Source organism: Nonomuraea sp. B1E8 (assembly GCF_039871515.1).
In the GTDB taxonomy this organism is placed as follows: Bacteria; Actinomycetota; Actinomycetes; order Streptosporangiales; family Streptosporangiaceae; genus Nonomuraea.
Map to the genome: position 1 here is coordinate 113,634 of NZ_JBDPLS010000008.1, position 55,243 is coordinate 168,876.

A 55,243-nucleotide genomic window follows, 5' to 3' on the forward strand; every position below is an offset into this window, starting at 1 on the left:
AGCGTGGTGGTCTTCCCGGTCTGCCGGGGCGCGTGCAGCACGAAGTAGCGGTCCATCTCGATGAGATCCCGTGCCTGCGGGAGCCGCTGCGTGGGGGACAGCATGTAGTGGTGCTGAGGGCCGCAGGGGCCGGTGGTGTTGAAGTATCTCGCTCGGGGTGGCCGCATGGTCACATTCTGTCATCTCGCGCTGTTCCGATGGCGAGGTTTCGCGTCGAGACCGTCGGCGCCTGTCCGGACCACACCCGCTCAAGCTCAAGGAACGGGCGTCCCTACTCTGCTGGAGGTGTGGGCCTGCGGCACTCGTTCATCGCGGCCCGCGCCTGGGAGATCGACATCGGGGGAACGGGTAGCTCGTGGGCCGCGGTCGAGCGCAGGCCGTCGAGGGTCAGGGCGAGGTGCCGCCGCCAGGCTCCCGGCGCGGTCCTGAAGGTGGCCCGCACGGTCGCCGCCACGCCCCAGATCACGAAGGTCATGTCGGCGAGCGTCACGTCACCGCGCAGAGCCCCGGATTCCTGAGCTCGTTCGATGATGCGCACCATCGGCTCGATTCCCTTGCCGCTTCGTGCGGCGAGGTCGTTGTAACCGAGGTCGGCCGCCTGCAACTCGCAGACGCCGGTGAGGAACGCGACGAAGCCCTCCCAGGGGTCATCCGCGATCAGGGCCTGTTCGGCGATTGCGGCGACCGTGGCCGCCCGGTCCTCGAAGACCGCCTCCACGAGGTCCTCCCGGGTGGCGAAGCGGTTGTAGAGCGTCCCGATGCTCACCCCTGCCGTCCGGGCGATCTCTTCGAGCGGCACGTCAAGCCCTCGGTCGGCGAACAACCGCTGGGCCGCCTCCAGGAGTCGCGCGCGGTTGTGAACGGCGTCCTTGCGCATGCCCGCCAGCTTAGCTAAGTTGAGGCCATATTCAACTTGAGGAGTGTCTCAACTTATGTCCCGGACGATCCTGATCACTGGTGGAACCCATGGCATCGGCCGGGCCCTCGCCCGCCACTACGACGAGCGGGGCGACCGGGTGATCGCTGTGGGCAGCCGCGACGCCGACCTCAGTTCGCTTGAGCAGACCCGTGACCTGGCCGAACGGGTCAGCGCGGAACACCCGGTGATCGACGCTCTGGTGCTCGGCGCCTTCAGATACCACCCGAGGAGGATCGAGACCGAGGAGGGTTTCGAGGCGACCTTCGCCCTCTACGTGCTCAGCCGCCGGCTCCTGGCCGTGGCCCTGCGCGCCTCGCTGGAACGGGCCGACAGGCCGGTGATCGTCAATCTGTGCGGGACCGGCCCTGGCCGGATCCATTGGGACGATCTCCAACTGACCACCAACTATCGCCCTTTGACCGCCATCATGCAGGGCGCGAGGGCCAGCGCGCTCCTGGGCGCCGCCTACGCCTCGGAGCGGACACGGTACGTGCTCTACAACCCGGTCTTCGTGGCGACCGGCCTCCACCGGCCCTTCAGGCAGCCGTTACGAGGCATCGTCCGCACGGCGTCCGCGCTGCTCGCCCAGCCCGCGGCCGAAGCCGTGCCTCCGATCGCCGCGCTCATCGACGATCCCCCCGCCGAACGGCTCACCGCGTACAAGAGGGGCAAGCCCATCGGGCTCGATGCCGATCCGGATGAAGCCCGGCGGTTAGAGGAGATCGTTCGATCGATGACGGACCACGCGCGGCGCGGCGGGTAGCGGCGGGGAGCGGTCTCCGACGCCCGATGGGTGGGCGCGGTCGACCGCAGGACGGCCCGGGGTTCGGTGATGTTGATCCGTCTGCCGCACCGGTTCGGCGCTCCAGGTCAGCGGGACCGGCGGCCCTTACCGCCCTTACCGCTCCTTCCGCGACCGGACGGTGCCGACCTGCGGCCGGATCCGCCCTGGGGTTTGCGAGCCTGTCGCTGCGACGACTTCTGGGCTGACTTCTCCGATGGTGTCGCGGGGGCACGGCCGCGCGAGCTGTTCGCCGTGCGGCCGCGTACGATGCCGATGAAGTCCTCCACCAGATCGGTCGTCCGGTCCGTGGGCCAGGCCAGCGCCACCTGCGACTGCGGCGCGTCCGTCACCGGCCGGTAGGTGAGGTCCTTACGGTGGTGCAGCCGCGCCAGCGACTGGGGGACCAGGACCAGCCCCGTCCCGGCGGCGACGAGCCGGATCGCGTCGGCCGTCGTGGGCGGGCGTTCGAACGCGGGCAGTCCAGGACGGGCCGTCCACTCGAGAACGTCGTCCAGCGGGTGGAACACCTCATCGTCCACCAGATCGGCGACGGTCACCTCGTCGGCCGCGGTCACCGCGTGGTCCTTCGGCACCACGACCACCGTGGTCTCCACGTAGAGGGGAATCACGCTGAGCCCGTCCCGCTCGACCGGCAGCCGGACGAACCCGGCGTCGGCGCCTCCGCCGCGCAGCAGCTCCACCACGTCCGCGGCGGGAACCGAGACCAGGCTGAGCGGCACGCCGGGAAGCCTCTCGGCCCAGATGCCGGCCCATTTCGCGGGCGTCACCCCGGGCGCGTACGCCAGGCGAAAGACGTCGCCGGTCTCCTCGTGAGTCACTCCGCCAGGGTAGCGACGTCAGAGGACCGCGGTTTACTGACTACCCTGGACTCCATGACCTCGCCCAGACCCAAGACGACCCAGACGATGAAGCCCGCGACCGCGGCCAAGAAGCTGGGCATCCTCCTCTCGGCCACACCCGCCGAGTTCCAGGACGGCGTCGTCTCCAGGAGCGAGCTGAACGCGATGCAAGCGGCTCCGCCCGCCTGGCTCGCCGATCTGCGCCGCAACGGCCCGCATCCCAAGCAGGTCGTCGCCGCGAAGCTCGGGGTCTCCATCTCCGGCCTGGCCAGAGCCGGGATCACCGAGCCGCTCACCACCGCCGAGATCGACGCGATCAAGGCGGAGAACCCGGCGTGGCTGGAGCACGAGCGCTCCATCCAGGCCGAGGTCCGCAAGGAAGCGCAGCGCCTCAAACAGAGCTAGTCAGCCTCTCGGATCCTGGCGAAACGGTCACGCGCGTAGAACGGTGACGTGGCGGCCGGATGGTGTGACGGCCTGCTCGAACGTGCCTCGTTCCTGCCACGGAGGAGCCTCGGGGCGCCGGTCGAAGATCACCAGCACGCCGGTGGTGAGGCTGAGCCGGTCGAGATACCCGTCGAGCTGGGCGAGGCCGTCGGGCAGCGGGTCGTCCTTGCCGGCGCGCCAGACCTTCAGCTCCATGGCCTCCCGTTGCATCCGTCGTTCGCCGTCCGGACCCGGGTAGGGCCAGCGGACCAGGACGTCGAGGCGTTTGGTGCCGGCGGCGTATTCGCGGTCGAGGTGGCCGCCGCCGTTGACGAGGCGGTGGAGGAAGGCCATGAGGATGATCTGGCAGGCGGCTTCGTGGTAGCCCTCCTGCTGGATGAGGACCTCGCCGTGCTCGCGCCAGAACACGACGAACTCCTGCAGCAGGCGTGGCAGGTCGAACCTGCCGTCCGGCAGGACGAAGCTGCGCGGGTCGGCCTTGACGAAACGCTCCGTACGATCGCCCAGGACCCGCAGCAGGACCTCACGGTAGATCGGATTGGCGATCTCCAGGTCCCTGGGCCCTCGGATGAGGCCAAGATCGTGAACGTAGGAGACGTCATCGTCGAAAGACGTGTCCGTGCCCGGCCACGTTCCCGCCACGATCGGTTCGATCACTCGTTCCACCCGTGGTTCGTACAGGCGCGCCACGAGGGCGTCCAGGTGGGTGGCGCGTGCTCTGATCAGCCGCTCCTTGGCGTTTTCCACCTGGCCTGTGGTGATGGCGCCGGTCACCCCCATCTCAGAGATCATTTCATCGGCGAGGGCGTTGACCAGCCAGGGTTGTCCCTGGGTGAGTTCGAAGACCCGGTCGACGGCGTCCTTGGTGAACTCCTGGCCGGTGGCCTGGGTGTGCTGGCCGTACAGCTCGGCGATCTGGTCGGCGGTGAAGTCGCCCAGGCGCAGCGATTTGGCGACGATGTTGAACGGGCTCGCCGGGTTGGACCGGCCGGGCTCGCCGCCTGAGGCGACCTTGTAGTCGCGCAGGTCACGCAGCCCGCACAGCGCCACGGAGGCGGGGAACGGGTGGCCCTCATGCCGGGCGTTGTGGCCGTGGCGGAGCTGGCTGAGGATGCTGACCAGGCTGTTGCCCTGCAGGGCGTCGATCTCGTCGAGGAACAACACCACCCGGCGCGGGCTGCGGCGGCACCACTCGCTCAGCGCCGAGCCGAACCGGGTGCCCGGAGGAGCCTGCGGCCAGGGATCCGGCGGCAGCAGGTTCTCCGGCCATCCCGTTCGTTCGGCGGCTTGGCGGAGGGACTTCAGCAGAATGTCCTCCGCGGCGGGGTAGTCGTCGCCGGCCGCCTTGGCGCGCTCGCAGGAGACCAGCAGGGCCGCGGCGTCGCCCTCGGCGGTCAGCTCGGACGCCAGGGCGCCCAGCGCGGTCGTCTTCCCGGTCTGCCGGGGCGCGTGCAGCACGAAGTAGCGGTCCATCTCGATGAGCACCCGCGCCTGCGGGAGCCGCTCCGCGGGAGGCACCATGTAGTGGTGCTGAGGGCCGCAGGGACCGGTGGTGTTGAAGTATCTCGCTCGGGGTGCGCGCATAGATACATACTGTCACTGCTCGCTGTGTCGGCAGTGATGTCGCGTCGAAGCCGCCGAGGTCGTTGACCGGGCGGGCGCCGCCTACCCTGACCTCGGCCGAGGTGGCGTGAGAACACGCCACGCGTGTCCTGCTCGCTGTTGCCGGTCATGGCGTTGTTGACGAGTCTCAGCCGGCTGATGCGAGTGCACTCAATCGTCGCCGCGTCTCGCGAAGTTCGGCTTGTCTGGCATCGAGGCGTCTGGCCAGGGCATCCAGCTCGGCGCGCAGCTCTGGGCACATCTCAAGGTATGTGCCGTGATCGCCGGTGCGAGCGCAATCGAGGTACCGCTGGATGGCCGAGGTGCTCAAACCAGCGGAGATCATCATCCTGATCTGGGCCACGCGCCGGACATCGGCTTCGGAGTAGTCCCGGTACCCGCTGCCGTTGCGTGCCGGGGCCAGGAGACCCCGGTCCTCGTAGTGGCGTAGCGCTCGCGCGCTCGCGCCGGTCAGCTCGGCCAGTTCGCTGATCAGCACTGTCGACTCCTCCGCACCGGCTTGACCTTCACGCTGACGTGAACCCGTACCGTCCTGTGGCATGACACCTGGAACAACCCAGCGGCGTGCCTCGATCATCCACGGTTACGGCGCATCCCCCGAGGATCACTGGTTCGGCTGGCTCGCTGAGCAACTCGAAGCGAACGGCATCCCGACCACGATCCCGGCGCTTCCGAACTCACAGAGCCCAGACCCGGCGCAGTGGGCGGAAGCCGTACGCGCCGACGTGGGAATCCCCCACGCGAACTCGGCAATCGTCGCGCACAGCCTTGGCTGTCTGACCGTGCTCCGCCATCTTTGCTCACTTCCAGATGGCTGGCACCTTGGCACCCTGGTGCTGGTCGCCGGGTTCGTCGACCAGCTACCGGCGCTCCCGGAGCTGAACTCCTTCGTCGCTGACGGTTGTGACGTGGAGAGACTTAGCGACCATATCGGTCGAATCACGGTTATTCGGTCAGACGCCGACCCGTACGTCCCACCTGGCCACACCGACCGTCTTGCCAGGTTGCTCGGAAGCCCCGCGGAGGTGGTTCCCGGAGCCGGCCACTTCCTTGCTTCTGACGGTGTCACTTCGCTACGCGAAGTTCTTGAAGCCATCATGTCGTGAAGGACAGAAGCGGACCACACGGCGATGCCCCGCCTCCGCTGTCCGGCGTCCCGACCCGGCCGCCCGTATAACCGATCCCGGTCACCGTAACGCTGCCCTTTCCTCCGCCGCCCGGGGCTTCGCCAGTTGGCGCTCCCGCAAGGCGCACGCCAGGCGCACGACCACCGAGCGGACGGCTTCGGCGGGACGGTTCGACGGCACGAACAACTGCTTCTTCACCCGGGCGAGGTGCTGATGCCTGACGACGGACGGGCGCAGCCGCGACTCCCAGGCGGTCAGCGCGGCGTCGAGGTCGCCGGGGTTCTCCCGCAACTCCCGGCCGAGCTCGGCGCCACCTCGGAGGGCGAAGGTGGCGCCCATCCCCGAGTAGAGGTTCAGGCACCACGCCGCATCGCCCACGAGCACCACCCTTCCTCTGCTCCACTGGGGCATCTTCACCTGGTGCACAGAGTCGAACAGGAAATCCGGCGTCTCTTCCAGGGAGTTCAAGGCGTGCCGCACCACAGGGTCGTCCATGTCGGAGAACGCGGCGCGCAGCCGCTCGATCCTGGATCCGGCGAACTCTCCTTCGACGTCCTCGGTCCGGTAGGTCAGCAGGGCGGTCGGGGGCCGGTCGGCGAACCCGAACACCCACGCCCCACGGCCCGCGCGGGCGCTGATGAGGCTGTCCGCCTCCTCGAACGACGGCACTTGTTCCTTGAGCTGGAACGCGCAGATGATCGCGTTCCACCCGGTCATGTAGTCCTCGTGCGGGCCGAAGACCATGCGGCGCACGCTCGACCGCATGCCGTCGGCGCCGACGACCAGGTCGAAGCTCTCGCGGTGCCACGCGCCGGTGCCGGCGTCTTCGAGCAGTACGCGCACGCCGGTGCCGGTGTCGTCGATCTCGACGGGTCTCGTGGCGAACCGCACGGCGATGGGCTCGCTCGTGCCGTCCCCGCGGGTGCCCTCCCAGAGCGCGCTTTCGATGTCCCCGCGGATCACCGCCGCGGGGTTGCCCGGCTGCTGCAGGAATCCCAGGCCCGGCTCAAGGGTCCCGCGCCGGTTCAGCGCCCACGCCTTCCCGCCGCCGGGTGGGTTGCGAGTGTGCAGGTGGTCGCGGATGCCGAGGTCGGCGGCGGCCTGCCTGCCTTCGGGCATGAGGCCGACGAAGTAGCCGCCCCTGCGGCGTTCCTGGGCCCGTTCGACGATGACCGGCTGCCATCCGGCCCGCCGTAGCCCGATCGCCGCGGACATGCCGGCGATTCCGAGCCCGACGACCAATGCGCGTTTCGGCATGCTGTGGTGTCCCTTCTCCGGTGGGTGCGGCGTGGTCAGCCGGGGACGACGACGGCGCGGGTGCGCCCTTGGTGCGCCCAGGCCTCGCCGACGCGGCTGAGCGGGTAAGTGGTGTACGGCGCGTCGAAGGTGCCGTCGGCGAACCGGGCGATCATCTCGGGGAACTCGGTGATCATTTCGGCCTTGGAGACCGAGCCCAGTCCGCTGCCGGTGATCCGGATCCGCCGGCTGCGCAGGAGTGCCGCGGGCAGCGCCGCCTCGGTTCCGGCGAGCGAGCCGATCTGCACGTAGGAGGTCGCCTCGATGCCGTCGTCAGGGCGGGTGCTGCCCAGTGCGGCGAAGGCGGCCTCGGCTACGGGGCCCCACACGAAGTCGAGGATGAGTGCGGGCTGCGCCTCGGCGACTGCGGTGGCGAGGGCGCTCGCCCCGGCCTCGGGTGCCGGGTTCGCGAGCGGGACGGTGACGGCACCGAAGTCGCGCAGCCGTTCCAGCGCCTCGCGATCGCGTCCGGCCGTGATGACCTGCTTCGCGCCGAGAGCCAGCGCCGCCCGCACGGCCAGGCCGCCCGACATGCCGGTCGCCCCGAGCACCAGCACGGTGCCGAGCTCGCCCGCCTCCTTGCGGTGGGCGACCAGCGGCATCCAGCCCGCCGAGGCGGGGTTCATGCCGGCGGCGACCGCGAGCGGGTCGGCCCCGGCGGGCACGTCCACCTCGAACGGGGTGACCATCGATTCGGCCATCGTTCCCCACGGCGACCGGGCGAGGCCCGTGTAGACCAGCCGCCCGTCCTCGGTCCTGGCCACGGCGTCCACGCCCGGAACCAGGGGGAACGCCTTGCCGCTGCGGTAGTGGCGGCCGGAGGCCATCCCGCGGACGACGTGGTGCAGACCCGCGCCCACGAGTCTCAGCGGCGCCCGGCCCGGCTGTGGTTCCGGGTCGGGGAAGTCCGCGCAGACGGGTGTCGATTCTGGGGTGTTCACGACTGCGGCACGCATGACACGCTCCTGAACTAAGTTCAATTCTGGCATCACCCACCGTGCCTGAACTTTGTTAAGCTGTCAACCGTGGCGAAAGGCATCACGCGAGAGCGGATCGTGGCGGCGGCACTCGAATTGCTCAACGACAAGGGCATGGACGCTCTCACCGTCCGTGCGCTCGCGTCCCGGCTCGGCGTGGGAGCCCCCGCGCTGTACTGGCACGTCCGCAACAAGCAGGAACTGCTCGACGAGATGAGCACGTTCGTCATGCGCCGCGTGATCCATGCCCTCTCGGAGATCGATCCGGGTGCCGGCTGGCGTGACGCCATGGCCGCCTACGCGCGCGTCCTGCGCTCGGAATACCTGAAGCACCGGGACGGAGCGCGCATCTTCAGCGGCACCCGCTTCTCCGAGCCCGAGGTGGTGAAGGAGAAGGAGCCCTGGCTCGGGCGCTTGACCGCGGCCGGGTTCTCACTGGCCGAGGCGGACGACGCCGTCGACCTGATCACCGCGTTCGTGGTCGGCTTCGTGATCGAGGAGCAGGAGCGCAACCGGCCCGCCGGCGACGACCCGGACCGCTACTCACTCGCCGAGCGCGACGCGTGGCTGGGTGAAGGCGCCGATCTAGTCAAGGCCGCCGGACATCTGCGCGACGACGGGGATCAGAGGTTCGAGCGGCAGCTCGGCGTCGTTCTCGACGGGCTGGCGGCCCGGTTGCGCTGACGGCCCAGCCAGGTTCGCCGAGCAGCGACCACACGCGGAACGTGATCGTTCCTGCTGACTACACGCCTTTCGGCCGGAGGAGTGCCGAGAACGTCGGTCAGGATTGCGGCGATGTCGTGATAGAAGAGGTCCTCACCGCGAGGACGCGGGATCACCATTCGTCGTCGACATGGCCTACCGCCTGGTCCAGAGTGTGCGCGATCCACTCGGGCAAGGGCACGGACGCGACCTCGGCGGCCGCCTTCCACCTCTGTTCCCGCTCGCAGGAGATGTGGACGGTGACGGTGACTTTGATGGGTCGGGGATCGGAAGTGCGGACCCGGCTCGCCTGGATCTCCTTACGCAGTCTGCTCTGCGGCCAGCCTTCCTCCTCTGCCCGCGCCAGCCACCGCTCCTGTTCGTCCCCGGAAAGGGCGGCGACCTGAGCATGGTGCTGCAGGCTCAGCGTGTCCCGTCGACGGGACATCGGAACATTCCGGGCAACCCATGCGTAGTTGCGCAGCGTCTTGTAGGCCAGATTGGTCTGGGAGATGGCCAGCCGGTACCGGTCAGGAAAACTTTTTTCACCGAAGACCAGCCAATCTCCCAGCCACCACGCGGAGGAGTCGCCGATCACCCCCAGCTGGTCACCGATTCTTTCCCACGCGTCGAACGGCAGGCCCGCGGGGAGTGACAGGCCGATTCTTCCAGCCCGGACGGAAGGCTCAAGACCAAGCCTGTTCGCCAACGATTCCCTTCGCGATCGACCGCGATCGCGCGAGGGAAGTGAATCCGTGTTGAGCATTGTTCTCCAGCCGCAAGGTCATGAAGCGAGAACGAAAACGCCCTGGTCAGTCGGGACAGGCGCGAAACGAGCCTAGAGAAGCCCGGTATGTTTGCGGTATATCGGCTCGTGTGCCTGGTCAAGAAGCTGTGGCAGCCGATGCCGTCAACGTTTCTCGGTGCCGCACCATTGTGAGGTCGCGTTCCTGCGCCGGGGCCTTCCGCGACTCCGGGGCACTCGTCGTTCACGCGCTGTGACTCCGCGGGGCGCGGTCGGTTCGCGGAGAACTCCGACGCACGCTATCACGCCCTTATCGGTGAACTCGCCGACTTCGACTTCACGGCCATTACCGCCTCGGCGCGATCCGCTATGTGAACGTATGAGCTTGCCTGGCATTCCAGCCTCGTGTGATACTCCGCGGTGCTGAATGGACAGTGGTCGATTTCGCCCTTTCAGCGCTTTCGTTGTGCGAAATCCCGAGCGGTGACGGAGGCCGTGGTGCGGCGTAATGTGCGTGCGTGGACGCCGGTCATGAATGGACCAGGACGTCCTGGTGTGGTTCGTCGTCAGGCGATGATCGCGGTATTGGTGGTCCTGGCTCTGCTGGGCACGTTCCTGCGGGCGATGCCGGCATATGCCGAGGTGCCGGTGGCCTCTGAACGCTCCCACGTGGTGGCGGCCTGGCAAGAGGGCGGGCCGCAGGTCCGGGCGGCAGCTGAGGCGGCGGTGCTGGGCTCGGACGAGCAGGTCAGCGAGTTTCTGGCCGAAGGATGGAGCAAGGCTCAGCGTCTCGACGAGCGGGACAGCCTCGCGAGCATCATCAGCAACGGCGGTCCCGCTCTGCGGGCGAAGGCTCAGGCAGCCCTGGACGCCGACGCGGCAGGTGATGAGAGCGCGATCAGCACGTTCCTGGCGAGCGGATGGCAGGGCCCGGCGGACATCGACGCGCGGGTGTCGGTGAACCAGCTGATGAGCGCGGGCGGGCCCGAGGTCGAGAAGGCGGCGCAGGTCGTACTGGACTCCGGTGACGCGGAGGCGATGCGGGAGTTCCTGGACAACGGCTGGCAGACGCAGTGGAACACCGACCAGCGGTTACGGGTGAACCAGGCCGTCAAGACCGGTGGCCCGCACGTGCGCGCCGCTGCCCAGAAGGCGCTGGACGCGGATACGCCAGAAGCGCTGGAGGCGTTCCTCGTCTACGGCTGGGCGGTGGCGTCGGCGCGTGACGAGGAGACCGCGACGATGGAAGACCTGCTCGGCCAGGCGGAGGCGGCCGGCGAGGTAGCGGCGCAGGAGACCGCCAACGCCACCAGCGAGGCCGACCGCGCCAGGGATGCCGCCGCCGCGGCGCGCCGGTCCGCGGCGGAGGCAGCCGCCGCGACCGCGGCTGCGCGCAACAACATGGCTGAGGCGAAGACGCAGGCCAAGCGGGCCGCCGCCGCGGCCCAGAAGGCCGCGGCGGCGGCGCAGGTGGCCGTTCAGGCCGCGGCGGCGGCGAACCGGGCGGCGCGCGCCGCCGCCAACGCGGCGGCGCGGGCCGCACAGATGGCGTCGAGGGCCAACCAGAAAGCCGCCGCGGCGTATCGGGCGGCTGCCGAGGCGTCCGTGGACGCCGGCAGGGCGGATGTCGCCCGGCAGGCGGCAGAGGAAGCCCGCGCGGTCGCCAAGGAGACAAGAGACTTCGCCTCCCGGGCGGAAGCGGCAGGCAGGGCGATACAGAACGGCCAGAAGGCCATCGACTCCGCCAAGGCCGCGGCCGAGCACGCTCTTGAGGCGGCGATCGCCAATGACGAGGCGGTCCGGTATGCCAACGCGGCCGGCGCCGCGGCTCAGGAGGCGGTCGCCGCGGCGGCGAAGGCGCGGGCCAACGCCGAGCGGGCCGTCCGGGCGGCACGGACGGCCGAGAAGTATCTCGCGGTGGCCATTCAGGCCGCGTTCAAGGCGCGAGACGCCGCCAACCGGGCGGCAGCCAATGCCGAGGCCGCGGCAGAAGCGGCCTTCGACGCCGCGGAGCACGCCGGTGAGGCGGCGGACGCGGCGAATCGGGCCACCGAGCACGCCAACGCCGCCATCGTGGCCGCGCAGGAGGCGGTGGCCACCGCGAATCAGGCAGCCGAGGTGTACGAGGCGGCGCGCACCGCCGACGAAGAGCGCCTGGCGGTGGCCAAGGAGGAAGGGCTCGAGACCGCCCGCGCAGCGAACGCCGAGTACGAGGGCCAGCAGCGCGTCGCGGACTGGGACGTCGACCAGGCCGCCAAGCGCGATGCCGAGACCAACAGGCTGATCGCCGTGGTGCTGGACCCGGGCACCGAGCGGGCCGCCGCGGTGACGGCGGCCCGCAAGGTGGCGCTCAACCTGGCCGGCGGCCAGGGCGCCTGGACCAAGCAGGCGGCGCTGACGGCGCTGGGCGGCTCTGACGATTTCGCGCTGCGGTTCGTACGCACCGGCATCGCCGACGCCGCGGCTCAGGACAACCGCGTCGCGGTCACGAGGTTGGCGGTGAGCGAGAACCCCGCACTCGCCGCGGCGGCCGAAGAAGCGCTGGCCGGCGACGACCAGACGGTCGCCACCTTCCTGCGTACGCAGAACTATTCCGGCCGCTACGCCGCAGACCGGCTGAAGGTCAACCAGATCCTTTCCGCGGCCGACGCGGACGGTGACGTCGTGCTGGCGGAACGGGCACAGCAGGCGCTCGACACCGACACTCCGCAGGCGCTCCGGGACTTCCTCGACACCGGCCAGCACACCGCGGCGGCCATCGACGACCGGGTGCGGGTCAACCAGATCCTGGCCAGCCCGGACAGCGGGCCGGAGGCGAAGGCGGCAGCGCAGATCGCCCTGGAGGGACCCCCTCCGGGTCTGCGGAAGTTCCTCACCACCGGCCACTACACCGCAGCCGAGCGGGATCACGAGAGCGCGATCCACCTCGCTGTGGTCGGCGGCCTGCTCAAGAGAATCAGCGAGGTCGCCGAGACGGCCACGGAGAATGCGCTGGAAGCGCAGAGCGTGGCCGCACGCGCCCGCAACGACGCCACAAAGGCCGCGTCCTACGCGCAGCAGGCGCTGGAATCGGCGAAGCGCGCCGCCGGGTACGCCCAGCAGGCCGACAAGTATGCCAGCCAAGCTGTGGCCTCGGCGGAAAAGGCCGCGGACTCGGTCAAGACCGCCCGCGAGGCGGCCACCCGCGCCACAGCCTCGGCGCGCAGCGCCATCCGATCGGCAGGCTGGGCGATCGCTTCCCACCAGAATGCCGTCGCCGCTGCGAACGAGGCCACCCGTGCCGCACGCACCGCCTACCAGGCAGCCCTCCACGCCGGTAAGGACGCGGAGGCCGCCGCCGCAGCGGCGAAGGCGGCTTACGAGGACTATGAGTTCGCCTTCGGCACGGAAATGATGAAGTGCGTCAACGACTACACCCGCGAGGACGCCCCCGAGTGGGACCACGTACTCGACAATCCTGAGTGGGCTCAAAACTGCGCGGAAATGTACGTGAATCCGGAGGATCTGCCCAAGCTGGCATACATCAACTCCGGCTTCTGTGACCTCTATCCGCAGGACAGCCAGCTCTACCAGAACTGCATCAACTCCACCCTGGACCCTTCGTTCGAAGGGATGCAGAGCCTCATCTTCGTCTACGAGATGGTCACCGGAGCACTGGCCCCCAGTTTCGCCTGGTACGGGACGACCGTCTTTGCCGGCTGCGCGGTGACGGGGATCTGCGGCGGCGCGCTCACCATCGGCGAGGTGGGCCTCGAAGTCTATCGCCTGATCAATGGCGATCAATCGCTGGCCAAGACGCTGCTCAACCTTGGCACGATTGCGCTCGAATCGCTGGTGATCGCCGGGATAGGCAAGCTGCTCAGCGCCGGCTTCCGGCTCATCAAGAACGCTTACACAACTGCCAGGACAAGCGCGCACGCAGCCTCGGACATTCAAAAGGCCATGCGTCTGCAGAAGCAACGTGTCGTCCTGGCGGACATTCGGATAATGCTTGCCGGCGACTACTCCACCGCCAGGAGCACGGCCTTCTTCTGGTCCGGCCGCACCGAAAATGATTCTGGCGAGTACGTGAACGCCGGAGAGGTGGCCCAGGACCTTGCGCCGAGAATGGGCGGCACCACGCTTGAAGGAATCATGACGCGCCGGGGAATCCCGCAGCCGCAATGGGACAAGAAGGAAGGCGTGATCGCCGAAGCGATTGACGACGCCTGGGACCAGGTCTCCCTTGCCTATGCCCGGCGCGCCTCCGGCGAGGTCAGGGTGGTTCTCGGCAGAGACGTGCGCGCGGACAGCGTCTGGCTGAGACACGAATGCAGAACGCTCGTGCATAACTCCAACGTCACCAAGATCATCGTCATCGATCTGATCACGATGGTGGAGGAGCGGGTGATCAGCAAGGAGTCCGAATGCGCTCCGATCGCCAGTCCGGCAGGAGAGCGCGTCGTTGCCCTGGCCGCCTGAACCAGGCGCTCTAAAAACCGCGGGATTCGGTGCCGGCGATCGATACGGGAAAAGGGTGTGGACCACCTTGTGTCCCCTGCACAGCCGTATCGATCGCCCGCGTCAACTGGCGGTCACGTGATCTACAGTCGTCCGCTCGAAAGCGGCGCTCGCCCCAGTCCTTTGACGCGCTTCGCGGACGGTGGATGCGGTCCGCGCTTCGAACCTCGCTCCACGATTTGCGACAGGAAACACCGGAGGTTTGTGATAATGAACTCACCACCACGCTGGGCGGCGCTTGGGGTCGCCGCGGCGATGGCAGCGTCTTTGTCGGTAGCCGTCGGGCCGGCACCGGCCGGCGCATCCGCGATCTCGGTTCCCTCTCTGGTGGACAGCGGCCTCCACCCTTACCCGGGTGCGGCGGAGATCTTAGAGGCTCAGAACGTCAGGCTGATCTCCGGCGACGGCCACATCGTGCTGGCCGACTGTGCCACGCCGGCGCAGGGTGACATCGGCCTGCTGAAGGTCTGGACCACCGACGAGGCCATCGGCTCTGACGGAATCGGCCGGCTCTGCTTCCAGGTGAAGGCATCCTCCGGCGTGCTGAACCTCGAAGTTCCTGGCGTGTACGAGATCCGCGGCGACGGCCAGAGCGAGGGCGCCGGTCACGAGGTGACCGCGGAGCTGCGCAGCGACGACGGCGAAGAACTCACCGTCGAGGTGGATCCGGACGGCAGCACGCAGGTGGGCCTGGGCGCGGACCCGAACGCGTCACCGACCATGCTGCTGCAACTGCGTACCGGAACCGGCCCGGCGCCGGTCACCGGCGAGCAGGCGGCGGTCGGCAGGCTCGCCGCCGCCGGCCGCGAGTGCACCGTGACGCTGGTCGCGCCGCGCTGGGCGCTCGGTGCCGCAAGCTGTCTGGCCACCGATCCGAACCAGCCCCAGCTGGCCGAGGGCCCGCCGGCCGGCGAGACCCATGTCGTGTTCCCAGGAAAGGCCGTCACCAAGGTCGACTGGCTGAGCCCCCGTCCAGGCCGCGACGTGGTCCTCGCCCGGCTGGCCGCCCAGGCCGAAGGGATCACCCCGATCCCGCTGGCCACCGCCGCTCCCACAGGTGTCGAGCTGTCCGCCGTCGGCTACAGCCGCGCCGGCATGACGGCCACCGACTGGACCACCGACCAGCAGGACAGCGCGCAGGTCACCTTCACCGCCGCCACCGCCACGGCGCTGACCGCCGAAGCCGGCCCGCTCGTGTGCAGCGGGATGGCCGGCGCGCCCGTCCTCGACGGCGGCAAGCTCGCCGCCGTGCTCAGTCAGGCGGGCCAGGCCGGATGCCCCGGCACCGACGGGAGCGGCAGCGCCCTCACCGCCGCCCGCACCGACGATCTCGCGACCTGGGTCAACGCCATCACCACCAGCACGGCGGACCACACGTGGACCCTGGCCGACATGCCCGCCACCGCCACGTCGGGCACCGCCGTCACCGCCGGCGCCGACAGCGCCTTCACCGGAACCGGCCTCCCGCTGACCGCCACCGCCGGCGTGAAGTGGAAGACCGGCGACTCCTTCAGCCCGGCCGTCGAACTCGACGGCGGCACCGGATCCCTCGCGGCCGACGGCCCCGCCGTCGCCACGGACGCCGACTTCAGCCTCAGCGTCAGGGCCAAACCCGCCCCCGACGCCTCGGCCGCCTCAGTCGTCCCCGACACTGGCACGGTGCTGTCCCAAGACGGCGTCAACACCGCCGGCTTCAAGCTCTGGGTCGAAGCCGGATCCTGGCACTTCGCCATGAGCCGATCCGACGTGGCCGGTCCCGTCTGGGACACCGTCTCCGCACCCCCGGGCAGCGCTCCGGCAGGTGTCTGGTCACAGGTCACCGTGACGTACAAGGCCTCCACCGGCACTGTGATCCTCTGGGTCAACGGACGGAATGTCGCCAGCGTCCGCCACACCAAGAAGTGGAAAGCCACCGGCGCGCTGCGTGTAGGCGCGCACAAGATCGGCTCCACAAGGTTCAACGGGTACTTCGACGGCATGCTCTCCACCGTCCAGACGTGGAATGGCCTCTCGCTGACGCCCGAGCCGAACGATCACGACATCGACGGCGACGGCCGTAACGACGTCGTCATCACCGACAGAAACGGCGACCTGTGGCTGTATCCGAACCAGGGCGGCTCGGGACTGAACACGGTCAGCGTCAGCAACCGGGTCAAGATCGGCACCGGGTGGGGTTCCCTGACCTGGGTCGTCACCGACTGGGATGCCGACGGCCTGGCCGACGTCGTCATGTACGGCTCCGACGGCGTCCTGTGGATGTACCCCAACCAGAACGGGCGTCCGTCCTATAGCAGCAGGAAGAAGATCGGCACCGGCTGGGGCGATTACGTCCTCGCCGCCGGCAACGCCGACAGCACCCCGCACGCCGACCTGTTCAGCATCAAGAACCGCACCGGCGAGCTGTGGTACTACCCCGACGGGGGCACCAGGAAGCGGATCGGCTCCGGCGGCTGGACCAACTACCGCATCTTCCCCGCCGATTTCAACAGCGACGACCGCGCCGACATCATGGCCATCGACAGATCAGGCGAGCTCTGGTTCTATGCCAACACCAGCCAGAGCGGTGTCACCCTTGCCAACCGCACCCAATCCGGCACCGGCTGGAGCAACTACAAGGTCACAGCCATGGACCTGAGCGGTGACGGCGAGGCCGACCTGGTCGCCATCGACACCAAGGGCAACCTCTGGGTCTATCCCGGCAAGGGCAACGGCCGCCTAGGCAGCCGCTACCAGGTCGGCACGGGCTGGACCGTCATCGCCATCGGCTGACGCATGATCGGCCCGCCACCCGCCAGCAGGTCGAAGGCACTGATCTCGCCTTCGACCTGCCCGAGCATGTGGCCGGACTCGATGGGCCGAGCGCAGTAGGCGGCGGCGTAGCGGGCCTTGCCTGGTGATCTCCGCCTAGGGGCCGCCGCATAACCCCCGAAGGATTTACGGGCGAAACCACTTAGCCTGCGCGACCGATTCGAGGTGCACGCCCTTCTAGCCGTGGAGCTGGTCGACGGTGAGCTCCTGGAATCGCTGCATCACCTTGCGCACCCCCGCCTTGACGTCCTTATTCAGGGCGTCGTAGCTCTCCCAGAAGGTGCTGGCGAAGGCGAGCTGCGGCACGAGGGGCCTCCCGGGGGTGAGTAGTGGATCACCAGGGTACGGCTGAGCCGTTCACGAAACCTACGGTCATACACGTAGGACGGTGACATGGCGGCCGGACGGTGTGGTCGCCTGCTCGAAGCCGCCGCGTTCTTTCCAGGGTGGGGCCTCGGGGCGCCGGTCGAAGATCACCAGGACGCCGGTGGGGAGGCTGAGCCGGTCGAGATACCGGTCGAGCTGATCGAGACCTTCGCGCAACGGGTCGTCCCTGCCCGCCCGCCAGACCTTGAGCTCCATCGCCTCCCGCTGCGTCTGCCGTTCGCCTTCGGGGCCGGTGTGGGGCCAGCGGATCAGGACGTCGAGGCGTTTGGTGCCGGCGGCGTATTCGCGGTCGAGGGGGCCGCCGCCGTTGACCAGGCGGTGCAGGAAGGCCATGAGGATGATCTGGCAGGCGGCTTCGTGGTAGCCCTCCTGCTGGATGAGCACTTCGCCGTGTTCGCGCCAGAACACGACGAACTCCCGCAGCAGGCGCGGCAGGTCGAACCGGCCGTCCGGCAGGACGAAGCTGCGCGGATCGGCCATCACGTACTGTTCCGACGGGGCTCCCAGCACCCGCAGGATGACCTCCCGGTAGATCGGGTTGGCCACCTCCAGCGGGGGTTTCTGCTTGATCAGGCCCAGATCGCGGACGTAGGACAGGTCGTCGGAGAAGGTGGGGTCGACGTCGGGGAAGGCTCCGGCCACCACGGGTTCCATCACTCGCTTGACCCGTGGCTCGTGCAGCCGCGCCACGAGAGTGTCCAGGTGGGTGGCTCGCGCTCTGATCAGCCGCTCCTTGGCCTCTTCCACCTGCCCGGCGGTGATGGCGCCGGTCACCCCCATCTTGATGGTGATCTCGTGGGCGAGGGCGTTGACCAGCCAGGGTTGTCCCTGCGTGAGTTCGAAGACCCGGTCGACGGCGTCCTTGGTGAACTCCTGGCCGGTGGCCTGGGTGTGCTGGCCGTACAGTTCGGTGATCTGGTCGGCGGTGAAGTCGCTCAGGCGCAGCGACTCGGCGACGATGTTGAACGGGCTCGCCGGGTTGGACCGGCCGGCCTCGCCGCCTGAGGCGACCTTGTAGTCGCGCAGGTCACGCAGCCCGCACAGCGCCACGGAGGCGGGGAACGGGTGGCCCTCATGCCGCGCGTTGTGGCCGTGACGGAGCTGGCTGAGGATGCTGACCAGGCTGGTGCCCTGCAGGGCGTCGATCTCGTCGAGGAACAGCACCACCCGGCGCGGGCAGCGGCGGCACCACTCGCTCAGCGCCGAGCCGAACCGGGCGCCCGGTGTGACCTGGGGCCGGGGACCCGGCGGCAGCATGTTCTCCGGCCATCCCGTCCGTTCGGCGGCCTCGCGGAGGGAATCCAGCAGCAGCGACTCGGCGGCGGGGTAGTCGTCGCCGGCCGCCTTGGCGCGCTCGCAGGAGAGCAGCAGGGCCGCGGTGTCGCCCTCGGCGCTCAATTCGGTGGCCAGGGTGTCCAGCGTGGTGGTCTTGCCGGTCTGCCGGGGCGCGTGCAGCACGAAGTAGCGGTCCATCTCGATGAGATCCCGTGCCTGCGGGAGCCGCTGCGTGGGGGGCAGCATGTAGTGGTGCTGGGGGCCGCAGGGGCCGGTGGTGTTGAAGTATCTCGCTCGGGGTGGCCGCATGGTCACATTCTGCCATCACGTGCTGTACCGAATGCGAGATTCCGCGTCGAGACGGCGGAGGTCGTTGAGCGTGCGCGTGCGGCTCTCGACCCGACTCGAGCGGCCTCTCCCGTCGGGTTTCTGGCCGTGGTCGGGAAGGTGTGGCGGTGAACCTTTTGGGTGCCGCTCTGCGTACATCCTGGCGTCTGCGCGTCTGAGGCCGGGGATGACCATGCTGTTCCGTTATGCGCCGCTTACAGAGAGCCCAAGGCTGGGGGATAATCCGGTTGTTCTCGACCGTGCCGGAGAGCTGTGATGACGACCCCGCCGTCGCCGATCCCGCAGCCGTCGCCTGAGCAGCCACAGGCGAAGCCTCCGGCCCGGGCGGACGAGACCCCGGCGCCTCCTTCCCTGACCCCGCCCGCGGTCGCGCAGCCGCCCGACTGGGGGTATGCGGGGATCGATCCGAAGCTGATGCACGACTTCGAGCGCGACCTCGGCCAGGCGGAGACCACGCTCGGCAGGCACGAGCCGAGGATCCGGCGTACGTTGCAGGATCTCGATCTGGACACCTCGCGGCTGAACGCGCTGCGCGAGCTGGGCAACTGGATCGGCGCGAAACGGCCGGAGTTACGCAGCCGCAACGAGACGATCCAGGCGGCGAACCCGGAGTGGGACGCGGCGGGGGCCGGTGGGATGAAACCGTTCGACGAAGGTCTGTACGCCGCCGCCTCCGGGGACGCCGACGTGTACGCGGCGGCGGCCAAGCTGAGCAAGCTCGACCGCAACAGCGAAGTGGACGAGAAGACCGTCGCCGAGCTGGAGAAACGGGTGGGTGACGCGGGGTTCGCCACGTCGCTGATGTACGCGCTCGGGACGGAGAAGTTCCGCCATCTCATGGCGGCGCTGACGTACCAGAAGGATGAGCGGAAGCAACGGCTGCAGGCGGCGCTGGGCAAGGCGCTCGGCGCGGCGAGCTCGCGGCTGAGCACGTCCTGGCGGAAGGAACTGCTGCGCGGGCTGCGGGTGCCGGTGGATCAGCACGCGCTCGCGGAGGTGCTTCCGTACGGGAAGTACGACCGGGACTTTCTGGTGGCGGTGGCCAAGACCCTGGACGGCCTGGACCGGAAGACCTGGAAAGACCCGGCGTTGGCCGGGAATCCGCACGATCCGATGATCGGGGTCATGAGGGCGCTGGCCGGCCATCCCAAGGCGGCTCAGGACTTCTTCGCCGGCGATCCCGGCATCATGAAGCGCTACGTCACCGAACGGCCGATGTTCGACGACGGGGCGGCGTTCGGCAAGGCGCTGGAGGCGGCGACGACCACGTACCGCGACCGTGACGGCTCCCCCCAGAACCCGTCGCCGGGATTCACCTCGGCCGCGATCGCCTCGGATTTCATCCGCTGGGAGGCCGAGCGCGTCCGGAAAGGCACAGAAGGTCCATCCTTCGCAACCGCCGGCACCGTTGCACGAATTTTGTCGGTCTATATGAATGATGTCAGTTATGCTGCGAAAGCTACAAGAACCGACCTCAAGGGGAAGGTCTACGGTCCGGACCGTCCACATGTTCCGACAGCAGATCAGGTGTGGGGTGCCAGGTTCTTGAAAGAGGACTTACGCTTCGTAATGAAGGACTTGTTCGAGCGCGAGCCGAAGGCTCTGGCGGGAATCATGGCAGCTCAGATCTCGTGGTCGAAAGAGATACTCGACTACGGCGCTGTGCAAGCTGCCACAGGCAAGGGGAACGCTGCTCTCAAGGCGAACGCGGCGGAAGCCGGCGCCGGTATCGGGCTGATCACGGATGCTAGTGGGCTGGCCACTATCGCTCAAGGCAGGAACCTGGACGAGGCTGAGGAGCAAAAAGCGAGAATCCTCCTTGCAGCGGTGGGCACTGGGCTCGCCATCCCGCAGATGCCGGTCGCGGCGATTATCGCCGGCACCCTGGGCTCATGGTCAAGCATGCTGGAGAATGCCGCCAAGTCCAATGTGAACCGAAACAAAGCCGTGTTCGACGCCAACATGGCGAAGGAGCGGTCCAAGTTCCTGCTCGAAGGTCTCGTGGCCGATGCCATGCTGCGGCACGAGTTGTTCGGCCCTGGCAATCCTCCGGCGGCCACTCATCCATGGGGCACACTCAAGGGGGTGGACAAGGGTGATGATCCCCGCAACGCTCCATCCAATTTCTTGAAGGACGATGGGAAGTCGCTGATGACGTTCGATGAAATGGCTCTCGGAGATTCTGCTATCCACCCGAGGCTCAATGCCTATGAAACATGGGTCACTAATTCAGGGTGAGCGGGAGTACAGGCGCGGAACCGGTCGCATCGTCAGGGCGTCGGCGGGCGCGCGCCCGTTCCTCGCGGACGCGCTTCGGCAGGTGTTTCTCTGACTGCAGATCTGCACTTAACGCACAACTTGTCCGATAACGATAAGTTGCCGCCGGGTTGGGATCGTTGAGCAGTGGCGAACGTCATCAGTCGATGGAATCATCTCTTCGTCGGCGGCGTTTCCGCTAAGCCGAACGCTGTCGCCGGCGAGGATTCGACCGACGCCCTTAACGTCCACGCCTCGGCGGCCGTCGGCGATGACTGGCTCGGTGCCTGGAGGCCAGATGGGAATATGGACGCCCTTGTCAGCCTGTAGAGTTAAGCATTTGCTCGCTGAGTCATAAGCGAGCCGTGTCTCAAGCCCTGCTGCCCCAGTGCCTCCCCGAGTGTGGACCAAAATTACTGGATCTCTGCCGGTTGCATGTACCCATTCCGAAGTGCCGTGTGAGCAGGCGACAATTGTCGAGAAGAGGATCACTGCGACCCCACTCCTCCATGATTTGCGGAGCATTCTAGGTGTTATTCTCCGTGTGCGGCTGGATAGCCTGGCTATTATGCAAGGTGTTGGCTAGGCTATCCAGCGGGAAGCTATTCATCTAGCATGTGGGACAAGTCCACACATTCCAGTTCGTGCCGAGTCCGTTTGAATCATTGATGCGGTCGGTTGCCACGAAATAGGCGTTTCCATCGGCGCCCGCCATGGAGGAAACGCCCCATGCGGTTTTACCGTACCAGAGAGGTCCGCCGCTGTCGCCGCCCAATAGATTGACGTTGCCGTCGAGGCTCACTACGATGCCGCCGAACCAGTCCCCCGATATACCCCTCATTCTGTACGTGACATCCGATTCCTCGATTGCGCCGCAGGTGTACTCGCCGTCCTGGGTATGGCTCGTGCGGCCAAAGAAGCATACTCGGGCGCCGTCGAGAGGGCTTGTGCCATTGGCGTTCACGTATCGTGGCCTGTTCAGCGCGGCGTAGAAGGTTCGCGTAAAGGTGAGATCCACGGAACCTGTTTGAATCAATCGCGAGAAGTCATAATTCTGGGACGGATTCTGTGTGAAGCCGAGAGTTGTTCTGTTGCCAGTATAGCTTGGATGGTTCCAGTAGAACCAGTACTGATCGTTGCTTGTACTCCAGCAGTGGCGTGCGCTTGTGGTTGAACGGTAGCCGTCTGAACGGGGCAGATTAAATGCGCTGGTGCATATTGAAACCGTTCCGGTGTCACCGCTTGAGATAATTCCCCCGCCGCGAAGATAAGGGTCATCTGCAGCGATCTGGCTCTTCTTGCGGTCTTCGAGAGACTTAATGTCTTCCCTGCGAGGTGGGAGAGGGCGAAGGTTTATGTCGTCCTTGATGTCAATCTTGATGCGTATCTTCGTGTTTGTGGGAGGCTGTAGTCTTAATGTTTCCTGTAATGCACTCCGCTTTTCGGAAGTGTCGATCTCCTTCTGAGGCTTGACCTCAAAGCGAATCACACCAGTGTCGATATCGTACTTGCCTACGTAGCCAGCAACCTCAGGTCGTTTTCCGAGCTCTGTGGAGCTTGTCTCCAAGACCTCACGCAACTTTTTCTTGGAGAAGCCTTTATTGCCGATCAGTTCGACTTCTGCCGGAAGTGTTTTCGCCAGTTCGATTGCTAGTTTCGGGATCTGACCTTTGAAGCCAATGCGGGCCGTGCGGCCTTCATTGAGCATGCTAGTGCCGGCCGCTTCATCTGGAAAGGCGTTCTCCAGTTTGTTGTGTACTGCCTGGAGATTGGTCTGCCAGGCGTATCTGTCGATTGCCTCGGCATGGGGAATGCCCTGGCCCTCGGCGACCTTTCCGAGATCGATGAGTTCCTCGAGGGGTATTCCATCAATTTTGACCGGAGGGTAGTAGGCTGGACCATCGGGCTGATCGGCCACTTCCGACGGGTTTTTGGCAGCTAGATCGCGCGCATACTCTTCCAGGATTTGGGCGAGGTTTGCGTTCTTGGCCTTTGCTTTTGTGGTGAGCTGGTCGATGGTGGGCCGCTGCGGTTTTGGCTGCTCATCGCGTGCGAGGATGATCCGGTGGGAACCGTCTGACAGTTCGACCGCTTGGATTCCATGCACTAATAAGATTGGTTCTGCATTCGCAGGTGCTGGTGGCGTCATAACCGTTAGCGTGAGGATCGATATCATTGCTAAGGCTAACTTGCTTCTCAAGCTTTCTTTCTTTCGCTCCAGTGGTCCACATGAATGTCTCATAAATGCCTGACCTGATCAAGATCTTGACGGAAGGTGCATCCTCGGCTAGCGGTCGCGGTCGCGACCCGCCGCCGCTGGTCGCCTATACGGTCACCATCAAAGATTTGCGAGCGGTGCAAAATCTGACTGGCAGATCAGCTAAAGGAACGCTGACCAAGATGTATCACTTTAAGTGCCTACATCCTGACCGAATCGACGCTTGTGCCAGAGCGCTTCTCGTTAGGCAACGCGGAGTGCGTAGGCTCCGGCTGTGCCGCTGGTTATGGGCCGGCGCCGGACACACAAAAACTGATGGTCTCGCCGGCAAGGCGTGGGAGAACATCTCCGAGGAGTTGGACAGTGGTTTCGAAGAACAAAGCACCACCGCTTCCCAGCGTGGCAGCCGCACCTTATGTCTGTGACCATGTTCCGCTGCATGCGGTACAGCTGATGACCGGACTTCGTGACCCTGTTGTCCAGGGCGGTTTCAACATGGCCGCGGGAAAGGAGTCGGACGGGCAGGATTACGGTACGGGTTCATGTCGTGTCTACCGGCCGACCGGGAAGAAGGTCCTCCAGATCTCCCTGTATCCGGCTGGATCGGAAAAGGAGGTCGAGTTCACTATCAGTCAGGGAGTCGCACGCCTTCCGGAGGTCGTTCCCGGCGCGGTCGGCTATTACGACCAGATCGGAGACGTCAGCGACGCGCACGCCACCGCCGTCCTGGTTCACGGCCTCGACGAGGTGATCGTGGAGCTCATCGAGGGTGTCAAAGGGCGGGACAACGCCGCCGATGTGATGGCCATGATGAAGCTGGTCGCGCCGAAGCTGATCCTCGACGCGACCCCCGTTCCCAAGAAGGCCAAGGACTGAGCCGATGGCCGCGATGGTGCGCAACCCGCTGTACGAGGCGCTCCAGCAGGCCGTCCGTACGGTCGGCCCGATGATCGAGCAGATCGACGCCGACGTTGACCGGCCCTGCCGGATGTTCCGTTCGGGCAAGGTCTGGACCGGGCCGGCCGCCAAGCAGTTCGACGCGCAGCTCGCCCAGTTCAGCTCCCGGGCCCGCGCCTCCGGGCAAGCTCTCATGGACGAGCTGCGTCAGGCCCTGAGCCGTACGCCCAGCGAGGTGCCCGAGGAGGAGGCCGCCTCGATCAGGCGAAAGTACGGGCTCGCCTGAGTCTCGCTGCGGCTCCCTCTCCGGGCGACCCCGCAGGAAACGATCAATTCCCGCGGGGCACGCTAGAAGTCGAAGATGCCGTTCTTGGCCCCGGCTATGAACTTGTCCCAGACCGCTCGACGGACAACCCACGGCTCGGCGTCCGGCTGCTCGGTGTCGCGCAAGGCGACGCGTCCGTCCGACAGATGCTTGGCCTCCAGGCAGTCGCCGCCTTGACCGCTCGATGCGGTGATCCACCCGGCCGGGCTCGCGATCTCCCTTGCGACTTCCTCATTCAACGCCACGTTGCACTCTCTCCTTGATCCGCTGAACCGACAGATACCCAGGGAGCGCCGCGCTGCGTATGAGCTCGAGTCGATCCACGAGGCGCTTGATCTCGCTGGAGGAGTCAACGACGCGACCATGGACGGCTGACTCGACATAGGCGGCGATTGGCACTCCGTTCTCCTGCGCCAAGAGAGCGGAGCCCACCAGCACTGCCGTACACCGGGCCGCATACGGGAGGAGTTGGACGGTGAACCACTTGCTCTCGGCCATGGCGATCAGATGTTCCAGCTGACGGCGGGTCACGTGCTCGTCTCCAATTGGACGATACAGGATGCCCTCGTCCACGACAGCGAGGAATTGAGTGGGATTCGGTCGGTCGAATATGGCTTGTCGCTCCATTCGCGCTTTGACTGCATCCTCGACCTGCTGCGGAGTGCTGTGAGGCTCGCCCTCGAAGATCGCGCGAGCGTACTCCTCGGTTTGCACCAGCCCTGGCACGATGAGCGGAGCCCAGGTGATGAGCTGATGAGCTCTCCTCTCGATCGGTGGCCATTGCCGGAACCAGTCAGGCATCCGGTTGCCGCTGATGGCGGGCCAGTGGGTGAGCAGGACACCGTCGAGACCCAGCGCATGTTCGCAGAGCTCGATCAGCTCGCGCGTGGGGTTTTCATCGCCGCGTTCCACATTGCCGATGCGGCTCTTGCTGTAGCCGATGCGGTCGGCAAGCTCGGCCTGAGTCAATTTAGCGGCATATCGGTGTTTGCGTAGATCGGCACCGAAGCGTGCCGCCGGGCCGGCGGTTGGGTCCAGTTCTTTGGGGGCTGGCATCTATTCTCCCGTGGCCACGTCAATTCCAGCTTTTCTGGCTCGGTGCCAGTGGAAGTCTGGGATTGCTCTGGGATTGTTTTGCAGAAAATCTATCGCCTGGTGGGCAAGGTTGGGAATGGCCACCGGAGGTTCGTGATCCGCGAATTCGCATCACAGAAGTCGAGCAGGGCGGCCCGTGGCACGTGGCAAAGCGTACAAAACGGAAAGTAGGTGGGCTAATATGGAGGTGTCAGGTATGCGCATAATAGGCGAGATGCAATTTCCTGGGTGCCCCGAGATAGTCCGCGATGTTCGGACATATGTTGCTCGCTGGCTCGTTATGGAGCTGCCGGAGACCGCCGCCGACCACGACCTTCTGGACGACGTGCGGCTTCTGGTCGGCGAGCTCGCCGCCAATGCGATCAAGCACACCATGTCCGGTCGCTGGGGACGCGGATCCTTCCGGGTCCGCCTGCTGCTCGGCGCCGGCCGAGCGCGCGTCGAGGTCGTGGATCAAGGGTGGTGGTCAGGGCCGAGATTGCGCGACGACCCCCTCGGCTCTCGCGGGCGAGGACTCCACCTCCTGGCGGCCATGGCGGCGAAATGGGGCGTCAGACGGCACTGGTTCGGCCGGATCGTGTGGTTCGAGCTACCTGTTGGCGGCCTCAAGAGTGAGCGGTCGAGCGGCTTCAGGCCGGTCAGAGAGAAGCGAGGTCACGCGCATGCGTAGTCCTGTTGGGGGAGCCTCCCTTGAGTCCCTGAGTGACTCGAAGGCAGGCGCACGTTTCACGCCCTTGCTGATGGCGGATGTCCAGGCCGTGCTGGAGAAGCACGGCTACCGGCTGCCTTCGGGTGGCGATCACGCACGCGACCTCGTCATGGACCGCGTCAATCTCGCCCTCAAGAACCTCGTCGAGATCTTCGAGGGAAGGACCGCGTGACATGGCGGCGATTCCCGACTTCCACGGCCCGCACGTTGAGCCGCCCCTGGCCGGCCACGTCAAGCTGACCTGGTACGACGCCTTTGCCCGGGCGCCGCGCATCCGGGTGATCTCGCACACCTGTGAGTGCCGGGATGTGACGTACGCACTGTGCGCCGCCGCCGGCCTGGGTTTCGTTCGCCGTGCCGACCGCAAGAGGAAGACCGTTCACGAGACCGTATGGACGTTGACCGAGACGGCCAGGCGCACCTTCGACCAGATCCTGAACGGCGAGGCCCGCTGATCCGCGCGGCGATCGAATGGTGAATGCCGGCCACCGATGGTTCCCCGTCGAGTCGACGCGAAGACCTCACGCCGGCCGCGTGGCGGGAAGCGATAGGTGGTGCTGGTCCGGGGCCGCGGTGGGGGCGTACGCTCGGCGGGTTCGTGAAGGAGGCTCGTGTGACGGTACGCGTGGAGCGTGCGGGACCGGTCACCACTGTGGTGCTCAGCAGGCCGGAGGCGCGTAACGCGGTCGATCGTGAGACGGCCGGCGCGCTGGCCGGCGCGTTCCGTGACTTCGAGGAGTCCGACGCGGCGGTGGCGGTGTTGTGGGGGGAGGGCGGCACGTTCTGTGCCGGAGCGGATCTCAAGGCGCTGGACAACCGGGTCGGCGAGGAGGGCGACGGGCCGATGGGGCCGACGCGGATGCGCCTGACGAAGCCGGTCATCGCCGCCGTCGCCGGGCACGCTGTGGCGGGCGGGCTGGAGCTGGCTCTCTGGTGTGACCTGCGGGTGGTCGAGGAGGGGGCGGTGTTCGGGGTGTTCTGCCGCCGGTGGGGTGTTCCGCTCGTCGACGGTGGCACGGTGCGGTTGCCGCGGCTCGTCGGGACGTCGCGGGCGATGGACATGATCCACACCGGGCGGCCGGTCGAGGGGCGGGAGGCGTACGCGTGGGGGCTGGCCAACCGGCTCGTGCCGGAGGGGACCGCGCGGCGGCACGCGGAGGAACTGGCCCGTGAAATCGCGGGGTTCCCGCAGGCGTGCCTGCGCGGTGACCGGTTGTCGGCTCTGGAGCAGGAAGGGCTGGCGGAGGAGGAGGCGATGCGGAACGAGGTGCGGCACGGGCTGGTCTCGTTGCCGGACGCGGCGGCGGGGGCCGCACGTTTCGCCGGCGGCGCGGGACGGCACGGAGCCTTCGACGAAGCCTGACCCGCTACCTTCGGCTGCCCGTCAGGTGGGTCAGGAGCAGGTCCAACGGCCGGGGCACGCGATCGAGGTCGAGGGCCTCGACGAGCAGGCCGGAATAGCGGATCTTGCGCCCGCTGCCCGACCCCATGAACCGGCGCAGCTGGTCATGGGTGCTGCCACCGCGCCACGCGGGCTGCTTCTGCAAGGTGCGGAACGAGCCGAGCTCTCCTTCGGCGTCGACGACCCGCTCGACGGCGGCGGTGCCGAGGGTGCGGATCAGCTCGTCCTCCAGGTCGGCGACGCACACGAAGAACCCGATCGCTTCCAGGTCGCTCCTGCCGGAACCGGAGACGAGGCCGGCCCGCTCAAGGCCCCTCCGGTAGTCGCCTTCCTCGCCGGCGTCGCACAGACCTGCCAGCCGGAGGTTGCTCCCGGAAGGGCCGAACCTGCCGGCGTACGTCCTGATGTTCGTGGCGCCGCCCATGGCCACGAGGGAGATGCCTTCGGCTGCCAGATCCACGCCGCGGCGCTCGGCCAGCGTTTCGACGGCCGACTTGTCGCTGAGTCCCTCGACCAGGACCACGGTCTGCGTGTCGCTCACGAGCCCAGCCTGGCACCGGACGGCGGGAGGTTCGACCCCTTTATTGCGAATCTACAATGTAAAGGGCGTCAGCCGGGCGGGCGCTTGGGCACCACCGCCACGGCCTCCACCTCGACCACGATCTCCGGCGCGGCGAGAGCGGCGGCCACGATCAGCGAGTTGGCGGGCCAGTCTCCGCCCGGGAACCAGGCGGTGTACACCTCGTCGAGCGTCGAGCGGAAGCCTGCCAGGTGCTCCGTGCCCGCCACCATGGTGAACAGGCGGAGGAGGTGCTGCGGCCCTGACCCGGCGGAGGCGAGCAGCGCCTCGATGTTGGCGAAGATCTGGCGGGCCTGGGTCGCCGCGTCGCTCCCCACGAGGGTCCCGGTCGGGTCCGTGCCGACCTGGCCGGCGATGAAGAGCAACTCGGAGTCCGCGGGTGCCGCGGCCAGGTGGTGGTATTTCGCCAGCGGCGCCCCGACCTCGGGCGGGCTCCAGCGCCGAGCCATGACATCGTCCTTCCGTCCCGTTCGCATACGTTCGCCCACGTTAGCGTGGTGGGCGAGGGCCGGGGAATGTCGGGGGCGGCACGTATCGTGACCGTATGCCTGACATCGAGGTCGCCGGGCGCGAGGTGCGCGTCACCAGCCCCGGCAAGGTGGTCTTCCCGCAGTCCGGGCTCACCAAGCTCGACCTGATCCGCTACTACGAGGCGGTGGGCGAGGGGGCGCTGCGGGGCGTGCACGGGCGGCCGATGGTGCTCAAGCGGTTCGTGCGCGGCATCGAGGAGGAGGCGTTCTTCCAGAAGCGCGCCCCGGCGAAGCGGCCGGACTGGATCGAGGTGGCGGAGTTGAAATACCGCTCGGGCCTGAGCGCGGAAGAGGTCGTGTGCACCGACCTGGCCCAGTTGTTGTGGGTGGTCAACCTCGGCTGCGTCGACCTCAACCCGCATCCGGTGCGCTCCGACGACCTGTCCAGGCCCGACGAGCTCCGCATCGACCTCGATCCCGTGCCGGGGGTGGAGTGGGCCGACGTGCTGGCGACCGCGCAGGTGGCGCGCGAGGTGCTGGCCGATCACGGGCTGGCGGCGTGGCCCAAGACGTCCGGTTCGCGGGGCTTTCATGTGTACGCGCGGATCGAGCGGCGCCGGTCGTTCGCCGAGGTGCGCAAGGCGGCGGAGACGGTCGCCCGCGAGGTCGAGCGGCGGGCCCCCGACCTGGCCACCAGCCGGTGGTGGAAGGAGGAGCGGCACGGGGTGTTCGTCGACTTCAACCAGAACGCCTACGACCGCACGGTGGCCTCCGCCTACTCCGTGCGCGCCGTGCCCGACGCCCGCGTGTCCACGCCGCTGACGTGGGACGAGGTTCCCGATTGCCGTCCCGAGGCGTTCACCATCGAGACCGTGCCGCGGCGGCTGGCCGAGCGCGGCGACCCGTGGGCGGACATGGACCTGCACGCGGGCTCGCTCGACGGGCTGCTGGAGCTGGCCGAGGAGCTGGGGCCCGCGCCCAAGCCGCCCAAGGGCAGCGGGCGCCGGCAGCAGACCAAGCCGGTCATCGAGATCGCGAGGGCCGAGCACAAGGACGAGGCGCTGGCGGGCCTGGAGCGGTGGAAGGCCCGCCATCCGGAGGTCGCGGCCCGGCTGGAGCCCGCCGACGTGCTGGTCGACGGCATGCGGGGGCGCAGCAGTGTGTGGTATCGCATCCGGGTCAACCTGCAGCACGTTCCGGAGGGCGAGCGGCCCGGGCAGGAGCCGCTCGAGGTCGACTACGACCCGTGGCGCGCGGGCCCGGGGTGAGGGTGTGACTTAGACCGTCCGGTGGGGCATGTCGCGGTTTCCTGAAGAGAAATGGTGGGATGCCATGCCCGTGGGACCAAGGTGGCCAGGGGGCAAGGTGGTCGGGTGTCAGCCCTGCTGGATTGCGTACGTGGCCGGCCGACCGCGAGGGAAAGACCCCTCTACGTGCCGACCTCCGTGAGGGTGGATGCGGGCGTGCCCGGCGCTGCCGCGTCCGGTCTGGCGCGAAGCAGTACGAAAGCCAGCAGGGCTGCTGCGGCGGCGAGGACGGCGCCGGTGATCATGCCGAAGGTCATGGCGTCGACGAATGCCGCCCGGGCGATGGCGGTGACGCCCGGGTCGCTGAGCGCGATGGCGTCGGTGAGTGATTGTTTGGCCGGTGCCGGCACGTCGGCGGGGAGGGCGGAGATGTATCCGGTGGCCAGGACGCTGCCGAGGATGGCGATGCCGAGCACGCTGCCCGCCTGGGAGATGGTGCTGTTCATGGCCGATCCGGCGCCGGCGTGCTCGGGCGGGATGGCGCCCATCATTGCGGTGACCGCGGCCGGGGCTGCCAGCCCGGCGCCCATGCCCATGAGTATCAGCGCTGTGGCCAGCAGCGGGTAGCCGTCGCTGGGGCCGATCGACCACAGGAACAGGAACCCAGCGGCGGTGGTCAGCATGCCCGCGGTCACCATGGTGCGGTTGCTGAGCCGTTTGGCCAGTGTCGCCCCCAGGATGTTGAACAGCGCGGAGGAGGCGGCGAACGGCAGCAGCGCCATACCGGCCTGCAAGACGCCGTAACCGAGGACGAGCTGGACGTATTGGGTGAGCGCCAGCATCAGGCCAGCAGCGGCGAAGGCCAACAACATAACCGAGAAGGTGCCGCCCGAGAAGTTGCGGTTAGCGAACACGCGCAGCGGAAGCATGGGGTGTGAGGTGCGCAGCTCCCATATGACGAACGCCACCAGGAGCAGCACGCCGACAACGAGTGCGCCCCCGGTCCACAGGCTGTCCCAGCCGCGCTGCGGCGCTGCGATGATCGACCAGACCAGAACCACCATGCCGAGCGTGCACAAGATGACGCCGAGCAGGTCCGGCCGTCTGGCCGGAGCCTTCGATTCCGGCATCAGCACGACGGCGGCGACGATCGCGATGGCCGCGACCGGCACGTTGATCAGGAAGACCGATCCCCACCAGAAGTGATCCAACAGCAGTCCGCCCAACGACGGCCCGGCCAGGATTCCGGCGATGGAGATACTGCTCCAGGCGGCTATCGCCGTGCGGCGCTCGCTCTCGTCGAACACGGTGATCAGCAGAGACATAGTGCTGGGCATGACCAGACAACCGCCGACGCCCATCAGCGCCCGAGCGGCGATCAGTTGCTCGGGGGAGGTGGCGAACGCGGCGCCCAGTGACGCGAGCCCGAACAGCGAAAGCCCAGCGATCAGCAGGCGCTTACGGCCATAGCGGTCGGATAGGCCGCCTGCGGTCAGTAGCAGGCCGGCGTAGGCGAGCGTGTAGGCGCTGATGATCCATTGGATGTCGGCGGGGGTGGCGCGGAGTTCGCTCATCAGCGCGGGGATGGCCAGGTTGAGGATGGTGTTGTCGATGACCAGGACGAGCAGGCTCAAGCAGAGCGCTACGAGGATCCACCAGCGGCGCGGGTGCGCTGTGCCGGGGGTGTGCATGAGTCTCTCCACACGTAGAGGTCGGCGTTGGCGTCGGTACGGCCGGTGTTATGGGGGCGCCGGCCGTACCGGGTCAAAGACTTTCGCTCTGGTGCTGTTCGTAGAGCAGGCCATAGCGGTCGATCCGCCACAGCTGCGCGAGCACGAGCAGCACGGTGCCCAGCACGAGCGGCCAGATCTCCAGGGCGATCAGTCCCAAGGCGATGAAGGCGAAGCCGATCAGGCCGGCCACGATGAGCAGCCGCAGCACCACGCGGTGCGCCGCCGGAGCCTTGCCGTCGACGTGGAGTTGCTCGCCGTAGATGCCGCGCGCGGCCCAGCTGGTCGGCTCGACCGCCCTGAACAGATGCACGTTCAGCCAGAGCCACACGATGACGAGGGCCACGCCGCACAGTGACCACCAGCCGATCCACTCGCGGCTCCAGACGGCCAGTTCGAACGCGGGGATCGCGGCGAACCGGGTCCAGACGCTCCACGGGTTGGCGTGCTTCTTCCACGCCTGGTCGGTCATGCCGTGCGCGCCTGCCACCACGTTCTTGGGCTTCACTGATGGCTCTCCTTTGGCGTCGGGGAGGTCGCCATGGCGCGATCTCCATGCCTCGAAGCGTATAGAACTTTCAGAGATTTGTAAATTCTTCGAGAACCCGAAGTGGTTGATAGGATCGAGGTATGGACACCGACCAGCGGCTGCGTGAGGCCGCCGAGAAGCTGGCGCTGACCCTTGCGCAGGGCGGCATGCAAAAAACCACCGCCCGGGTGATGACCGCCCTGCTCTACACCCGGCAAGAGTCGATGACCGCCGCCGACCTGTGCGAGCAGTTGTCCATCAGCTCGGGAGCGGTGTCCACCGCGGTCAAGCAGCTGATCCCGCTCGGCCTCATCGAACGGGTGCCTGCCCCCGGCAGCCGCCGTGACCACTACCGCTTCCGCCAGGGGGCCTGGGCCAGCTTGATGTCACAGCAGAACGCGATGCTGGCCACCATGGGCGCCGCCGCCCAGGAAGGCCTGGACGCGGCGGGCGAGGACAGCATCACCGGCCGGCGCCTGCACGAGATGAAGGACTTCTACGCTTACATGACCGAGCAGCTGATCCCGCTCATCGACAGCTGGCGCGAGCGCTATGCCGTCCAGCACGCCAACACTGCCCGGTAGCGGTAACGGGCGGTAGGCCGCCGGCGGACTGTTGGCGGCCTGCTTTCCTTGTCATCCAGCCTGCGGACTGACAGAGCCGCGCCCTTGGGCGTCCGCCGGAGGCGTGTTCGGGCTCGCGGGGAGGACGTTCAGCGGCCGGAGATGAGGTCGGCGAGGCGGGCATAGACCGACGTGGTGGTGCCGCGCTCGTTCTCGTGGCGGTCGGCGGCGCGGAAGAGGGCGTAGATGAGCTGCACGCCGGCCCACCGCAGCGGCTCCGGCTCCCACTGCCGCACCTGGCGTCCCACCCACGGCAGCCCCGTCAGCTCCGTCTCCCGCCGCAGCACCAGGTCGCGCAGGGTGCGGCCGGCCAGGTTGGTCGTGGTGACGCCGCTGCCGACGTAGCCGCCCGCCCAGCCGAGCCCGGTGGCGTGGTCCAGGTGCACCGTCGAGCACCAGTCGCGCGGCACGCCGAGCACCCCGCACCAGGCGTGCTGGACCCGCGCGTCGGCGGCCGCGGGGAAGAGCTTGACGAGTATGCGCCACAGCAGCGCGACGGTCTGCGGCTGGGTGGCGCCCCGGGCGTCGGTACGCGACCCGAACCTGTAGGGCACGCCCCGGCCGCCGATGGCGATGCGGTCGTCGGCGGTCCGCTGGGCGTAGATGTAGGCGTGGGCCTCGTCCCCGACGAGCTCGTTGCCCGCCCAGCCGAGATGTTTCCACACCTCGGCGGGCAGCGGCTCGGTGACGATCATGGAGCTGTTCATGGGCAGCCACTGCCGGCGCTGGCCGGACAGCCCGGCGGTGAAGCCCTCGGTGGCCCGGATGACGTAGTCGGCGGTGACGAGGCCGCGCGTGGTGACCGCCGTGGCTTTCCCGCCGCCGTGCCGGGGCCGCAGCTCGGTCACGGTGGTGTCTTCGTAGAGGTCCACGCCGAGCCGGGCGACCGCGGCGGCCAGGCCGACGGCCAGCTTGGCGGGCTGGATGCGGGCGCAGTGCGGCGAGTACGCGGCCTCCAGCGTGCCCGCGGCCTGCAGGCGCTCGGCCTGCTCGTCCCGGCCGAGCAGGCGCATGTCGGCCTCGCCGTACCCCCATCCGCGCAGCTCGGCCAGCTCGGCGCGGAGCCGGCGCCGCTGGGCGGGGTTGGTCGCGACGTGGAGCAGCCCGCCCTTGTGGATGTCGGCGTCGATGCCCTCCTCGCGGGCCACCGCGATGACCTCGTCGACGGAGCGGAACATGGCGTGCTGCAGGTCGATCATCGCCTGCCGGCCGCGTGCCTTCGCGTGCCGGTTCCTGGATCCGGCGAACTCGGCCGACAACCATCCGCCGTTGCGTCCCGACGCGCCGAACCCGGCGAACTCCTTCTCCAGGATCGCGATGCGCAGGCCGGGGTCGGCCTGCTTCAGGTAGTACGCGGTCCACAGGCCGGTGTATCCACCGCCCACGATCGCGACGTCGTAGTCGCGGGGCCCGGGCAGTGCCGGCCGCCGTGCGGGCAGGCCGATCTGCCGGTACCAGAAGGAGACGCCGCCGTTGGCGAAGTCTTCGGTCAGCGGGATGCCGGTCTTCACCGAACACATTGTCTATTACCGGCATATGCGGAGCAAGTGGGCGATGTGTAACAGAACGGGGCAATGGGCTAGCTTCGTGTCGGCCGCTCGTAGCCCTCGTCGCCGCCGTATACGTGCAGGTCAGGGTCGTTCTCCGGCTGGTTCGCCGGGCTGGTGGGGGAGGCGGTGTGCTCGGTGGCGAAGTCGTCCGACAGCGCGGGCGGCGCGGGGTGGAGATAGTCGTGCCAGGTGATGACGCCCCGGGAGTCGGCGTCCGTGATGAGGTCGCCGTCCCGCTGGGCCGCGTACAGCCTGCCCGGGTAGTGCACGGGCACGCACGGGCGGCGCACGTTCCTGGCCTGCAGCCAGATCCGCACCAGTTCCTCGGTGTCGAGCACCTGCGGCCCGCCGAACTCGAACTCCTTGCCCTCGGGCCCGCCCGCCAGCAGCGCCACCGCCAGCGCGGCGACCTCGCCCGTGTGCACCGGCTGCCAGGGCAGCGAGCGGTCCACGAGCATCACGGGGAACGACGAGTACGCCCGGAGCCGCTGGTCGAGGGACTGCTGGAACCGCGTGGCGCGCAGGACGGTCCAGCCGATCCCGCTCTCCCCGATCAGGCGCTCCGCCTCCAGCTTGTGACGGAGGAAGCCGATGGCGGCACGGTCCACCCCGACGACCGAGGTGTAGAGCAGGTGCCGCACCCCCGCCTCGCGGGCGGCGAGGAGCAGCCGCCGGGTGCCGGGGACGTCCACGGCACCGTGGCCCTTGGGGCCGCTCGTGGCGAGGTGCGCGATCGCGTCCACGCCGGCCACGGCGTCCGCGACACCCTTGCCGGAGACCAGGTCGCCCCAGAACCACTCGACGCGCCCGGAGCTCTCCCGCTCCGTGCGGCTCAGCGCCCGCACCCGGTGCCCCGCCCTGACCAGCGCGGGCAGCAGCGCGCCGCCCAGCGTTCCCGTGGCTCCCGTGACCAGTATGCGCATGCCGCTCCACTACCCGCGAATGCCTGGAAATGACAACGAACCACGTAAAGGCGTCTGTGCCCGGCAGTGCGGGGTAGTGCCGGACGCATGGCTCGAATCGCAGCGGAATCCCTGATCGAACGGCTCGCGGAGTGGGGCGTCGACACCGTCTTCGGGCTGCCCGGCGACGGCATCAACGGCATCATGGAAGGGCTGCGGCGCCACCGCGACAGGGTGCGCTTCGTCCTCGTCCACCACGAGGAGGCCGCCGCCTTCATGGCCACCGGCTACGCCAAGGCCACCGGGCGGATCGGCGTGTGCCTGGCCACGTCGGGGCCCGGCGGCATCCACCTGCTCAACGGCCTCTACGACGCCAAGCTCGACCACGTGCCCGTGCTGGCCATCACGGGCATGCAGGAGACCTCCGTCCTCGGCACCGGCTACCAGCAGGAGGTCCACCTGGACAAGCTGTTCGCCGACGTGGCCGAGTACAACATGTTCATCTCCAACCCGGCGCAGCTGCCCTCGCTGGTGGACCTCGCGATCCGGACGTCGTACGCCCGGCGCGGGGTCTCCCATCTCACGCTGCCCAACGACCTCCAGGTGGCGAAGGCGGGGGCGGACCCGTACGAGCAGCTCGGGCCGGCCAGGACGCCGCAGACCTCGCCCGTCTACCTGCAGCCGCCCGGCATCCCGCGGCAGGAGGACGTCGAGTGGGCCGCCGAGGTGCTCAACAGGGCGCGACGCCCCGCCATCCTCGTCGGCCAGGGCGCGCTGCACGCCCGGCACGAGGTGCTGGCCGTGGCCGAGGCCCTGGGCGCTCCCGTGGTCAAGACGCTGCCCGGCAAGGCGGTGATCCCCGACGACTCGCCGTACACGACGGGCGGGATCGGGCTGCTCGGCACCCGGCCGAGCGAGGAGCTGATGGACGAGACCGACGTGCTGTTCATGGTGGGCACGAACTTCCCCTACTCGAAGTTCCTGCCGGAGCCGGGGAAGACCAGGGTGGTGCAGTTCGAGGTGGAGCCGACCAGGGCGGGGGCGCGGATCGCGACCGACGTGCCGGTGGTGTGCGACGCGAAGGAGGGGCTGGCGGCGCTGCTGCCGCTGCTGGCCCGCAGGGACGGCAACGCCCATCTGGCGAAATATCAGGAAAAGATGGCGAAGTGGCGGGCCGACATGGACGCCCTGGAGAGCCCCGACCGCGACCCCATCGCCCCGCAGTACGCCGTGTCCGTCGTCGACCGGCTCGCGGCCGACGACGCCATCCTGACCTGCGACAGCGGCACCATCGCCACCTGGGCGGCCCGGCACTGGACCGTCCGCGCCGAGCGCGAGTTCTACCTGTCGGGCACGCTGGCCACGATGGCGAACGGCCTCCCGTACGCCATCGCCATGCAGCACGCCTTCCCCGGCCGGCAGGTCATCGCGTACGTCGGCGACGGCGGTTTCTCGATGCTCATGGCCGAGTTCCTGACGGCGGTCCAGCAGCGGCTGCCGGTCAAGGTCGTCATCAACAACAACAACTCGCTCGGCCAGATCCTGTGGGAGCAGATGGTGCTCGGCTACCCGGAGCACGGCGTGCGCTACGGCCGGCCGGAGGCCGACTTCGCGGCCTGGGCCAGGGCGTGCGGCGGCTTCGGCGCCAAGGTCACCGAGCCGGGGGACGTGGAGCCGACGGTCAGCCAGGCGCTGGCCCACGACGGGCCGGCCCTGGTGGACGTGGACGTCAACCCGAACGAGCCGCCGATGCCCGGCAAGGTCTCCTACGACCAGGCCAAGAGCTTCGCGCAGGCGTTCCTGAAGGGCCAGCCGCACAAGGCCGCCATCGCCACGACCCTGTTCAAGGACCGCATCCAGAAGCTGACGGACTAGACGCTGGCCGCGCAGGCCCTCGTGATCCCGGCGGCGGCGCTCAGCAGCGGCTCGACCAGCCGGGGCAGCTCGCGCACCCGCCGGTGGGAGAGCACGATGCCGAGCGCCGCGACCGGCCGCCCGTCCACCAGGATCGGCGCCGCCGCCGAGCACGAGCCCAGCGTCATCTCCTCGTACGTCAGCGCGTACCCCTGGGCGCGCACCGTCGCCAGCTCCCTGGCCAGCCGCCCGGCCTCGGTGATCGTGTGCGGGGTCGGCCGTTCGAGCTTGCGCGCCAGGTACGCCTTGACGAACCACTCCGGCTCGTACGCCAGCAGCGCCTTGCCCACGCCCGTCGGATGCATGGGCAGCCGGGCGCCGGTCCTGGACACGATGGGCACCGCCCGCCTGCCGTGCACCTTGTCGACGTAGAGCACCTCGAGCCCGTCGCGGACGGCCAGGTGCACGTTCTCGCCGGTGCCGGCGAACAGCTCCTGCAGCCACGGATGCGCCAGGTCCTGCAGCCGGGCGGGCGCGAGCTGGCCCAGCTCCCACAACCGCAGCCCCACCCGCAGCCGGCCGTCGGGCGCGCGGCTCAGCGCCTGCCACTCCTCCAGCTCCGCGACCAGGCGGTGGGCCGTGCTCAGCGGCACCCCGCTCCGCCTGGCCAGCTCGGTCAGGGTGAGCTGGGGGTGAGCCGGGTCGAACGCGCCCAGCAGCGCCAGCACCTTGGACGTCACCGAACGCCCGGGAGCGCGAGATCCACCTGCCATGGACCAATCCTGCACATTTCTTCCATCCAGTGGAAGGGTTGGTTCGGCTGATCGGGCTTGGAGGCAGGATGCTCCGTATATGCGAACTCAGGTCGGGATCATCGGGGCCGGGCCCGCCGGTCTGCTCCTGTCCCATTTGCTCCACCTGCGCGGCATCTCCTCCGTGGTGCTGGAGAAGCGCAGCCGCGCCTACGTCGAGCGGCGGGTCCGGGCAGGGGTGCTGGAGCAGGGCACGGTGGACACGCTGGTCGAGGCCGGCGTCGGCGAGCGGCTGCTGCGCGAAGGGCTGCCGCACCACGGGATCGAGCTCAGGTACGGCGGCGCGGGCCACCGCGTCCCGTTCGAGAAGCTGGTGCCCGGCCGGCACATCACCGTGTACGGGCAGCAGGAGGTGGTCAAGGACCTCATCGCGGCCCGGCTCGCGGCGGGCGGCGACCTGCGGTTCGAGATCGACGACGTGGCCCTGCACGGCCTGGAGACGGAGCGGCCGTACGTGACGTTCGGCGGCGAGCGGCTCGACTGCGACGTGATCGCCGGCTGCGACGGCTTCCACGGCGTGTCGAGGCCGTCCATCCCGGAGGGCGTTCTGAGCGTTCACGAGCGCGAATATCCCTTCGCCTGGCTGGGCATCCTGGCCAGGGTGGCGCCGTCGTCCGAGGAGCTGATCTACACCAGGACCGAGCGCGGCTTCGCCCTGCACAGCATGCGCACGCCCGAGGTCAGCCGCTTCTACCTGCAGGTCCCCGCCGGCGCGCGGGTGGAGGAGTGGCCGGACGAGCGGATCTGGGCCGAGCTGAAGGCCCGGCTGGAGAGCGTGCCCGGCTTCACGCTGGCCACCGGCGAAATCATGGAGAAGGGCGTCACGCCCATGCGGGCGTTCGTCGCCGAGCCCATGCAGTACGGCCGCCTCTACCTGGCCGGCGACGCCGCCCACATCGTGCCGCCCACCGGCGCGAAGGGCCTCAACCTGGCCGTGGCCGACGTCCGCGTCCTCACCCGCGCCCTGGCCGCCTACTTCGAGCACGGCTCGGCCGGGCTGCTCGACGGCTACTCGCGGGAGTGCCTGCAACGGGTGTGGCGGGCGCAGCACTTCTCGTGGTGGATGACCACCCTGTTGCACACGTTCGAGGACGACGACGCGTACGCGCGCCGGCTGCAGCTGTCCTACCTGGACTACGTGACCTCGTCCGAGGCCGCGGCGACGACCCTGGCGGAGAACTACGTGGGAATGCCATGAAGATCGTTGGTACGGCGGCCGAGGCGGTCGCGGGAATCGGGGACGGGGCGTCCCTCGCGGTCGGCGGCTTCGGCCTGGCCGGGGTGCCCGCCGTCCTCATCAAGGCGCTGCTCGGGCAGGGCACGTCCGGCCTGCACGTCGTGTCGAACAACTGCGGCACCGACGGGCGCGGCCTGGGCGAGCTGCTCGCGGCCGGGCGGATCTCCCGCGTCACCGGCTCGTACGTGGGGGAGAACAAGGAGTTCGCCCGGCAGTACCTGGCCGGCGAGCTGGAGGTGGAGCTGATCCCGCAGGGCACGCTGGCCGAGCGGCTGCGGGCCGGCGGCTGCGGCATCCCCGCCTTCTACACGAGGGCGGGCGTGGGGACGCTGGTCGAGGAGGGCGGGCTGCCGTGGCGCTACCGCTCCGACGGGTCGGTGGCGGTGGCGTCGCCGCCGAAGGAGGTCAGGGAGTTCGACGGCGTCCGGTACATCCTGGAGCACGGCATCCGTACGGACTTCGCGCTCGTACGGGCCGCACGCGGCGACATCCACGGAAACCTGGTGTTCGCCAAGGCCGCACGCAACTTCAACCCGCCGGCCGCCATGGCGGGACGGGTCACCATCGCCGAGGTCGAGGAGCTGTGCGAGCTCGACCCCGAGGAGGTGCACCTGCCCGGCGTCTTCGTGCAGAAGGTGCTGGTGCTGGATCCCGGGCAGGCGGCGGACAAACCCATCGAGCGGCGGACGGTGCGTTCCTGATGGCCTGGACCCGGCAGCAGATGGCGGCCCGCGCGGCGGACGAGCTGCCCGACGGCTCGTACGTCAACCTCGGCATCGGCCTGCCCACCCTCATCCCCGCCCACCTCGGCGGACGCACCGTCATGATCCACTCGGAGAACGGCATCCTCGGCGTGGGGCCGTACCCGCTGCCTGACGAGGTGGACGCCGACCTGATCAACGCGGGCAAGGAGACGGTCACCGTCGACCCCGGGGCGTCGTACTTCGACTCGGCGCTGTCGTTCGGCATGATCCGCGGCGGCCACGTGGACGTGGCGGTGCTCGGCGCCATGCAGGTGTCGCAGGCCGGCGACCTGGCCAACTGGGCGGTCCCCGGCAAGATGATCAAAGGGATGGGCGGCGCCATGGACCTCGTGCACGGCGCCCGCCGGGTCATCGTGGTCATGGAGCACACGACGCGCGACGGCGACCCCAAGATCCTGCCCGCCTGCACGCTGCCCCTCACCGGCCGGTCCTGCGTCGACCGCGTGATCACCGACCTGGCCGTCATCGACGTCGTCCCCGGCGGGTTGAAGCTCGTGGAGACCGCCCCCGGCGTCACCGCAGGCGAGGTGCGCGCCAGGACGGCGGCCGACCTCACAGAAGGAGCCACATGAGCCATCCTCCCTACCTGAGCCCCGGCTACCGCAGCACGGTCGCGCGCGCCCCCGCCCGCCCGCCCGTCGCCTTCAAGCTCGACCCCGACGCGATCGAGCTGACCAGCCCCGTCTTCGGCCACCAGGAGGTCGGCGCGCTCGACGCCGACCTCACCAGGCAGCACGCGGGCGAGCCCATCGGCGAGCGCATCATCGTCGAGGGCCGCGTGCTCGACGACGACGGCCGCCCCCTGCGCGGCACGCTGGTCGAGCTCTGGCAGGCCAACGCCGCCGGCCGCTACGCCCACGACGGCGACCGGCACCCCGCCCCCCTCGACCCGAACTTCACCGGCGCCGGCCGCTGCCTCACCGACCAGGACGGCCGCTACCGGTTCGTCACGATCAAGCCGGGCGCCTACCCGTGGCGCAACCACGACAACGCCTGGCGCCCCGCCCACCTGCACTTCTCCGTCTTCGGGCAGGCCTTCACCCAGCGGCTGGTCACCCAGATGTACTTCCCCGGCGACCCGCTCATGCCCTTCGACCCGATCATGCAGTCGATCCCGGACGAGGCGGCCAGGCGGCGGCTCGTCTCGTCGTTCGAGCTGGACCTCACCGAGCCCGAGTGGGCCCTTGGCTACGCGTTCGACATCGTGCTCGGGCGCACCCCGACGGAGACGCCATGACCACGCCCTCGCAGACGGTCGGACCGTTCTTCAGCCACGCGCTGCCGTACGAGCGGGACTGGGAGCTCGTGCCCGAAGGGCATCCCGGCGCGATCACGCTCACCGGGCGGGTGCTGGACGGCGCCGGGGAGCCGGTGCCCGACGCTCTGCTCGAACTCTGGCTCGGCTTCACCGGCGACCGCGGCGCGCTGAGCAGGCAGGGCGGGCAGGTGTCCGGGTTCGGCCGCTGCGCCACCGCGCCGGACGGCACCTACCGCTTCCGCACGGCCCGGCCGCCGGGGCCGTACCTGTCGCTGCAGGTCTTCGCCCGCGGCCTGCTGCGCTCCGTGCTCACCCGCGTCTACCTGGAGGACGTGCCCGACCCGCTGCTCGACGCCCTCGAACCCGGGCGCAGGGCCACGCTCGTCGCCGCCGGTTCTGGCGACTCCTACCGCTTCGATGTGAGACTGCAGGGAGCGGAGGAGACGGTGTTCATTGACTTCTGACTCGATGGGGGCCGACGGCGGGCTGCTCGCGCCCGTCCGGGCGGGCACCAAGGCGGAGGCGATCACCTCGGACACGGCGTGGCTGCGGGCCATGCTGGAGGCCGAGGCGGCGCTCGCCCGTGCCCAGGGCCGCCTGGGGCTCATCCCGGCGGAGGCGGCGGCCGCCATCGACAGGGCCGCCGCCACGCTCGTGCCCGACCCGGCCGGCGTGGCCGCGCGGTCCAGGCAGTCGGCCACCCCCGTCGTCCCGCTGGTGGCCGACCTGCGGCAGGCCGTGCCCGGCGCGGCCGGCCACGTGCACAGGGGCGCCACCAGCCAGGACATCATGGACACCGCCGCCATGCTGGTGGCCGCCCGCACGGTCCGCGCCGTCGTCGGCGACCTGGGCGCCGTCATGGACGCCCTGTGCGAGCTGGCCGGTCGCCACAGGGACACGGTGATGGCCGCGCGCACGCTGGGGCAGCACGCGGTGCCGACGACGTTCGGGCTGAAGGCGGCGCAGTGGCTGGCGGGCCTCATGCGCGCCCGCGCCCGGCTGCGCGAGCTGCGCCTGCCCGCCCAGCTCGGCGGCGCGGCCGGCACCCTCGCGGCCTTCGCCGAGCAGGACCCGTCCACCGCGCTTCCCCTGGTCGAGGTGTTCGCCGAGGAGATCGGGCTGGCCGCGCCCGCGGCGCCGTGGCACGCGGAGCGCTCCGCCGTCACCGACCTGGGCGCGGCGCTCGCCGGCACCGCCCGCGCGCTGGGCAAGCCGGCCACCGACATCATCCTCATGGCCCAGACCGAGGTCGGGGAGGTGGCCGAGTCGTCGTCCGGCGGCTCCTCGGCCATGCCGCAGAAGCGTAACCCCGCGCTGTCCGTACTGGTCAGGTCGGCCGCGCTCCAGGTGCCCGCGTACGCGCAGGTGCTCGGCCAGGTCGGCGAGCACGAGCGGGCCGCCGGGGCCTGGCAGGCGGAGTGGCTGCCGCTGCGCGAGGCGCTCCGCCTGACCGGAGGCGCGGCCGAGACCGCCGCCGAGCTGGTGGGCGGGCTCCAGATCTTCCCCGAACGCATGCGCGCCAACGCCGGCCTGACCGGTGGACGCCTCGTCGCCGAACGCCTGGCCGCCCACCTCGGCCGCGACAGGCTCGCCGCGATCATGCCGGAGCGGGGGCCGCTCGACCTCGGCGACGCGCTGGCCGAGGCGGGCCTGACCCGGGATCCGGACGAGCTGCTCGACCCGTCCGCGTACGTGGGCGCGGCTCCCGAGCTCGTCGACCGCATTCTCGCCACCTACCGGGAGCAGCCGTGAAACTCCACCACCGCGTGGACGGCCCGTCCGGCGCGCCGCTGCTGGTGCTCGGGCCCTCGCTCGGCACCACGACAGAGGTCTGGCGCCCCCAGCTCGCCGAGCTCACCGCGTCCTGGCGGGTGCTCAGGTACGACCTGCCGGGCCACGGCGGGTCGGCCCCGGCCACTGGATTCACGATCGGCGACCTGGCGGCGGCCGTGCTCGGCCTCGTCGAGGACGAGCGCTTCGCGATCGGCGGCATCTCGCTCGGCGGCGCCATCGCCACCACCGTCGCGCTCCGCGTCCCCGGCCGGGTGCGCGGCCTGGTGTTGTGCTGCACGTCCGCCCGGTTCGGCGAGCCGGGACCGTGGCGGGAACGGGCGGAGCTGGTGCGGGCCGAGGGAGTGGCCGCGCTCGCACCGGCGCTGGAGAACCGCTGGTTCACGCCCGGCTTCGACGGCCGGTGGGTGCTGGAGGGGCTGGCGGAGGTGGACGCCCCGTCGTACGCCGCCTGCTGCGAGGCCCTGGCCGCCTTCGACGTGACGGGCGGGCTCGGCGAGGTCACCGCGCCCACGCTGGTGATCGCCGGGGCCGAGGACCCGGCCACGCCCCTCGACCACGCGCTCGTGCTGGCCGACGGCATCCCGGGAGCCTCGCTCACGGTCGTCCCGCGGGCGGCCCACCTGGCCGGCGTCGAACGTCCCGGCGCCGTCACCACCGCCATCGCCCGCCACCTGCGAGACGGCGGGCGGGAGGCCGGGATGCGCACCAGGCGCGAGGTGCTCGGCGACGCGCACGTCGACCGGGCGACCGCCGCGACCACCGGCTTCACCCGTGACTTCCAGGACTTCATCACCCGCTACGCCTGGGACGAGATCTGGAACCGGCCGGGGCTCGACCGGCGCACCCGCAGCTGTGTCACCCTCACCGCCCTCGTCGCCGGAGGGCACCTGGAGGAGCTGGCCATGCACGTCCGCGCGGCTCTGCGCAACGGGCTCACCCCTGACGAGATCAAGGAGGTGCTGCTGCAAAGCGCCGTCTACTGCGGGGTTCCGGCGGCCAACGCCGCCTTCGCGGTGGCCCGCCGCACGCTGGACGAACTTGGGCCGGATGGCCCCTGACCTTGGAAAATGCTTTAAGGTTGGCGGGTGGTTTTCGAGGAGGGATGGGCGGCTTCGCCCTTGCGGTGGTTGATGAACACGCTGGGCGACGCCCAGCTCGCCAGGATGAGCGCCGACCCCGGGATGGCGGCGGCGGTCGACCAGCACGCCGCGGTGCTGCGTGACGCGATCCCGCTCGACCGGGAGACGCTGGGCGACTACCTGCTCGGCTTCCTGGACGAGCTGCGGCACCGGGGATGGGTCTTCAGCGGCGAGCCGGACGCGCCGGCGCTCCGGCTGACGGCCGTCTGCTGGCTGGCGCGCGAACTCGGCCTGCTTGAGGACGGCCACCCGGCCTGACCGCCCCACCCGGCCGATCGCGCCGCCCGGCCGATCGCGCCGCCCGGCCCTCAGCGGCGCGACCCGGGCCCTCGCAGGCCGGGCCGGTCGAATCCGGCCTGCGGGCGGGGCAGGAAGAGGACCGTCACGGTCACTCCGGGGGCATGTCCGAGCGGGTGGTGGGCCCGCCCGGCATCGTCCGCACCTGCCTCGTCTCCTCGCTCATCGACCGGGCGTCCTCACGACCCCGCTGGTACGCCTCCGCGTGCGCCCTGGCCTGCGGCGCCTCGGCCTCGATACGGCCCAGCCAGCGCTCCCAGCGCTGCTGCATCGGCCGGATGAGCCCGCCCCCGATGCCGATGGCCGCGATCGCGCCGATGGTGGCGAGCACCGTGATCAGCACAGGAGTGGTGACGGTGGTGGCCACGCCGATCTGGTTGAGCGCGGCGATGATGCCCAGCGCCCAGATGAACACCGCGGCCAGAGTCGCCAGGAACCGGCCGTAGGACAACCCGCCGAGCGCGCCGGAGAGGATGTCCCTGACGGCCTTCGCGATGGCGCCGGCCACCACGATGATCACGATCGCCACGATGGCCTTGGGCAGCCAGCCCACCACGGAGGCCAGCAGCGCCGAGATCGGGTTGGGCCCGAAGACGTTGAAGGCTATCTGCAGGGTGACCAGCAGGATCGCGTAGTAGACGATTCTGGCGAGCAGGCTGCTGGCGGTGAAGTCGCTCCGCTCCAGCCAGCGGTGCACGCCGCTGCGGTCAACGACCCGCTCGAAGCCGACCCGTTCGAGCACCTTGTTGACGATCTTCTCCAGCAACTTCGCCACGATCCACCCGATGATGAGAATCACGATGAACGCGACCAGCTTCGGGACGAACGTTGCAATCTGCCGGAATACGTCCGAAAGTCCTTGGCCTATGTTGATGTCCACGGTTTCCTCCTCCGAGGAGCTGATGCAACGGCGCTACCCGGACCGCAACGGTCTATGCACACAGCGCCACCGAAAGCTCGCATAAGGCGATATATCGCTGTTCGGATGCCCTATAGGGTGATCACTATGCATCGAAGCCGCCTGTACGCCCTGCTGATCGACACACCAGCCGCCGAGGCCGACCAGGCGGCCGCCTTCTGGGCGGCGGCGCTCGGCGCCACCGCCCGGCCGCTCGAAGGGTACGAGCAGTTCATCTCGCTGCACGGAGCCGTCCCGGGCTTCGCCGTGGCCGTCCAGTCGGCCGACGACCCGCCCCGCTTCCACGTCGACATCGAGTCCGACGACGTCGAGGCCGAGGTCCGGCGCCTGGTCGCGCTCGGGGCCACCGAGGTGTCGCGGTGGCAGGAATGCCGCACGCTGCGCGCGCCCGGCGGGCACCTGATGTGCGTGCTGCCGGTGGAGAGCGACCGGGACGTGTTCGACGCCGAGGCGAAGACCTGGCCGTAACGGCGGATCAGGCCGGGCCGGACCTGGCAGCCTTCAGGTGAGCTGCCGCGGCCTGTTCGAGATGGACGAGGTCGGAGGCGACGGTGGCGAACGTGAAGCCCTCCGCCAGGCGCCGGGCTGCCTGCTCGCCGCCCGGGTTGTGGATGCCGGCCGCGATCCCGGCCCGCTCGGCGGTCGTCCTGACCTTCTCCAGGGCCTCCTCGAACGCCCCGGCCACCTCCGGGTCGCCAGGGAACCGGCCGCCGACGGCCAGGCACAGGTCGGACGGGCCGACGTACACGCCGTCCAGACCCGGGGTGGCGCAGATGGCCTCGATGTCGGCCAGGCCCTCCGGCGTCTCGATCATGGCCAGGACCAGCACGCTGTCGTCCGCCTCCGCAGGAGTGGGGCCGATCCGCAACATGGAGCGCATGGGGCCGTACGATCGGCGGCCCCCGGCCGGGTAGCGGGCGGCCGACACAGCGCTCGCCGCGTCCTCGGCCGTGTCGACCAGCGGCACGATCACGCCGCCCGCGCCGAAGTCGAGCGCCCTGCCGATGGCCGCGGGCTCGCCCGACTCCACCCGTACCAGTCCGGTCGAGCGGCCGCCGGCGTCGATGGCCATGAGGTTGCTCAGCAGCCCGGCGTTGCCGATCAGCCCGTGCTGGCCGTCCAGCGCGATGTAGTCGTACCCCAGCCTGGCCAGGCGCTCGGTGGCGATGGGCGCGTCCAGCACCACCCAGTAGCCGACGGCCCGTTCCCGGTTGCGGATCTTCCTGGCGAGCTCGGCGGCGGTCATGCGATCTCCTCTGCGCTGATGCGGATGTGCGTGCCGGCCGGCGGGGTCACCGGTTGTACGCCGGCATCGGGCCGCGGATCGCGTCGCCCACGGCGTCGCAGGCGGCGGCCACGTCGGCGGGCAGCGGCCCGGCCGCCAGCGCGGCCAGGTTGGCGCCGAGCTGGCCGGGGCCGGACGCGCCGAGCAGCACCGCGCTCACCACCGGCCTGCCGGTCAGCCAGCGCAGCGACAACTCGGCGAGCGGCATCCCGGCCGCGCGGGCGATCGTGCCGAGGTCCTCGACGGCCCTGAACAGCCCGGCGTCCCAGTACCGCTGCCGGTACATCGCCGCCAGCCGCGAGTCGCCGAAGCGGCCCCCCTCCGGCGCCTGGTCGAAGCGGTGCCGGCCGGTCAGCAGGCCGCCGCCGAGCGGGTTGTAGACCATCGTGCGCAGGCCGGCCGTGAGCGCGAACTCCGCGTACTCGTCCTCGATCCTCCTGCCCAGCAGGTTGTAGAGCTGCTGGGCGACCACGGGCCGTGGGGTGATCCCGGCGATCTGCCAGGCGGCGTAGTTGGACACGCCCAGCTCGCCGATCTTGCCCTCGGCGACCAGCTCGGCGACCGTGCCGAGGGTGTCCTCCAGCGGTGTCGCCCGGTCCGGCTGGTGGAGGTAGAACAGGTCGACGTGGTCGGTCCGCAACCGTCGCAGGCTGCCCTCCAGCGAGGCGCGCAACCCGGCGGGGGAGAGCGGCGCGTGCTCGCCGGCGTCCGGGTGCGGGATGCCGGCCTTGGTCGCCAGCACCACCCGGTCGCGGCGGCCGCGCAACAACGCGCCGAGGATCTCCTCGGCGGCGCCGCCCGCGTAGCCGTTGGCCGTGTCCACGCCGCTCACCCCGGCGTCGAGCGCGAGGTCCAGCATCCGCCCTGCCGTCCCGGCGTCCACGGTGTCGCCGAACGTCATGGTGCCGAGCACCGGTTCGGGGATCATGCCTCTTCCCTTGTCGTAGTCGGCCGGCCGTCGCGCCGGGCGGCCCGCCATGGCGGACCGCGGTCGCGGAGGGGGTGGGCGTGCTCTCCTGGCTGAGCCGTCCAGCCCTGTGACGCCGTGCTGAGGGTTCGCGTTCCTTGCGGGCAACTGTGGCATAGTGTGCGTGTTTCGTGCAATACTCGCCGCGTGATTCGCGCAGCTCCATGACGTTCGGAGGTGGGTGTGTGGGCCACCTTCCGGTGTTCGCCCTGGCCGACGACCTGTCAGGGGCGGCGGAGACGGCGGCCGTGCTCATGTCGCCCGAGCGCCCCGCACGCATCACGCTGTCGGGGCCGCCGTACGTCGCCATGCCGCCCGTCCTCGTCGCCGACCTCGACACCCGGCACCGTCCTGGGGCCGCGGCTCTGGTACGGGAAGCGCTCGCCTGGGCGGGGGACCGTCACGTCCTCATCAAGATCGACTCGCTGTTGCGCGGCGACATCGCCGCCACCGTCCACGCCTGCCTGACCACCCCCGCGCGCTCGGCGCCCGTGCCCGCCGTGCTCGCCTGCGCGCTGCCGCGGGCCGGACGCACGGTCGTGAACGGCGTACCGCTCATCCACGGGGTACCCCTGCGCGAAACACGCACCCGGCCCACCACCGGGTCCGCTGCCGGCGTTGTTCCCGCCACCGTGGCCGAGGCCCTGGGCGGGGTGCCGTCGGCGGGTGTCGGGCTGGACACCGTTCGTGCCGGCCGGGCCGCCCTCATGGAGGCGCTGGCCGAGGTGGCCGCGAGCGGGCGGGTGGCCGTGTGCGACGCGGAGACGGACGCCGACCTGGACACGATCGTCGCGGCCGCGCTCGCCGGCGACCCGGCGACCCGCCTCATCGGCGCCGGTGGCCTGGCCGCCGCCCTCGGCCGCGCCCTGAACACCGCCCCCGCGCCGTCCGGGTCGCCGTCTCCTCCGGACGGTGGATTGTCCGCGGGCGTGCCGGTCACCGGGCCGACGTCTCCTCAGGACGGCGGGCCGGCCGCGCTGCTCGTCGTGGTGGGCACGGCCGAGCCGGCGGCGGCGGAGCAGGCCAGGCTGCTCGTCGCGCACGGTGCCGAGCCCGTGACCCTCGACGCGGCAGACCTCGACACGGCGGACCTCGACACGGCGGATCCCGGCACGGCGGGTCCCCGTACGGCGGGGGAGCCGGTCGTGGGGCGGGTGCGGCGGGCGCTGGCCGGCGGGGTCGCCGTGCTGACCGTACGAGGATCGGCGCCGCCCGCCCTCACCGCCATCCTCGGCCGGACAGTACGTGAGGCGCTCGGAGCCACCCGTGCCGACCTGGTCCTGACCGGCGGGGAGACCGCGAGGAGGGTCCTCGACGCGCTGGACGTGCGCGAGCTGATCCCCGTGGGCCAGGTGCACCACGGCGCCGTGCACAGCCGAACGCCCGACGGCCGTTCCGTGGTCACCAGGCCGGGCAGCTTCGGCGGCCGGGACAGCCTCCTGCGCATCGCCGCCCATCTCAGGCCCGGGCGCTTCCCCACCACAACCATCGACGAAAGGCCGACATGAGCAGCACTCCTCTCATCGCCCTCACCATGGGGGACGGATCCGGCGTAGGGCCGGAGGTCGTCGTCGGCGCGCTCCTCGCCCCCGAGACCTCCGCGTTCTGCCGCCCGGTCGTCATCGGTGACGCGGCACGCCTGCGCAGGGCCGCCGGATTCCGCGGCCTGCGGCCGGAGGTGGTCGCGGTGGAGCGTGTGGGCGAGGCCGTCTTCGAACCCGGCCGGATCAACGTCATCGACCTCGGACTGCTGCCGGAGGACCTGCCGTGGGGCGAGGTGTCGCCGGTCGCGGGCCACGCGGCCTACGCGTACGTACGGCTGGCCGGCGAGCTGGCGACGTCGGGTGACGTACAGGCGATCTGCACGGCCCCCCTGAACAAGGAGGCGCTGCACGCGGCCGGGCACCTCTTCCCCGGGCACACCGAGCTCCTGGCGCACCTGACGGGGACGGCGGAGGTGTCGATGATGTTGTCGACGTCCAAGGTGAAGGTCATCCACGTCACCACGCACATCGGCCTCATCGACGCGGTCGCGCGCATCGAGCCCGGCCTGGTCGAGCGGACCATCCGCCGGGGTGAGGCGGCGATGCGCGGCTCGGGCGTGGCGCGCCCCAAGATCGGCGTGTGCGGCATCAACCCGCACGCCGGGGAGAACGGCCTGTTCGGGTACGGCGAGGAGGAGGAGAAGATCGTCCCGGCGATCGAGCTCCTGCGTGCGGAGGGCATGGACGTGCACGGCCCGCTCCCCGCCGACACCGCGTTCTTCCTGGCGGGCCGTGGCGACTACGACCTGGTCGTGGCCATGTACCACGACCAGGGGCACGGCCCGGTGAAGATCCTCGGCCTGGAGGCCGGGGTGAACATCACGGTGGGGTTGCCGGTGATCAGGACGTCGGTGGACCATGGCACCGCCTTCGACATCGCGGGGAAGGGCGTCGCCGACGCCGGTAGCATGATCGAGGCCCTCCGCCAGGCGGCAGAGCTGTCGTCCGCGCGGGGCGTGTGACGAGAGGGGACCATCGATGGGCCGCGCAGCGCAGGCTCGCCGCGACGAGATCGTCCGCCTGGCCACCACCACCGGGCTGGCCAGCGTCGAGGAGCTGTCGAGCCAGTTGGGGGTGACGGCCTCCACCATCCGCCGCGACCTGGCCCACCTGAAGGCGGCGGGGCTGCTGGCACGCACGTACGGCGGGGCGATGGCGGTCGTCACCCACCCGGAGGCGTCGCTGCGGCAGCGCATCGGGGAGGCGTTCGAGGCCAAGCGGGCCATCGCCGCCTGGGCCGCCGCGCAGATCCGCCCGGGGGAGACGATCCTGCTCGACTCGGGCTCGACGACGGGCGCGCTGGCCCACGAGCTGCGGCACGCCGCCGACCTGACGGTGGCCACCACGGGCCTGAACGCCCTGCAGGAGCTGGTGGGCGCGACCGGCGTGCACGTCGAGTGCCTGGGCGGCACCCTGCGTCACGTGAGCCAGGGCTTCGTCGGGCCGCTGGCGGAGGCGGCGCTGAGCAGGATGACGTTCGACCGGGTCTTCCTGGGCGCCGACAGCGTCACGGCCGAGGACGGCATCTGCGAGGCCAGCCTGCAGCAGACCCGCTTCAAGGAGCTGATGATGCAGCGCTCGCGCCACATCTACCTGCTGGTCCACGCCGCCAAGCTGGGCCGCCGCCCGTTCCACGCCTGGGCCCGCATGCCCGACACCTGGACCCTGGTCACCGACGCGTCGGCCACCCCGGAATCCCTCAAGCCGTTCATGGCGAAGGGCGTGGAGACGGTGGTCGTGGACCCGGGAACTCACGGGTAGCCAGGACGGCGGTGCGTTCGTCCGTGGAGATCGGGGACGTCAGCCCGGTGCCGGCGACACGGGACAACCAGAAGCCCCAGACCCCCGGCGTGTGCCGTGAGCTGGGGCTCTGAACGCTGGTCTGCCGGTGGACGATACTGGGATTGAACCAGTGACCTCTTCCGTGTCAGGGAAGCGCTCTCCCGCTGAGCTAATCGTCCTTGTGAGTGGTGAACTCAGAGCGGAAGACGGGATTCGAACCCGCGACCCTCACCTTGGCAAGGTGATGCTCTACCACTGAGCCACTTCCGCGTGCGCCGCACTTTACTTTAGCGGATCCCGAGAGGTCCGCCGGTCATCGAGGTGGAGACGGGATTTGAACCCGTGTAGACGGCTTTGCAGGCCGCTGCCTCGCCTCTCGGCCACTCCACCAGGAGTCTTGCTCCGAGCGGAAGACGGGATTCGAACCCGCGACCCTCACCTTGGCAAGGTGATGCTCTACCACTGAGCCACTTCCGCATGGACCCTCAGGCGACGTGCGCCCTGGTCACAGGAAAACCATATCGTCTTCCAGGAGTGCCCGTGCGCAGCGCGAGGCGGGTCAGGCCATTTTCAGTGGAGCACGCGCATGTCCTCGGCCTTCACGAACATCACCCGGTGCCCGAGCTGGATCTGGTGATAGCGGAGCCGGCCGGTGGTGGTGACGTGCCTCGACGGCTTGAAGGCGTTGGCGGCGTAGTAGGAGCCGGTGACCGTGTCGCCCAGCGTGTACGTCTGGCCGGTGCCGATCGTGTACGGGAGCGGCCGCAAGGGCTGGTGGGCGGCGAGCTTGTAGGCGGATTTCTCGGGATACGCCCGGCCGTACACCTTCACGTTGTCCTTCCGGGGCGTGACCAGGAGGCCCTTGGCGGGAATGGCGGTCGGAGCCGAGGCCGGGTTGTGGAACCACGCCTTCTGCCCCAGGTACCAGATGGCCGTCCAGTCGCCCCGGCGCTCCGCGACGGCGTAGCGCTGGCCGGTGGAGGCGCGGGCGCCGTGGTCGTACACGCTGCGGGTGGAGGCCTTGTTCCCGTGCTTGCCGACGTCCTTGACCAGGGGCGCCGACGCCTTGGGCGCCGTGTGCAACCAGACGGCCGAGGCGCCGTGCGGCGGGCACGCCCTGGCGGGCTTCGCGGCGTCGCAGCCGGTGAAGCGGGGACGGTGAGTGGTGTACGTCGGGCGGATGATGATGGACTCGCCGTTCTCGGCCGCCTGGAACGGCCGCTTCATGAGGTCGAAATAGTGTGCCCAGTCCCAGTACGGGCCCGGGTCCTCGTGCATGCCGGCGATCGTCGCCGGTGTGGTGCCCGGGACGTTGTCGTGGCCCAGGATGTGGGCGCGGTCGAGCGGGATGCGGTGCTTGGCGGCGAGGAACTTCACCAGCCTGGCCGAGGCCCGGTACATCGCCTCGGTGTACCAGGTGCCCCCCTTGGCCAGGTATCCCTCGTGCTCGATGCCGATCGAGCGGGTGTTGACGTCCCAGTTGCCCGCGTGCCAGGCGATGTCGTTGGTCGCGACGTGCTGGGCGACATGTCCGTCACGGGAGCGGATCGTGTAGTGCCAGCTCACGTACTTCGGGTTGCGGACCAGGGAGGGGATGCCCCGGTAGGCGCCCTCGGTGTCGTGGATGACGATGTAGTCGACGGATCGGGTGCGGCTCAGGCGGTCGTGGTTGCCGTAGTCGCGGTGCTTCTTCTTGCCGAAACGCCGGTGCGCGGCGGGCATCCACTCGCAGGCGAGCGAGGCGGGGCACTCCGCGTGGCGCGCCCCCGACTCCGCCTTGGCGCTGCCGTGGCCCTCGTCGGCGTTGACGGGCGCCCCGGTGCCGGCGTCGGTGCCGAAGTCGGGGCCGACATCGGCGTCGTCGCCGGTGTCCGCGCCGATCTGCTGCCCGTCCGTGAAGGGCGGGGGGTAGGCGTCGAGGTCGCTTTCGTGGTCGCCGATGAAGGGCGGCAGGTCGGGTACGGGGTCCAGCCGCACCAGGTGCCCGTCGTCGGTACGGCGTTCGGTGCCCTCCCGCATCACCGAGAACACCTCGTCGGCGAAGCGGCGGGCGGCGGCGGGGTCCTCCGAGCCCGAGTAGCGGGCGACCGCTTCGTACCAGTCGGCGGGGTCGGAACCGGGGTGGTCCTGGTAGGACGCGAGGAGGGCGGCGCCGGCCCTGATGTTCGCGGCCGGGTCGGTCCTGAGCCGGGAGGGCGCGACGCCGATGAGGCCGCCGGCCTGGGGGAGCGTCGCCGGCTGCGCCTCCTGTGCGGTCCGCAGCGCGGAGGAGGAGGGCGGCTCGGCGCGCGCGGTAGGCATGGGGCGGGCCTCGTCGCCACGGGCGTCGCCGAGCGCGTCCCCGACCGGGCCGCCGAGCGCCTCGGCGGGGAACGTGTCGACCAGGTGCATCGGCCCGTAGCCGCCCGCCGTGCTCGGCCGCCCGCCGTTGGCGTCCCAGCGGGACTCCAGGTACGCCACGCCGAGCAGCACACTCTCCGGCACCCCGTGCTCGCGGGCGGCCGCGGCGAAGTCGGCCTGCCTCCCCGGAGACGCGACGGCGCCGGCGGACCCCAGGCCGGCGGGCACGGCCGGAGGCAGGACGGGCACGGTCAGCGCGGTGGTGGCCAGGACGGCGGCGAGCCAGAGCTGCATGAACATCTCCCCCATGGATGTCACGACGCGACTACTCACCGTAACTGATCTCAGAAAGGGATGTGTCAGACGGGGCGGATGATACGCATGGGATTTGACTGGAGGGCGCCGGACGCGGCATCCCCTCGGTCGCGCGGGAACCGCCGCTGTGTCAGGGCCTGAGGGTGCCATGGCGGAGCGTTGGAGTTAGGTCCTGCCCGATTTCGGGCAGGATGATGGCGTGTCTCGCTCCAGAGCCGTAAGGTCCTCGTCTGTGCCACCGGCACGGCCTCCGTATGAAGATCTCATCGCTCACCTCACGAGGACGAGCCCGCTCGGCCCCGGCGAGGCGGCGCGCGTGGTCGCCGACGTGCTGGCGTACTTCTCGGAAACGACCGAGGAGTACGTCCGGCGCCGTCATGGCGAGCTGAAGGCGCGCGGCCACACGAACGACGAGATCTTCCCGAGGATCGCCGCCGAATTACGCGGCCGCCGGGTGGCCGCGCCGGAACTGTCGCTGAGACAGCTCCGCAGGATCGTCTACGGATGAACAGGAGACCTCGATGTGCGGAATCGTGGCCTACGTCGGCCCCAAAGACGCAGCCCCCATCCTGCTGGAGGGCCTGCAGCGACTCGAATACCGGGGCTACGACTCGGCCGGGGTCGTCGTGTCCAGCAAGGGGCTGAAGGTCCGAAAGGTCAAGGGGCGGGTGGCCGACCTGGCCAAGGTCGTGCCGGTCCGGTTCAAGGGCGGCCTGGGCATCGGGCACACCCGCTGGGCCACGCACGGCGTCCCCAGCGACGTCAACGCCCATCCGCACCTGTCCGCCGACCAGCGCATCGCGGTCGTGCACAACGGCATCATCGAGAACGCCGGAGAGCTGCGGGCCAAGCTGGAGGCCGACGGCGTGGTGTTCGCCTCCGAGACCGACACCGAGGTGCTCGCGCACCTGATCGCCCACGCCGCCGACGAGAACGACTCGCTGGAGGAGGCCGTCAGGAAGACGCTCAAGAGCGTCGTCGGCACGTACGGCATCGCCGTCATCGACGCCGAGCGCCCCGGCGAGGTGGTCGTGGCCCGCAACGGCAGCCCGATCGTGCTCGGCATCGGCGAGAAGGAGATGTTCGCCGCGTCCGACGTGGCCGCCCTGGTCCGCTACACGCGCCAGGTCGTGCACCTGGAGGACGGCGAGCTGGCCGTGCTGAAGGCCGACGGGTTCCACACCTTCGCCAGCGACGCCCGCGAGACGGCCAAGGAGCCGCTGACCGTCGACTGGGACGCCGGCCACTACGACACCGGCGGCTACGAGCACTACCTGCTCAAAGAGATCTCCGAGCAGCCCGAGACGATCACCCGGACGATGAGCGGCCGCCTCGACGAGCGCTTCAACGTCGCCCACCTCGGCGGGCTCAACATGGACGCCCGCGAGACGCGGAGCTTCCGCCGGGTGAAGATCATCGGTTGCGGCTCCGCGTACTATTCAGGACAGATGGGGGCGCAGCTCATCGAGGAGCTGGCGCGCATCCCCTCCGACGCCGAGCCGGCCAGCGAGTTCCGCTACCGCAACCCCGTCGTCGACCCCGACACCCTCTACGTCGCGATCAGCCAGTCGGGGGAGACCTACGACACGCTCGCCGCGGTGCAGG

At 69.5% G+C, this 55,243-nt stretch carries 55 protein-coding genes and 4 tRNA genes (2 of these 59 only partly in view); 30 read left to right on the forward strand and 29 right to left on the reverse strand.

Features of this window, described 5'->3' with window-relative positions:
- Together ABGA98_RS25825 and ABGA98_RS25830 are read right to left on the reverse strand one after the other, a co-directional pair.
- Positions 1 to 167, reverse strand: the 5' portion of a protein-coding gene (locus ABGA98_RS25825; protein ID WP_347620988.1) for an ATP-binding protein. The gene continues 1,432 nt to the left of window position 1, outside the view; 167 of the gene's 1,599 nt are visible here — the first part of the coding sequence; its start codon is at positions 165 to 167; its stop codon lies off the left edge, out of view.
- 104 nt (positions 168 to 271) lie between these two features.
- Positions 272 to 877, reverse strand: a complete 606-nt coding sequence (locus ABGA98_RS25830) for a helix-turn-helix domain-containing protein (protein WP_347620989.1) — start codon at positions 875 to 877, stop codon at positions 272 to 274.
- Between the two features lie 55 nt (positions 878 to 932).
- Here ABGA98_RS25830 and ABGA98_RS25835 point away from each other — a divergent pair, with 55 nt between their 5' ends.
- A complete protein-coding gene (locus tag ABGA98_RS25835) occupies positions 933 to 1,682 on the forward strand; it encodes an SDR family NAD(P)-dependent oxidoreductase (RefSeq protein WP_347620990.1) in 750 nt (249 codons plus the stop codon).
- A gap of 107 nt (positions 1,683 to 1,789) precedes the next feature.
- On the opposite strand, the gene ABGA98_RS25840 is transcribed toward ABGA98_RS25835, so the two are convergent.
- Positions 1,790 to 2,542: a LysR family substrate-binding domain-containing protein gene (locus ABGA98_RS25840; protein ID WP_347620991.1), complete on the reverse strand. Its 753-nt coding sequence runs from the start codon at positions 2,540 to 2,542 to the stop codon at positions 1,790 to 1,792.
- 54 nt (positions 2,543 to 2,596) lie between these two features.
- On the opposite strand from ABGA98_RS25840, the gene ABGA98_RS25845 reads away from it, so the two are divergent.
- Positions 2,597 to 2,968, forward strand: a complete 372-nt coding sequence (locus tag ABGA98_RS25845) for a DUF5997 family protein (RefSeq protein ID WP_347620992.1) — start codon at positions 2,597 to 2,599, stop codon at positions 2,966 to 2,968.
- A gap of 27 nt (positions 2,969 to 2,995) precedes the next feature.
- On the opposite strand, the gene ABGA98_RS25850 is transcribed toward ABGA98_RS25845, so the two are convergent.
- Positions 2,996 to 4,594, reverse strand: coding sequence for an AAA family ATPase (locus ABGA98_RS25850; protein ID WP_347620993.1), 1,599 nt, complete (start codon positions 4,592 to 4,594; stop codon positions 2,996 to 2,998).
- A gap of 166 nt (positions 4,595 to 4,760) precedes the next feature.
- On the reverse strand, positions 4,761 to 5,111 hold the full coding sequence (locus tag ABGA98_RS25855) for a MerR family transcriptional regulator (protein ID WP_347620994.1): 351 nt from the start codon (positions 5,109 to 5,111) through the stop codon (positions 4,761 to 4,763).
- Positions 5,112 to 5,172: 61 nt separating this feature from the next.
- Between ABGA98_RS25855 and ABGA98_RS25860 the strand changes: the two genes are divergently transcribed.
- On the forward strand, positions 5,173 to 5,739 hold the full coding sequence (locus ABGA98_RS25860; RefSeq protein ID WP_347620995.1) for an alpha/beta hydrolase: 567 nt from the start codon (positions 5,173 to 5,175) through the stop codon (positions 5,737 to 5,739).
- Between the two features lie 81 nt (positions 5,740 to 5,820).
- Here ABGA98_RS25860 and ABGA98_RS25865 read toward each other — a convergent pair whose 3' ends face one another.
- Together ABGA98_RS25865 and ABGA98_RS25870 are read right to left on the reverse strand one after the other, a co-directional pair.
- Positions 5,821 to 7,017, reverse strand: a complete 1,197-nt coding sequence (locus tag ABGA98_RS25865) for an FAD-dependent monooxygenase (RefSeq protein WP_347620996.1) — start codon at positions 7,015 to 7,017, stop codon at positions 5,821 to 5,823.
- Positions 7,018 to 7,052: 35 nt separating this feature from the next.
- A complete protein-coding gene (locus tag ABGA98_RS25870) occupies positions 7,053 to 8,012 on the reverse strand; it encodes a zinc-binding alcohol dehydrogenase family protein (RefSeq protein WP_347620997.1) in 960 nt (319 codons plus the stop codon).
- Between the two features lie 69 nt (positions 8,013 to 8,081).
- Between ABGA98_RS25870 and ABGA98_RS25875 the strand changes: the two genes are divergently transcribed.
- Positions 8,082 to 8,717, forward strand: coding sequence for a TetR/AcrR family transcriptional regulator C-terminal domain-containing protein (locus ABGA98_RS25875; protein ID WP_347620998.1), 636 nt, complete (start codon positions 8,082 to 8,084; stop codon positions 8,715 to 8,717).
- 151 nt (positions 8,718 to 8,868) lie between these two features.
- Here ABGA98_RS25875 and ABGA98_RS25880 read toward each other — a convergent pair whose 3' ends face one another.
- Positions 8,869 to 9,444: an LmbU family transcriptional regulator gene (locus ABGA98_RS25880; protein ID WP_347620999.1), complete on the reverse strand. Its 576-nt coding sequence runs from the start codon at positions 9,442 to 9,444 to the stop codon at positions 8,869 to 8,871.
- A gap of 591 nt (positions 9,445 to 10,035) precedes the next feature.
- Between ABGA98_RS25880 and ABGA98_RS25885 the strand changes: the two genes are divergently transcribed.
- Positions 10,036 to 13,941: an ALF repeat-containing protein gene (locus tag ABGA98_RS25885; protein ID WP_347621000.1), complete on the forward strand. Its 3,906-nt coding sequence runs from the start codon at positions 10,036 to 10,038 to the stop codon at positions 13,939 to 13,941.
- A 366-nt stretch (positions 13,942 to 14,307) separates the two neighbouring features.
- Complete coding sequence (locus ABGA98_RS25890) at positions 14,308 to 16,749, forward strand: FG-GAP-like repeat-containing protein (protein ID WP_347621001.1); 2,442 nt, start codon at positions 14,308 to 14,310, stop codon at positions 16,747 to 16,749.
- A 216-nt stretch (positions 16,750 to 16,965) separates the two neighbouring features.
- On the opposite strand, the gene ABGA98_RS25895 is transcribed toward ABGA98_RS25890, so the two are convergent.
- Positions 16,966 to 17,094, reverse strand: a complete 129-nt coding sequence (locus ABGA98_RS25895) for a hypothetical protein (protein WP_347621002.1) — start codon at positions 17,092 to 17,094, stop codon at positions 16,966 to 16,968.
- Between the two features lie 66 nt (positions 17,095 to 17,160).
- Entirely contained in the window at positions 17,161 to 18,759 is a 1,599-nt protein-coding gene (locus ABGA98_RS25900) for an ATP-binding protein (protein WP_347621003.1), read from the reverse strand.
- A 294-nt stretch (positions 18,760 to 19,053) separates the two neighbouring features.
- On the opposite strand from ABGA98_RS25900, the gene ABGA98_RS25905 reads away from it, so the two are divergent.
- Entirely contained in the window at positions 19,054 to 21,036 is a 1,983-nt protein-coding gene (locus tag ABGA98_RS25905) for a DUF6571 family protein (protein WP_347621004.1), read from the forward strand.
- Positions 21,037 to 21,201: 165 nt separating this feature from the next.
- Positions 21,202 to 21,384, forward strand: coding sequence for a hypothetical protein (locus ABGA98_RS25910; RefSeq protein ID WP_347621005.1), 183 nt, complete (start codon positions 21,202 to 21,204; stop codon positions 21,382 to 21,384).
- 280 nt (positions 21,385 to 21,664) lie between these two features.
- Here the strand turns inward: ABGA98_RS25910 and ABGA98_RS25915 are convergent, their stop codons facing one another.
- Complete coding sequence (locus tag ABGA98_RS25915; RefSeq protein ID WP_347621006.1) at positions 21,665 to 23,203, reverse strand: hypothetical protein; 1,539 nt, start codon at positions 23,201 to 23,203, stop codon at positions 21,665 to 21,667.
- A 432-nt stretch (positions 23,204 to 23,635) separates the two neighbouring features.
- Here ABGA98_RS25915 and ABGA98_RS25920 point away from each other — a divergent pair, with 432 nt between their 5' ends.
- Both ABGA98_RS25920 and ABGA98_RS25925 read left to right on the forward strand, forming a co-directional pair.
- On the forward strand, positions 23,636 to 24,148 hold the full coding sequence (locus ABGA98_RS25920) for a hypothetical protein (RefSeq protein ID WP_347621007.1): 513 nt from the start codon (positions 23,636 to 23,638) through the stop codon (positions 24,146 to 24,148).
- Positions 24,149 to 24,152: 4 nt separating this feature from the next.
- A complete protein-coding gene (locus tag ABGA98_RS25925) occupies positions 24,153 to 24,455 on the forward strand; it encodes a hypothetical protein (RefSeq protein ID WP_347621008.1) in 303 nt (100 codons plus the stop codon).
- A gap of 62 nt (positions 24,456 to 24,517) precedes the next feature.
- On the opposite strand, the gene ABGA98_RS25930 is transcribed toward ABGA98_RS25925, so the two are convergent.
- The 3 genes from ABGA98_RS25930 to ABGA98_RS25940 all read right to left on the reverse strand — a co-directional run bounded on the left by ABGA98_RS25930 (position 24,518) and on the right by ABGA98_RS25940 (position 26,046).
- Positions 24,518 to 24,739, reverse strand: coding sequence for a DUF397 domain-containing protein (locus ABGA98_RS25930; RefSeq protein WP_347621009.1), 222 nt, complete (start codon positions 24,737 to 24,739; stop codon positions 24,518 to 24,520).
- Positions 24,726 to 25,550 (reverse strand): helix-turn-helix transcriptional regulator, encoded by an 825-nt coding sequence (locus ABGA98_RS25935; RefSeq protein ID WP_347621010.1) that lies wholly within the window; start codon positions 25,548 to 25,550, stop codon positions 24,726 to 24,728. The genes ABGA98_RS25930 and ABGA98_RS25935 overlap by 14 nt, the downstream gene beginning before the upstream one ends.
- A gap of 229 nt (positions 25,551 to 25,779) precedes the next feature.
- Positions 25,780 to 26,046, reverse strand: coding sequence for a hypothetical protein (locus ABGA98_RS25940; protein ID WP_347621011.1), 267 nt, complete (start codon positions 26,044 to 26,046; stop codon positions 25,780 to 25,782).
- Between the two features lie 283 nt (positions 26,047 to 26,329).
- Between ABGA98_RS25940 and ABGA98_RS25945 the strand changes: the two genes are divergently transcribed.
- The 3 genes from ABGA98_RS25945 (at position 26,330) to ABGA98_RS25955 (ending at position 27,661) form a co-directional block, all read left to right on the forward strand.
- Positions 26,330 to 26,470, forward strand: a complete 141-nt coding sequence (locus tag ABGA98_RS25945) for a hypothetical protein (RefSeq protein ID WP_347621012.1) — start codon at positions 26,330 to 26,332, stop codon at positions 26,468 to 26,470.
- A 1-nt stretch (position 26,471) separates the two neighbouring features.
- A complete protein-coding gene (locus ABGA98_RS25950) occupies positions 26,472 to 26,753 on the forward strand; it encodes a hypothetical protein (RefSeq protein WP_347621013.1) in 282 nt (93 codons plus the stop codon).
- A gap of 158 nt (positions 26,754 to 26,911) precedes the next feature.
- A complete protein-coding gene (locus ABGA98_RS25955) occupies positions 26,912 to 27,661 on the forward strand; it encodes a crotonase/enoyl-CoA hydratase family protein (RefSeq protein ID WP_347621014.1) in 750 nt (249 codons plus the stop codon).
- A 4-nt stretch (positions 27,662 to 27,665) separates the two neighbouring features.
- On the opposite strand, the gene ABGA98_RS25960 is transcribed toward ABGA98_RS25955, so the two are convergent.
- Positions 27,666 to 28,241 (reverse strand): TOPRIM nucleotidyl transferase/hydrolase domain-containing protein, encoded by a 576-nt coding sequence (locus ABGA98_RS25960; protein WP_347621015.1) that lies wholly within the window; start codon positions 28,239 to 28,241, stop codon positions 27,666 to 27,668.
- A 68-nt stretch (positions 28,242 to 28,309) separates the two neighbouring features.
- Entirely contained in the window at positions 28,310 to 28,729 is a 420-nt protein-coding gene (locus ABGA98_RS25965) for a RidA family protein (RefSeq protein ID WP_347621016.1), read from the reverse strand.
- A gap of 95 nt (positions 28,730 to 28,824) precedes the next feature.
- On the opposite strand from ABGA98_RS25965, the gene ligD reads away from it, so the two are divergent.
- Positions 28,825 to 30,018, forward strand: a complete 1,194-nt coding sequence (ligD, locus tag ABGA98_RS25970) for a non-homologous end-joining DNA ligase (protein ID WP_347621017.1) — start codon at positions 28,825 to 28,827, stop codon at positions 30,016 to 30,018.
- 161 nt (positions 30,019 to 30,179) lie between these two features.
- Here the strand turns inward: ligD and ABGA98_RS25975 are convergent, their stop codons facing one another.
- Entirely contained in the window at positions 30,180 to 31,688 is a 1,509-nt protein-coding gene (locus ABGA98_RS25975; protein WP_347621018.1) for an MFS transporter, read from the reverse strand.
- A 73-nt stretch (positions 31,689 to 31,761) separates the two neighbouring features.
- Entirely contained in the window at positions 31,762 to 32,235 is a 474-nt protein-coding gene (locus ABGA98_RS25980; protein ID WP_347621019.1) for a DUF6653 family protein, read from the reverse strand.
- Between the two features lie 122 nt (positions 32,236 to 32,357).
- Between ABGA98_RS25980 and ABGA98_RS25985 the strand changes: the two genes are divergently transcribed.
- Positions 32,358 to 32,840: a MarR family transcriptional regulator gene (locus tag ABGA98_RS25985; protein ID WP_347621020.1), complete on the forward strand. Its 483-nt coding sequence runs from the start codon at positions 32,358 to 32,360 to the stop codon at positions 32,838 to 32,840.
- 128 nt (positions 32,841 to 32,968) lie between these two features.
- Here ABGA98_RS25985 and ABGA98_RS25990 read toward each other — a convergent pair whose 3' ends face one another.
- Together ABGA98_RS25990 and ABGA98_RS25995 are read right to left on the reverse strand one after the other, a co-directional pair.
- Positions 32,969 to 34,390 carry an FAD-dependent oxidoreductase gene (locus tag ABGA98_RS25990; protein ID WP_347621021.1) on the reverse strand — a complete coding sequence of 474 codons (1,422 nt, stop codon included), beginning with the start codon at positions 34,388 to 34,390 and terminating at the stop codon, positions 32,969 to 32,971.
- Between the two features lie 68 nt (positions 34,391 to 34,458).
- Complete coding sequence (locus ABGA98_RS25995) at positions 34,459 to 35,352, reverse strand: NAD(P)H-binding protein (RefSeq protein WP_347621022.1); 894 nt, start codon at positions 35,350 to 35,352, stop codon at positions 34,459 to 34,461.
- A gap of 87 nt (positions 35,353 to 35,439) precedes the next feature.
- On the opposite strand from ABGA98_RS25995, the gene ABGA98_RS26000 reads away from it, so the two are divergent.
- The gene (locus ABGA98_RS26000) at positions 35,440 to 37,206 is read left to right on the forward strand and encodes a thiamine pyrophosphate-dependent enzyme (protein ID WP_347621023.1); all 1,767 of its coding nucleotides are present in this window, start codon (positions 35,440 to 35,442) and stop codon (positions 37,204 to 37,206) included.
- Here ABGA98_RS26000 and ABGA98_RS26005 read toward each other — a convergent pair.
- Positions 37,203 to 37,958, reverse strand: coding sequence for an IclR family transcriptional regulator (locus tag ABGA98_RS26005; RefSeq protein ID WP_347621024.1), 756 nt, complete (start codon positions 37,956 to 37,958; stop codon positions 37,203 to 37,205). The two genes, ABGA98_RS26000 and ABGA98_RS26005, sit on opposite strands and share 4 nt — an antisense overlap.
- A gap of 79 nt (positions 37,959 to 38,037) precedes the next feature.
- Between ABGA98_RS26005 and ABGA98_RS26010 the strand changes: the two genes are divergently transcribed.
- Genes ABGA98_RS26010 through ABGA98_RS26045 form a run of 8 tightly spaced genes read left to right on the forward strand, consistent with a single transcriptional unit; the run spans position 38,038 to position 44,447 of the window.
- Positions 38,038 to 39,195 (forward strand): 4-hydroxybenzoate 3-monooxygenase, encoded by a 1,158-nt coding sequence (locus tag ABGA98_RS26010; RefSeq protein ID WP_347621025.1) that lies wholly within the window; start codon positions 38,038 to 38,040, stop codon positions 39,193 to 39,195.
- Positions 39,192 to 39,935, forward strand: coding sequence for a CoA transferase subunit A (locus ABGA98_RS26015; RefSeq protein WP_347621026.1), 744 nt, complete (start codon positions 39,192 to 39,194; stop codon positions 39,933 to 39,935). Before ABGA98_RS26010 ends, ABGA98_RS26015 begins: the two co-directional genes overlap by 4 nt.
- Complete coding sequence (locus ABGA98_RS26020; protein ID WP_347621027.1) at positions 39,935 to 40,570, forward strand: CoA transferase subunit B; 636 nt, start codon at positions 39,935 to 39,937, stop codon at positions 40,568 to 40,570. Before ABGA98_RS26015 ends, ABGA98_RS26020 begins: the two co-directional genes overlap by 1 nt.
- Entirely contained in the window at positions 40,567 to 41,235 is a 669-nt protein-coding gene (pcaH, locus tag ABGA98_RS26025) for a protocatechuate 3,4-dioxygenase subunit beta (protein ID WP_347621028.1), read from the forward strand. The genes ABGA98_RS26020 and pcaH overlap by 4 nt, the downstream gene beginning before the upstream one ends.
- On the forward strand, positions 41,232 to 41,720 hold the full coding sequence (locus ABGA98_RS26030; protein WP_347621029.1) for a protocatechuate 3,4-dioxygenase subunit alpha: 489 nt from the start codon (positions 41,232 to 41,234) through the stop codon (positions 41,718 to 41,720). The genes pcaH and ABGA98_RS26030 overlap by 4 nt, the downstream gene beginning before the upstream one ends.
- The gene (locus ABGA98_RS26035) at positions 41,710 to 43,008 is read left to right on the forward strand and encodes a lyase family protein (RefSeq protein WP_347621030.1); all 1,299 of its coding nucleotides are present in this window, start codon (positions 41,710 to 41,712) and stop codon (positions 43,006 to 43,008) included. The genes ABGA98_RS26030 and ABGA98_RS26035 overlap by 11 nt, the downstream gene beginning before the upstream one ends.
- Positions 43,005 to 44,108: a 4-carboxymuconolactone decarboxylase gene (gene pcaC / locus ABGA98_RS26040; protein ID WP_347621031.1), complete on the forward strand. Its 1,104-nt coding sequence runs from the start codon at positions 43,005 to 43,007 to the stop codon at positions 44,106 to 44,108. Before ABGA98_RS26035 ends, pcaC begins: the two co-directional genes overlap by 4 nt.
- Positions 44,109 to 44,135: 27 nt before the next feature.
- Complete coding sequence (locus ABGA98_RS26045) at positions 44,136 to 44,447, forward strand: DUF6401 family natural product biosynthesis protein (protein WP_347621032.1); 312 nt, start codon at positions 44,136 to 44,138, stop codon at positions 44,445 to 44,447.
- Positions 44,448 to 44,577: 130 nt separating this feature from the next.
- On the opposite strand, the gene ABGA98_RS26050 is transcribed toward ABGA98_RS26045, so the two are convergent.
- Positions 44,578 to 45,360, reverse strand: coding sequence for a hypothetical protein (locus tag ABGA98_RS26050; RefSeq protein ID WP_347621296.1), 783 nt, complete (start codon positions 45,358 to 45,360; stop codon positions 44,578 to 44,580).
- A gap of 132 nt (positions 45,361 to 45,492) precedes the next feature.
- Between ABGA98_RS26050 and ABGA98_RS26055 the strand changes: the two genes are divergently transcribed.
- Positions 45,493 to 45,873, forward strand: coding sequence for a VOC family protein (locus tag ABGA98_RS26055; RefSeq protein ID WP_347621033.1), 381 nt, complete (start codon positions 45,493 to 45,495; stop codon positions 45,871 to 45,873).
- Between the two features lie 7 nt (positions 45,874 to 45,880).
- Here ABGA98_RS26055 and ABGA98_RS26060 read toward each other — a convergent pair whose 3' ends face one another.
- Complete coding sequence (locus ABGA98_RS26060; RefSeq protein ID WP_347621034.1) at positions 45,881 to 46,651, reverse strand: aldolase/citrate lyase family protein; 771 nt, start codon at positions 46,649 to 46,651, stop codon at positions 45,881 to 45,883.
- A 46-nt stretch (positions 46,652 to 46,697) separates the two neighbouring features.
- Positions 46,698 to 47,618 carry an aldo/keto reductase gene (locus tag ABGA98_RS26065; protein ID WP_347621035.1) on the reverse strand — a complete coding sequence of 307 codons (921 nt, stop codon included), beginning with the start codon at positions 47,616 to 47,618 and terminating at the stop codon, positions 46,698 to 46,700.
- A gap of 224 nt (positions 47,619 to 47,842) precedes the next feature.
- Here ABGA98_RS26065 and ABGA98_RS26070 point away from each other — a divergent pair, with 224 nt between their 5' ends.
- The 3 genes from ABGA98_RS26070 to ABGA98_RS26080 are packed head-to-tail and all read left to right on the forward strand — an operon-like array spanning position 47,843 to position 50,962.
- A complete protein-coding gene (locus ABGA98_RS26070; RefSeq protein ID WP_347621036.1) occupies positions 47,843 to 49,165 on the forward strand; it encodes a four-carbon acid sugar kinase family protein in 1,323 nt (440 codons plus the stop codon).
- Positions 49,162 to 50,163: a 4-hydroxythreonine-4-phosphate dehydrogenase PdxA gene (pdxA, locus tag ABGA98_RS26075; RefSeq protein WP_347621037.1), complete on the forward strand. Its 1,002-nt coding sequence runs from the start codon at positions 49,162 to 49,164 to the stop codon at positions 50,161 to 50,163. Before ABGA98_RS26070 ends, pdxA begins: the two co-directional genes overlap by 4 nt.
- Before the next feature lie 16 nt (positions 50,164 to 50,179).
- A complete protein-coding gene (locus ABGA98_RS26080) occupies positions 50,180 to 50,962 on the forward strand; it encodes a DeoR/GlpR family DNA-binding transcription regulator (RefSeq protein WP_347621038.1) in 783 nt (260 codons plus the stop codon).
- Between the two features lie 128 nt (positions 50,963 to 51,090).
- On the opposite strand, the gene ABGA98_RS26085 is transcribed toward ABGA98_RS26080, so the two are convergent.
- The 5 genes from ABGA98_RS26085 to ABGA98_RS26105 form a co-directional block, all read right to left on the reverse strand.
- Positions 51,091 to 51,162: transfer RNA gene (locus ABGA98_RS26085), tRNA-Val, on the reverse strand.
- Positions 51,163 to 51,181: 19 nt separating this feature from the next.
- A tRNA-Gly gene (locus ABGA98_RS26090) sits at positions 51,182 to 51,253 on the reverse strand.
- 49 nt (positions 51,254 to 51,302) lie between these two features.
- Positions 51,303 to 51,373: transfer RNA gene (locus tag ABGA98_RS26095), tRNA-Cys, on the reverse strand.
- Between the two features lie 15 nt (positions 51,374 to 51,388).
- Positions 51,389 to 51,460, reverse strand: a tRNA-Gly gene (locus ABGA98_RS26100).
- A 93-nt stretch (positions 51,461 to 51,553) separates the two neighbouring features.
- Positions 51,554 to 53,617, reverse strand: a complete 2,064-nt coding sequence (locus tag ABGA98_RS26105; protein WP_347621039.1) for an N-acetylmuramoyl-L-alanine amidase — start codon at positions 53,615 to 53,617, stop codon at positions 51,554 to 51,556.
- Between the two features lie 253 nt (positions 53,618 to 53,870).
- On the opposite strand from ABGA98_RS26105, the gene ABGA98_RS26110 reads away from it, so the two are divergent.
- On the forward strand, positions 53,871 to 54,146 hold the full coding sequence (locus ABGA98_RS26110; RefSeq protein ID WP_132597376.1) for a hypothetical protein: 276 nt from the start codon (positions 53,871 to 53,873) through the stop codon (positions 54,144 to 54,146).
- 13 nt (positions 54,147 to 54,159) lie between these two features.
- Positions 54,160 to 55,243 carry the 5' portion of a glutamine--fructose-6-phosphate transaminase (isomerizing) gene (gene glmS / locus ABGA98_RS26115; protein WP_347621040.1) on the forward strand. 737 nt of this gene lie beyond the right edge of the window, so the window shows 1,084 of its 1,821 coding nt (coding positions 1-1,084); its start codon is at positions 54,160 to 54,162; the stop codon falls past the right edge of the window.

Bases quoted from the DNA above. Each gene is read 5' to 3' on its own strand.
- ABGA98_RS25830 (WP_347620989.1), bottom strand. From the start codon at position 877: ATGCGCAAGGACGCCGTTCACAACCGCGCGCGACTCCTGGAGGCGGCC.
- ABGA98_RS25835 (WP_347620990.1), top strand. From the start codon at position 933: ATGTCCCGGACGATCCTGATCACTGGTGGAACCCATGGCATCGGCCGG.
- ABGA98_RS25845 (WP_347620992.1), top strand. From the start codon at position 2,597: ATGACCTCGCCCAGACCCAAGACGACCCAGACGATGAAGCCCGCGACC.
- ABGA98_RS25850 (WP_347620993.1), bottom strand. From the start codon at position 4,594: ATGCGCGCACCCCGAGCGAGATACTTCAACACCACCGGTCCCTGCGGC.
- ABGA98_RS25860 (WP_347620995.1), top strand. From the start codon at position 5,173: ATGACACCTGGAACAACCCAGCGGCGTGCCTCGATCATCCACGGTTAC.
- ABGA98_RS25865 (WP_347620996.1), bottom strand. From the start codon at position 7,017: ATGCCGAAACGCGCATTGGTCGTCGGGCTCGGAATCGCCGGCATGTCC.
- ABGA98_RS25870 (WP_347620997.1), bottom strand. From the start codon at position 8,012: ATGCGTGCCGCAGTCGTGAACACCCCAGAATCGACACCCGTCTGCGCG.
- ABGA98_RS25900 (WP_347621003.1), bottom strand. From the start codon at position 18,759: ATGCGGCCACCCCGAGCGAGATACTTCAACACCACCGGCCCCTGCGGC.
- ABGA98_RS25905 (WP_347621004.1), top strand. From the start codon at position 19,054: ATGACGACCCCGCCGTCGCCGATCCCGCAGCCGTCGCCTGAGCAGCCA.
- ABGA98_RS25915 (WP_347621006.1), bottom strand. From the start codon at position 23,203: ATGACGCCACCAGCACCTGCGAATGCAGAACCAATCTTATTAGTGCAT.
- ABGA98_RS25925 (WP_347621008.1), top strand. From the start codon at position 24,153: ATGGCCGCGATGGTGCGCAACCCGCTGTACGAGGCGCTCCAGCAGGCC.
- ABGA98_RS25935 (WP_347621010.1), bottom strand. From the start codon at position 25,550: ATGCCAGCCCCCAAAGAACTGGACCCAACCGCCGGCCCGGCGGCACGC.
- ABGA98_RS25945 (WP_347621012.1), top strand. From the start codon at position 26,330: ATGGCGGATGTCCAGGCCGTGCTGGAGAAGCACGGCTACCGGCTGCCT.
- ABGA98_RS25950 (WP_347621013.1), top strand. From the start codon at position 26,472: ATGGCGGCGATTCCCGACTTCCACGGCCCGCACGTTGAGCCGCCCCTG.
- ABGA98_RS25965 (WP_347621016.1), bottom strand. From the start codon at position 28,729: ATGGCTCGGCGCTGGAGCCCGCCCGAGGTCGGGGCGCCGCTGGCGAAA.
- ligD (WP_347621017.1), top strand. From the start codon at position 28,825: ATGCCTGACATCGAGGTCGCCGGGCGCGAGGTGCGCGTCACCAGCCCC.
- ABGA98_RS25975 (WP_347621018.1), bottom strand. From the start codon at position 31,688: ATGCACACCCCCGGCACAGCGCACCCGCGCCGCTGGTGGATCCTCGTA.
- ABGA98_RS25985 (WP_347621020.1), top strand. From the start codon at position 32,358: ATGGACACCGACCAGCGGCTGCGTGAGGCCGCCGAGAAGCTGGCGCTG.
- ABGA98_RS25995 (WP_347621022.1), bottom strand. From the start codon at position 35,352: ATGCGCATACTGGTCACGGGAGCCACGGGAACGCTGGGCGGCGCGCTG.
- ABGA98_RS26000 (WP_347621023.1), top strand. From the start codon at position 35,440: ATGGCTCGAATCGCAGCGGAATCCCTGATCGAACGGCTCGCGGAGTGG.
- ABGA98_RS26005 (WP_347621024.1), bottom strand. From the start codon at position 37,958: ATGGCAGGTGGATCTCGCGCTCCCGGGCGTTCGGTGACGTCCAAGGTG.
- ABGA98_RS26010 (WP_347621025.1), top strand. From the start codon at position 38,038: ATGCGAACTCAGGTCGGGATCATCGGGGCCGGGCCCGCCGGTCTGCTC.
- ABGA98_RS26015 (WP_347621026.1), top strand. From the start codon at position 39,192: ATGAAGATCGTTGGTACGGCGGCCGAGGCGGTCGCGGGAATCGGGGAC.
- ABGA98_RS26020 (WP_347621027.1), top strand. From the start codon at position 39,935: ATGGCCTGGACCCGGCAGCAGATGGCGGCCCGCGCGGCGGACGAGCTG.
- pcaH (WP_347621028.1), top strand. From the start codon at position 40,567: ATGAGCCATCCTCCCTACCTGAGCCCCGGCTACCGCAGCACGGTCGCG.
- ABGA98_RS26030 (WP_347621029.1), top strand. From the start codon at position 41,232: ATGACCACGCCCTCGCAGACGGTCGGACCGTTCTTCAGCCACGCGCTG.
- ABGA98_RS26055 (WP_347621033.1), top strand. From the start codon at position 45,493: ATGCATCGAAGCCGCCTGTACGCCCTGCTGATCGACACACCAGCCGCC.
- ABGA98_RS26060 (WP_347621034.1), bottom strand. From the start codon at position 46,651: ATGACCGCCGCCGAGCTCGCCAGGAAGATCCGCAACCGGGAACGGGCC.
- ABGA98_RS26065 (WP_347621035.1), bottom strand. From the start codon at position 47,618: ATGATCCCCGAACCGGTGCTCGGCACCATGACGTTCGGCGACACCGTG.
- pdxA (WP_347621037.1), top strand. From the start codon at position 49,162: ATGAGCAGCACTCCTCTCATCGCCCTCACCATGGGGGACGGATCCGGC.
- ABGA98_RS26080 (WP_347621038.1), top strand. From the start codon at position 50,180: ATGGGCCGCGCAGCGCAGGCTCGCCGCGACGAGATCGTCCGCCTGGCC.
- ABGA98_RS26105 (WP_347621039.1), bottom strand. From the start codon at position 53,617: ATGCAGCTCTGGCTCGCCGCCGTCCTGGCCACCACCGCGCTGACCGTG.